This window comes from Streptococcus cameli (assembly GCF_053207365.1).
Genome location: NZ_JBRUIM010000004.1, coordinates 115343 through 170193, shown reverse-complemented (window position 1 = coordinate 170193; position 54851 = coordinate 115343). Strand labels below are relative to the sequence as shown.

The window sequence follows — 54851 nt, the reverse complement described above, 5'->3', positions numbered from 1 at the left end:
ACTAGTTCCTATTTTGGTATTTCCAGAGTAGGTATCACACCAGATTGTACCTTGAGCACTTGTACCATTCGGGATTTCTTCTGCAAAATTGATAGGCACAGCCCAAGTTGTGCCAGTCGCTACACCTGTTGCGATAGTTCCACTTTTAGAGCCAAAACCATAGCGTAGAGTGTGAGTAAAGCTACTTGAGGCTCTATTGATATTGATAGACATATTAGATCCTACTGCTACTGTTTGCCCTGAAAATGAGCTAGTACGTGGTATAGTTGTCAAGCCAAAATTACCAGATAGAGACAGCGTGCCAGGAGAGTATCCACCACTACCGCTAAAACTTGCAGACCAGCCAAAAGATTTTTTACCATCTGCATTGTGCCCAACTGTGATAGTTCGATCAATCAGCATGATAGTCTGATTGTAACTAAGCATAGACGGACGGCCTGACCAGTTTATAGTTTGACCATTGACAGTAGCCGAGGCAGTACAGTTATAATCGGAAAAGGTAGTAGTCGTGTTAAGCAAGGCAAGTCTCACCCTGACCTGACTACTATTCCCTGCGATATTCTGAGAGGTTTGATCTATCCATAGGCGGATACGGTAACCTCTATCAGTATTTGACCAAAATTCAGCCATTCTATCCTCCTACATACCTAATAACATTCATGTCAGCATTGAGATGATACTGCTCCTCTCTAAACCGACCAATTTGGATAGTCTTAGAGAAAATACCATTTTCAATGTGAATGACACCTTGAGAAATATACATAACCTCCACCCCTGCCGAGAACATTGAAATACGACCGTTAGGGTTGAACATCATACTAGAGCTACCATCATTCTTACCGATTACCAAGCCCTCGTTAGAACTTGACATATAGGTATCAATGAAATTCCAGCGGTCAGAGAGTTCTCCAAGATCTTTAGCTATGGTAGAGACACGCTGGCTCGCTGATATCAAATCCTGCTCAGCCTGCGCCCTTGCCGTGTCGTTAGCTTTGACAAAGTCCTGATAGGCCTTTATCCAGTTATCCAAGGTATCAGCACTAGCCTTAGCCTCTAACTCAGCTTGGATAATATTAGCCTTCTCATTAAGAGCATTGAGCTGTTCCTGGGTCAGGACTTGGTCAGCTTTAGAATCAATCTCATTTTTTATATCACTAGGGTTGAGCGAAAAAGTTGTTGAGACGCTACCATCTTCCAATTTTGGTCTATCAATAGCCAATAACGAATTGCTGGTAAAATTGTAGCCATAGAAATAAAACTGCAAATAACCTTTGGACCAATCCACATTTTGCGCATCAAACGGCACCTTAACCGATACTCTATGCCAGGATCCTACTATCTGGATAGGCAGAGTAAACTGACCACTACCAAAGACCCTAGCGGTAGCGCCATGTTTTACATAATGCATGCCACCAAATAATTTAGTTCCTGATCCGCTTGCGTAGACATCTACTGATACGACCAGCTCCTTTGCTGTGTGCGGAATGTAATCAATCAAACTAACTGACAGTCCCTTCCAATTACGCTGTCCATTCGTTTCATCAAAGATAAAAACATTCGTCCGCTCTCCTACATCTCCTAACCGACCATGCATACTCGTTGTTGGATTCGGAATGTTAGCATTGTATGGATTGTTCCATTTTTGTGGAAAGCGATTAGTATATGTTGTTCCGTCTACGGTATAGATAGTATTGTTTTGGGTAATTTTATCGAAAACAGCGTTTGGAAAAAAATTGACCCCACCAATAGAGCCCTCAAATTCCCCACGGTCACCCTTTGGACCTGGGTCTCCTTTTTCTCCCTTAGCACCAGTATCACCTTTGACACCGTCAGAGGCGTTCAAAAAGGTAATTTGTTCAGAGGCTACTTCCAGATTGTCAACCCATGCAGCAACGGTCAAGACCATTGTCTGGTTGATGTCAGCAGCTTTGACAATGTAAGTAGGGCTTGTAGCCTTAATTTCGCCATTAACAACCCAACGCCAGCCACTATTGATGACCTTGTTGCCTTTCATCAGAGTAGGTACCACAACTGATTGCCCCTGTCCATTCTTAAAGGCCGTACCATTAGATGTTGCAACCTTAACGGTGTAAGGCTTAGCGTCTTCAATCATACGGTCTAGGCGCTCCTGAATACCGTTTGACAGCATGTTTTCAAGTGCTTTGGCGTTAGAGAAAGTGGTCCTGTTGTTTTTTGGGTTAGTAAAGCTGATAGTTTGCTCAGACACCCTCATCTCAAGTAAGAGTACAGGGCTAAAGCCATCATCATAAACCTTTACAGTATCTCCTATTTCAAGGTCAGCAAATCCCTCAGCCTTATAAGTAACAGCAGGGTAGCAATTTTTCTTGAGTTCACGGTAGGCCATGGAACGGATAACCTCTGGATTTGCACTCTCTACCTGCATGTCCTTTCTGATCCATTGGTCATTGGTTGTGTTGCTAGTAAATGCTGATGGATACATCTGCATTGAAAGAGGAGCATATAACCCCTCTCCTGATTGGTAGAACTCACGCTCTCCCTTTTCGTTGTTTACTGACCAAGCGCCCAGACCAGAAATAGTGACAATGCCCCCATTTTCTGTCCGACCTGTAGGTCTAACCATGTTGTAGATGTTTGTTTTATCTACCGTTCTAGTCAATGTTTTTAGGTTCTTTCCGTATGTTAAAACAGTTGGACTAATACGACCTACGCCTTGATGAGTATCATCATTCTCATGGTAAACATTGACAACGAAGGACTTGATAGAGCTATCAGCGTTGAGGTGGGTATCAAATTCAATTTCTGCACCAAACTTCTTAGCTAGGCTAAGTAGGCGATTCAACTTGGTATCTGCTCCCTCCCACTCAGCAGAAATTTTCTGAGTAGAAACCTCATTGACACCGATTTTCAAGAATGTAAAGTTTAGCAAGTCCATAGCGTCACAATACTCTTTGAAACTCATTGCTTTTGGCGCTTTGTATGGATTAGAATACTCATTGATAAGCTCAAGGTTCAAGTTGATACCGTAACACTTGATGATTTTCTCGTTTTCCTCAACTTTTCGGATAGTGTGTAGGTAAGTGTGCCCCTTATACTGAAACGACACAAAGGCCTTTTCATTCAGATAGTTATAGGCTCTTTTACGGCCGACATCTGAAACAATGGCCTTTTTGAATACCGTAAAATCAAAAGTACTAGAACCTGTTTCAAGGTACCTAGTCCATGTATCGTTAAAGTAATTCAACGTACCTTGTTTGTCATTGTCTATAAACGCAACTTTCCTCAAACTTGCGTCATGGACTGTTAACAACATAAGCTATAGATACCTTTCTTCAAATTCTATTTTCACTGTGGGCTTGGTTTTAACCCAGCTTGAACTATACACCTCTAACTGACTCTTGCCAGGTGGGATAGTCAGGAAAGACGATCCGTGAACAACATCAACAATACGCTCCAGCCCATCAACGGTTACCGTGTCATTTTCGCTATTAAGCACAACATTTGAACCGATAGGGTAGCGGTTTGGAATATCCCTTGTAACGCTGACATAGTCTTTGCGGTAGAGGATACTATCTAAATACATGCGCGCTACTACTGGTTTATTCCCAATAGCTCCAAATGCCACATGGACTTTAGCTGACTTTCTGCCCTTAATTTCAGGGATAGTAAAGGTGTTGTACGATCCCCACCAAAAGACCGTCACCTTGTCATCATTGCGCTTGAGGTCTGTCCAACCTCTAGACTCATTAAACGGATTTTGGCTGTCTAAGTGGGTTCCTGTAAATGTCCACTTTTTGAGCATGTTATAGCCACCCTTACCGTTAGCAGCCATAAAGTTAAATTCACAGCCTAAGCCGTTGTATCGTTTGTAAGTCTCTACCCCATACAAAAACCGCCCCTGTTCATCAGAGACGGTCAGCTTGATAAAGCCAAATTGGTTAGCAGCACCAAGCCAAAAGACTTGCCTCCACCAAATATAGTCATTCAGAGAGGTTGTGGCCCCTGAGCTATCTGCTGGAATGTTCCAAGTTAAACTCCCTGCATTGTTTCCAGTCGTCCCTCCTGGGTTCTGCAAAAACAAATGAGGGCGACCTTGCCAGTCCACACTTGCCACGGTACCCCTCAAACTCTGTGATGTGTCATTCAAAATGGCCACGTTCTTAGTTGCAGCACTCAGACCAGCTGTGATTTTACTGTCTCGATAATCAAAGAGTAGCTCTGATTGTCTGACTTGCTCTGTATCAGCCTCCTCACGGTCTCCGACTTCAAGAGCTCCGCTAGTGTTGACTACGCCAATATAGCCATTCTCGGCATTGTTTCTTACTGTGACCACAGGAAAAGCTGGCACATTGCCATCATTGATAAGGTCAAAGACAATCTTGTCAGAAGACTCAGTCCCATTATCAAACATTCGATAGGTTGAGCTGTGAGCTACACCATCTGGGATCAGTATTTCAAACTCTCCCTTTTGGAACCATCTTGTAATGTTGTCCATATCAACTGAGCCAACAACAAGGCCCATATAATACTTATCAGGTTCGTCAGAAATGATAATCTTGACAGCCTCTGAGGTATTAAAAACCCCTGCTAACGTGTGCTTGGCCTTTTCAAGTGTCATACCATTTTTTTCTTGCATAGCAAACTTGACCTTGATAAACTTAGCCCCTGTTCTTATTTCTTGTAAGTTCACTCCAAGGAGTGGAGCGTCATTGATTCCAATGCTACGCTCATTACCCACAGGGCGAATAATTTCAATAATTCGGATAACCTCAGAGAGGTCAAATCCGTTGATAGTGATTGTGTCATTAGTCATCAGACAATCCCCCTCATCATGTTATCTATTTTGATTTTGTCATTTTGATAATTAGTCATTGGCTCTCCAATTTGCCCTACTAGAGCTCCTGTGTCCATAATCATATTGACTGGGCGCTTAACAGCCTGCTCAGCTACTTCAAGTGCTCTAATGAGTGCTTGGTCAGCTTGTTCTCTAATAACCTCAATTTGGCTCATTTCAGCACGTTCTGTGATTGATTTGAGTTTGAACTGACTAGATAGGGAACCATTCCCAAGACCTAGTAATTCCTCAGCGCCAAACTTAAAGGCTGACATCTCTTTTTGCACATAAGCTAGGCTATCAGTCACATCAGAGGTGTTCTTTTCAATACCTACAGCGATACCTTGGGCAATGTATCGACCCACATTGTCCCTGAATAGTCTTGATGGTGAGTGAATTTTAGCTTTAGCCTGTGCTGCTCTCTCAGCTTGTGCTACAAGGGCGTTAGCGGCCGCTGTAACGGATCCAAGCGCTGAATACATACCCTGAGCCAAACCTTGGCCAATCATAGCCCCTACCGAGCGCATAGCGCCAACGCCAGACATGCCAGTTGAGCGGATTGCGTCTACCATTGATGACATTGCAGTTCTTGCTGAACCAATACCGCCACGGATACCGTTAGTAACTCCGTCTGATACGCCTTTACCAGCTTGTCGTCCTGCTTGTGTCATCTGACTTGCAGATTGCCTTACTACAGATACCATCTGTTGCATGCTAGATCGCATGGTTGAGACCGCTTGACTCATAGCTGATCGTACAGCTGAGTTTAATTGGCTCATTGCAGAGGTTGCAACGCTTGAAATGCTTGCAAAGCCAGAGACTACCATAGGAGCTGATGTTACTAGTTGCATGATTGAGGATCTTGCGGTCATTGCAGAGGTGGTGATCGCCGTAAATCGACCAGGGACTGACCCAAGTACACCACCAAGAGCACTTATTACTCCAGAAACAGCTGAGAAACCTGCTGACATTGCAGAGGCTCCTGTTTTGGCCATCATCATTGCTGTTGACAAAGCTGTAATCCTGCTTTGTAATGCAGAAATGCCAGCCACTGAACCTGATAAACCTGCAAATGAAGTCATTACAGCACTAGCAAAACTTCTCATGGCAGAGCTAGCTGTTGTCATAACTGCTGGTAATGTTCCGATACTTGAGTTGAGAGAGCTAAAAGCAGCAGGCAAGGCTTGCATTGCCACACTAGCTACCTGTGCTGATACTGCGATAAGTCTCAACCCTGTCCCTGCTTGTTGCAATCCTGGTCCAGCTGAGGCAATACCTGAGCTAGCGATAGCGCCCAATCCAGTTGCCACGGCTGATAAAGTTCCGACCAAGTCCCCAAGTTTTAGGTCAACTAACATTTTGACCCCTTGAGCCATCAATTTAACACCTTGACCAGCATTTTTAGCAGCGTTACCCATGCTCTCAAAAATACCAGCAACCCCATCTAGTACATTACGGATAGCTGAGCCAAAGCTCTCTACCACGCTACCAGCACTCTCTAAGATTGAGCTGACCTGTTCTCCGAAAGTTTGGAGTAGTTGGGTCAGACTGTCAATAATAGGGCTGATTTGACTGATGAGGTTGTTAAATGCCTCTACTAAGGACTGTAATACAGGGGCAACTGCCTGGACCATTTGGGTTATAGCTGGAATAAATGGAGCTAGTGCCTGAATGATTTGGACGATTGCTTGAGATACCACGGTCACGACTTGGACAAAGGCGCTAGAGATAATCTCCACAATAGGGGTCACTGCCGTAGCAATTTGGGCTATTCCTGAGCTTATCGACGCTATGACCTGGCTTAGGGCAGAGCCTAGGGCGGTTATTACAGGAGCAAGACTGCTAAAGGAACTGATCACCGTAGCGATTGCAGAGCCAGCCGCCGTGATAAGCGGTGACAGCATAGCAAAAGATGAGGCTACAATAGGTAGCACAGGAGCTACAGTAACCAACGCTTGAGCTAGTCCTTGTAGTGCCATATTCAAAACAGTTCCTATAGCCGTACCAACGCTGACAATAACACTACCTACTCCTTGGAGAATTGTAGCTATCCCTTGTCCTTGCATACCCATTAAGGCAAAGGCTGCACCAAGTGCCAAGATAGGCACTGCCAAGGCTGCGATAGTGGCAGGATTGACCATAGCCAAGCCTTGGCCAATACCACGAAAAGTAGCACCTATACCTTGTCCAATTCCTCTAGCAGCGGTTGCTACACTTTGTCCAAGGCTACGGATAATTGAGACAACGCTTGTACCTGCTGATCTGACAACTGATGTAGCACCACTAACCCCACTTGTCGCATTCTTCTTGAATAGACTGAATGGGTTAAAGGATTTTAGGAAGTTAAAGGCCTTAAAGCCAGCTACTAAACCGACTAAACCACCAACTATAGCCTGAATAGCTCCTGTAGGTAGTGAACTTATAAAGTTAGCCGCTACGGTTGCAGCCTGAGAAAGCCACTTAACAACATTTCCTAGAGCGCTACCCAATGTTGACAAAACACCAGAGGCCGTCAGACTGTTAAACACATTACCAAGGGCGCTACCAATGCTCTTGATAGCTCCTATAAAGGCAGATACTGCCCCTGTGTTTGAGAAAGCGTCCCAAAAGGTTTTTACTTTACCAACAACATTTGAAATAGCATTACTAATATTTGCAATGATTCCCTCAATGTTGATACCCTCAAGGAATTTCCCTAAGCCGTCAGCCATTCCTCCAAAGTCAATGCTTTCTAAAGCGTCTGATAAGGCATTTACCGCCTTAATACCAAATTTGTTGAGATGTTCAAAGGTTGGCATAAGCTTATTGGCTAGTCCCTCTTTTGCCCCATCTATTGCCTGATCAATGGTTTTAAACTCTGTAGCCATCTTTTGAAAGGCGTCAGAGTTACCTGCCTTGTTCATGGCGTCAAAAAACTCCTCTGTATTGACCTTGCCATCTTGGACAGCTGCAACCAGTTCAGCGGTTGACATTCCCATTTCTTTGGCTACCGCCGCCATACCTGCTGGAGCTTGTTCCATCATGATTTTAAAGTCCATCCATGCAACCTTGGGCTTACTTGCCATTTGTGTTGCTTGAGTAGATAGTGACTTCATGGCTTGGGCTGGATTTTCTGCTGAGGCTGCCAGTCCTCCAAAGGCTTTTACCAAACTACCAACATTCTTAGTACCAACTGCGTCAAGTTGAGAATAAGTGCTAGCCATCTCAGAGGCTGAGTAAATTGTTTTGGTGGCAAAGTCTTGCATTTCAGTCTTGGCTACCTTGATGACCTCAGGAGAACGCCCAAAGGCTTGTAGGTTACCCTCAAAGGTCTTCCATGCCTTTTGTGAGCTGTTCAGTTCTCCAGCCATTTCACGGATACCGCCAGTGACAACTCCAATACCAGTAGTGAGAGCAGAACTAATCAGGTTAGCTCCTAAAACCGACTTAAAAACAGACCCAACCTTTGAGCCTGTGCTTTCTAGTCCACCTAACAGGGTCTTTAGTTTTCCAACCCCTGACTGGGCTTTTTCTCCGTCTAGGTCAACCTTGATAGTAACTGAACCATCTGCCATAGTTTTTCTCTCCTTTCCTGATTAGTAGTCAAAATCTTTAGGTAGTGCATACTCTTTCTTGAGCCGTTTCATGCTTTCCTTATACTTCTTACTGTCGCCTTTCTGTGGCTTGTAAGAGCGTATTTTAAGCACCTCAGCAAACTTAGTATCACTAGGTAGCCCATTGAGTAGGGCATTGAATTTCTTCCAGTGCAACGTATTTTGAGAGTCAATCAAATCAATACCGTAAGCCTGCATGAATGATGAGTAAATGTACTCAGCGTCATGTTTCAAACTAAAAAGACGCTCTCCGTCCTCTGATTGACTTTTAGAGCGTATCTTACTTTTGATTGGATTTCCTGCCAGGTCTAACACTGGAGAACTATCTTTTGCTGGAACTATTCTGATGTGCTCCTCAAATATCAACTTAAAAATTTTTGTCGCCTGCTCAGGGGTCAAATCCTGTGTAAAGTCAACATCTGTAAATATCTGGATGGCTAGATAAGGCTTGTATAGATCATCAAACTCATCATCATTGATGAGCTCCATAACCTTTAGAACCTTGTTAAAAGCCATATTCATTGGGTACACATCATCACCAAGGACTAACTCATCTGTCAATTTCCTTGATAAATCCAGCATATTAGTCACCTAGATACTTCTTGAGAGCGTCACCGTTGTTACGTTTTTCCCACTCATCTACCACGCCTGAAATAGTTTCAAGCAAGTAAACCATAGTATCGACGGTAGACTCATCAGAGTAAGCATAAACCTTGTTATAGGCCTCCTCATCAAACAATCCAACCCATGACTCTTTAACCATGACTTGCAAAGCGTCAAAGGCTTTCTCATCTTCTGTATCTGCCACTTTTTGCCCCTCTTTTTGGAGCTTTTTACCGACTTTCTGCATATTCAGGATATTCTTGTCATTAGCTAAAAATTCAAGGGTAAATCCATCAAATTCTACAGGGATGACATTACTACGCTTTTTAATTACTACCATTTGTTTTTTTCTCCTACTAATCAAAAATAAAAAGGGGAGCGTCAAACTCCCCTAAGCTGCTTTATCCACCGACTACAGCAGATTGTTTAGGTACTGCATTCCAGCTGATAGTGCACTCAAAAGCCTCATACTCAGCAGCCTCTCCGCCTCCGATTTTGATTTCAGAGACTGTGGCAGGTGCTACGTATTGAGTTTTACCATCAGCGTCAACAACCTTAAACCATACTTTCCGCTGGTCTCCAGTCAAAAAGCGCATATCAGCAATGATCTTCTGCGCCTCATCTTCCTTGATGTAGTCACCCTCAAAGGTGTAACCATATTTGACAGATGTTACCGTTGTTTCAGGCGTTCCGTCACCGTTGTAGTAAGCAACGTCATCTGTCTCTTCATCATTTTCAACATCAGCGGTTGTGACCCCGTCCGCAAGCCATTTCCAATCGTCTGTACTTGGCTCTGCTTTATCAGATGTCCAAGGTGCTACGTAATGCTTGCGTAGGGCATTTTTCATTTTTGGCATTTATTTTCCTCCATTTGTTTCAAGTTTTGCTGTGATGTCCAGCATGTAAACATAAAAGCCCTGGTCATCACGGTCATTTAAGAATGGCTGTGAGACTTCAAGGCCTCTGAATTGATATGAATTATTTTGACTTGGTAGCTCAAGGTTAAAATCAGCAAGAGCACTATTGACAGCCCACAGAATAGAGCTTGTCTTTTGGTGGTCAGTCGTTTTGATTGCCACCTCAAAAACAAGGCTAATATCTTGCTTGCCATTCATATACTCTTTTTCAACCTTGCCACCAGGTAAAGGATAAAGAACTAAGCTCTCCGTCTCTGACAAGTAATCAAGTCTACAAGTCAGAGGGAGGCCTAGTGTGTTGATGAAATCTCTAAGGACTTCTGAAAAATCATTGTTATTCATGTCTTAACTCCCATTGCTCTCAGTCCAACCTTGCCCCAATCCTTAACATGGAGCGCTGAGGCTTTCAAGTCCCAACGTTTCCCTGTTCCAGCCGTGGTATAGCGCCTAAAAACAAAGCTCCTCTTCTTGTTGTATGATGATCCGTAGAATTGGGCCCTTGCGTGAGGGCCAACATAAACTACACTGTCACGCTTGGCATGACCGCCACCTCTCAAAGCTCCGCTCTTAAAAGGAACAAAGGGGTTCATGTTTAATAGCATTTGATTAGCTATGGCTAATTTACCTTTGGCCAGAGATGATGATGATACTTTTTTCTCAATGCCTTTCAGGTCAACTTTGACAGATACTGTTGCTCCCATCAGATACACTCCAGCTCATAGCAAAAGATTTTTTTATTATGTGGATAACTAACAGGAATAACAGCAGTCACTCTGTACTCCGTCTCTCCGTCATTGATTATGGCATTTTCAAAAGTTTTATCTAGCACCACTGGGCAATATTTAGGATACACAAACAAAAGGCTAGGTTTGGACTCCTTGCGGTTGTTCTGGGTGCCTTGCACTTGATACTGTCTATCAAACCTAACAGATTTAAGGGTCACTGGGCTCTCTAACATTACTTTTCCCCATGCGTCTTTTTCTCCTGTGGTTTTCTGGATAGTCACAGTATCGACCAGCAAACGTTTATCAATATCTGTCATAACCTACCCCCCTATAGCCAAAACCTGCCCCTTTCAGAGCGTTCAGAGCGTCAAGGGATAAATTGTACCTAGAACTCTCTAAGGAGGTCTTTGTGGTGTCTTTGTAGCTCACAGAGGTACGACCAAGCGACACACTAGCCACTGACTGCTTATCATCAGCCGTCATGATACCGCTAGTGTCCAAATAGGCCACTTGAAAAGCAGTAGCTAGCTTGACAGCTTGCTTTCTGTGATCAATCTCTTTCTCAAAGTCCGCAAAGTCATAGAAACCATTAAGAAATAGGTTGACAGACACCTCTGCTCTTTTTAGTAGTTTTTCAAAGTCATTGACTTCATCAAATCCAAAATCCTTAAATTCATCTTGCGTTAAATAAGCGATAGTAACCACCTCCAATTAAAAAAGGCGGTGTTACTTATCCGCCTTTGCTGCTTTTTCGTCATTGTCAACACGTTCAAAGAACGGGCTGAGCTCTGGGTGAGTAATTTTGCCCTTGGCGTTCAATTCATTGGCAGCTTTGATGTCAATGTCGTATTCAACACCTTTGTCAAAGCTTTCTTCTTTTCCGTCAACGACAAAGACTACATTTGATGTTGCTTTGAATTTAGCCATTTAGACTACTCCTTTACTGCTTTTTCTTCGATAACTACCTGAAAACCAATATTGTTATTGATTTCCTCGGCACGTTTTTTTGTGACATCAATAACTGAGCCTTTTTCAATATACTCATCTTTTTCAATATCCCAAAAATCCGATACTACTTTGAATTTAGCCATTTAGACCTCCGTTTAACCTGCAGGAGCTAGCTTAGCTTTAAGGATACCTACCTTGTTCTCATCAGCAATATACTTACCGTATTTACCTGCTCCTTGGATTGCAACACCGTAGAAATCGTCAGCGTCAATGGTACGTACAATCTGCAAGCCTACACCTGCAATACCTACGCCATCAACTGCAAACATGACCTGTTCTCCCTCTTGGAAGTATTCATCAGGGGTTTCTTCCAAAACAAACCCTTTGAATTTATACATTGTTTGATCATCAATGTTAGCTGATGAGTTTTTAGCTGTTGTTGCAAGTTTAGAGTCAATCAAGAAATCATAAACATCTGATGTGACATAGGCTACCCAAGCAATGTTTTTAGAAATCTTGTTATTAACAAATTTCTTGTGAGCTGTGGAGAATGCTTTGATTACTCCTGCCTCGTCCATTGCGCCTGTGATCGTTTCGCTTGCATTATCTGACAATGCTTTTGCAAGTAATTCATTGATGTATTCTGTTTGTGCCAATGCATTTTCTTCCAAACGCTCAGCTACAACTTTATCCGCCACGTCATTTACCGTTACATTGTCAATCCCCTCATGGATTGAAATAGGAGCCTCATAAGGGACAGCCTTATCAACTGATTTAATTTCAGTACGTTGACCAAAGCGACTTGTTGATCCTGTGCCTGTTCCAAAAGCTACATTTTCGCCTTTGTCGTACTTCTTGATAATGGCTTTTGTAGTGTTTACTTTCAAATGCAGCATTGTATCAGAGTCTGATACACCGTCAAAGATTTGGATTTTTCCACCAAAAGAACGTAGGAAACGTGAACGGCTCTCTGTGATTTTTGCCAACAAAGCCATATAGTTTTTAGTATAAATTTTTGTAGCCATGCTACTCTCCTTTTAATTTTAATATTTGCTCATGATTTCATCAAAAGCGTCACCTTTAGCACCTGGTTCGGCTGACGGGTTGCCTCCGACTGAAATCGTAGGGTTAGGCTGTTTGTCTTCACCTTGGAATAAGTAAGGGCTGGACTCTTTGAGGCTGTTGATAATGTCATCTAGGACAGGTTTACCGTCCTCGCCTAGCTCAATCTTGTCTAGGTCAATGAACTTCATCAAATCCTCTGAGTTGTAAGCTCCCACATCTTTCAAAGCAAGGGCCACAGCGTTGGTTTTAGTTACCTGAGCAAGTTGAGCCTCACTATCAGTCTTATACTGATCAAATTGGGCCTGTAGGTCTGCCAGTTGTTGCTTGCTTTCCTCGCTTGCCCCCTCTTTGTCCTGTAAATCCTTGATAGCTTGGTTCTGTTGTTCAAGCTGCTGTTTTAATGTGTCGTTTTCTGCCTGTAGATCTGACTTAGCTTGTGCTTTTGCATTTTCAATACCTGCACCGTACGCTTGCATGATATTATCTAGCACCGCTTTATCTTCAATACCTGCGTCAACTAACATTTCACGCTTAAGACTCATGTCTTAACTCCTTTGTTTTACGCCACGAGGGGCAGAATTTGACAGTTTACGTCATGTCAGACAACACACTCTGTAGGAATTGAACCCACGCTATCAAGGTTGGAGCTTGATGTGCTACCGCTACACTAAGAGTGCAAAATAAAAACCGCTTGGATTTCCAAACGGTGTAAAAGTAGTCTTTCCTACCAGTCAAGACGATTGACCACCTCCTAATCTACCTGTTCATAGGTTTCTGCAAAAATATCTGGTTTGCATGGGTAAAACTCGCCTTGCACGCCTTTGATGATATAGTCGCCTTTGTTAGCAATCATAACCCCTTCAAGAGTTGTGATTGACATCTTCATGGAAGGTTCTTCGTAACCAATAACCGCCGTTTTTGCAAAGCCAACTATTTCATCAATGTTCTTTCCAGTCCACTTGACAGCTTCAACGACTACTGGCTTTTTCCTGTATCGCATATTTGCTCCTTTACCGCTTATACCACGGCTTCTTTTGCTTCTTCTTGAGGGCTTTAATCTCATCTTCCACCTTATCAAAGCGGTTGTTTGTTGATTTTACGTTTTTAGAGTTGATTGCTTCCATTTTTTCAACAATACGCCAAAGTTGGTTATTTTGATCAATCAAGAAATCAATCGCCCTAGCTGCAATCCTTAAAGAGTTCTCTAATTCACGTTTCTTTTTGATACGTTTGTTCATGGTTGCCTCCTATTTTTGGGTATAAGAAAAGCGCCTAGGTTTATCTAAGCGCTAAGTTTTACTAATTGCTTTGCCTTTTCGTAGTAAGGCGTTAGGAAGTTGATAAATCCTTGCTTATCACTTGGGTCATGTTCCTCTAGGAACATCATCAATTCAACATCATTGAGAGCGTCAAACATTTCAGGATTTTCATTATCCCAAGCCTCAGCAAACTCCTCATCTTCTCCAAAAAGAGCATTAAACTTAAAGGAAAAATCCCAAAAATTATCAATCTGACCACTGACTGCTTGATTGAGCATGTCTAATACTTGCTGACTGTATTTCATAATGGCTTAAATCCTTTCAGTTTTTTACGTTTCATCATAGTCACTACAATATCTGTATCAGGTTCAGTGATGTAAAGAATGCCGTTGTAGTATCTAGCAAGCCTACCATTCTGTTCTGATACATAGTTAGGAGATAGAGAAAAGGCTGTTTTAACAGTTTCATAGTTATAGGTAAATGTACCATCATTTCGCCTCATACGCTCTATATAGCGTGCTATCGCATGATCTCCAAACACTATACCATCATTTTTGAAATTAAAGTAAGCCTCCACCGCCTGCTGTTTCTGTTTATCAGACAGTTTCTCGTGAATATCTCCCTTGAAATAATTGACAATCCTATTATCATACCTCAAAGACTCTTTTTCAGAGTGGTTCAGAGCTTGGAAATCACTATAAGACTTGGGTGCTTTATTTCCCAAATTTTGTAGTATTTCAGAATACTCTTTTTTAGAGCGTTTGTCAATAGATTTGTATAATTTTTTAACCGTATCATCATTGTAGTAGTATTTCTCCCTAGCATAATCACGGTGTAGGAATGGGTGCTGTCTGAGGTAGTCTCTCATAGCTCCCTGTTGTATCCTTACCTTGTTCTTATACTTGTCTATCAGCTCCGTGTCGCCTAGTTTCTCGGCAACGTGGAGAAATTCCTTAGATTGTCTGATAGAACGCTCTAGAGCTCTCTGTTTAGCCTGTACGTTGGCATTTTCAATAGCTTGCTCAGGCGTTAGGTCTTTCAGCTCATCAGGCAAATCAGGCTTATAGTTAGCACCAACCACAAAGGGAGTAATTTCATGGGTGCAGTTAATACCCAAACACCCCCCAGCAGTTCCGTAGCCATAATCTGACAAGGAAAGGATACGCTCTCCTTTTTCGGTCCTGGCAATTCCAGTAGTAACTACCTGATGTTGCAAAGGGGCACACATTTCACGGGCTGTGGACTTCTTGGAATAGTAAAAGGTATCTATCCCCAACTCCTCAGCTGGTGCCATTCTGACCTCACGATAAACACGCCAAGCTGTAGACTTGATGACCTGCCTAGCATAAGTGTCAGCTTTCCAGTGCTTACCTTGGCTATCTGTAAAGCCATAAAAGCCCTTTTTAGCCCACTTCATGACAGTATCTGAAATAGCCTTGTCTGATGTTGCAAGACCAGTGACAACCTTTGCTGTAGCCTCCTCAATAATGGATTGATAAGCTCCTATAACGCTCTTTGGTAGCGTAGTATTGATAAGGTTGTTAATGTCGTTCATAGTTTGATTGACATAGGCTGCAAGACTATTCTGAATGAGAGAGTTACTAACAAAGCCGCCACTACCAGTAGCCTCTAAAAGCCGTTGTTTGGTGTCCTTGTAGATTTGGTAGCCCTCGTTTTGGATAACATGCCTAAGCTGTTCCTCAGCAATCCCTGAACGGGCAGAGATTAGCTTGAGATTATCCTCATTGAGTAGCCCCATCTCATTCATTTTCTCCAGTTGCCAAATATAGGGGTTATCATCAAGGCTGGCAGAGCCACGCTCTTTGATATGATCTATAACTTGGTCAAACAAGTCAAGGGTGAGCTGATGATAGATGTCTGCAACCTGACTAGCGTCAAGCATAAGCTGCTCATCATTTAGCTTGATTGGTTTCTTCTTGTCATCAGCCATCTAATTACTCTCCATATACTCCCACATCATCAGGACTGCGCTCTCCGCTTGCCTCGTCAATGGCATTACCGCTGATTTCAGCTTTAATTTCCTTGGCTTTCTCAGGAGTTACGTTGAGAACTTTCTCAATGGCCATGACATCTGTACCAAAGCCAGCATTTACAACCTTAATCCAGTAGTCAAGCTCAGCGTTACGGTCTGTAAAGACACCATCATCAAGGTTAATGCTGATAGCGTCCATGTCTGGGATATTCCCCTTGTAGAGCTTATAGGCTTTACCAAGCTCTAACATGGAGATAATCAGCTCTTTCAGAGACTGCTCAACAAGACTGACAATGCTATTCCGCATTTGGTAAGTGTCAGAGTTCTCAGAGACAATCTCTGTTGCTGTCTTCATGCTCTTACCATCAAAGCTAAACATTCCAGCTGAAACGCCTATCTGCATTTCAAAGAGCGCCAGCCCCTCATTGATAGCCTTGATATAGTCATCAGAACGGATAGGGGTTGTAAGGTCTGTAATGCCTATCCCCTTGTCCATATCTCCTGAATCAAATTGCTCATAGACATTTTGGCCAGTCTCAAACTCACGCTTAACCGTGACCTTGTCTCCATCCTGATTGTATTCAGTCTTAATCATCTGGGTAGGAACTGCTACCCTGCGCTGTCCCATTTTGACCTCCCACATAAACTCATCATAGGTGGTATTTAGGAAGTCAATAGTAGTCTTAGCATTATCAAAGATTGATAACCCAAGAGGACTGTTGATGTCCTTGTTATTCATTCCTGGGGTCTTCAAGTAGGTAAACAAAGGGCGAGTTAAGCCATTAAGTTCTGCCACTTCCTCTAAATCCTCATAGATCTCTGACAAAGGCACCCTAGCTCCTACAATGTTCTGATTATCAGACTTGTAGAGTTCATTGGTGATAGTGTACTTATCATCTTTGTTCCATTCATGGAGTTCAATAAGCGTGTAGTATTTTTGTTTATTGCCCTCTGATTTGATGGTTTTAGTGATGATAGCGGCGCTAGAAATATCTTGAGTATTAGACTGTAAGGGCAAAAAGACAGGAGCTTGAACAAAAGAGACCCTTACCTTATCCTTATCAACGTATGGTCTCATGGCCAAACCACCAAGGGCAAGGCAACTCTCCAAATAGCGTTCAAAATTTTTGATAAACCTGTCATTTTGCAGTTGTTGCTGAATGAACTCATTAGCGCTCTCATCATCAATCTTGATTTCTGCTTGTTCATTGAATACCAGGCTTGCAATTTTCTTAGAGGCGGTCCTGCCAATAGGCAGATGGTTAAAATCTCGCTTTTGTTTAGTTCCGTTACTGTCTTTGTACTCAATCTGTGGATAACGCCCTGCAAAGTACTTGAGGTTTTCCCTGATACGGTCATACTCTCTACTAGACACCGCTATTTTAGGGTGGTCAGTAATGTTTGTTAAGTTTTGTGTTGTCATCACATACTTACTCCTTGTAAAGAAATTCTTGATAGTTTGTACTATTCCCATTGTTAGCTCCTTTAGGCTTTCAAATCTAGCTCCCTTGCATTGTCCAGGACAAAGTACTTGAACTCATCCACCGTATGATCATCTTCTTTGATAACTTTGGGATCATCAGTGTTAAGTGTTTTGTCATCATAGCGATACATCTTATGCTCCTCAACAAAAACCTTGTTAGCTGGGATGTCAATGTAGTAAAAACGTCCCTCTGCAAGTAAGCTGATAACCATGTCTATCATGGTCTGATTTTTCTTCTTGGCCACTGGGTGCCAGCGTTCACCATAGTCCTTAAAGTATTGATTTCTCAAAGCACCCTCAGCACTATCAATAGTCATCTTGAGCTTTGGCACTCTGTACTGTTTCATGACCTTGTCTATAAAGTCATGTATCATCACAGATAGCTCACTTGGTGCTTTTTTAATCGTCTTGCCAGCTGGTGAGTAGTAGAACGTGTCCAGCAAGATAACATTACCCTTAGCAGTAAGCCCATAAGCCCCACAGGCTGTAGCTGACTGCTGGTGTCCAGTATCTAGGGCAAATGATATACCTATCAGCTTGTCATCATCAGGCAGGCTGTCTAGTGGCTTAAAATAGTTCATGTTGTAGACATGATTACCAAGCCCTATGACCTCGCCTAGGTACATCCAGCGATAATAGTCAGGGTCAGTTTCCTTGTACCGTTCTATCTTTTCTTTCATCTGCCTAGACAAAAAACCTAGCTTGTCATCAAGATAGGTGCTGTGATGTATCAGATAAGTAGGGTCACTAGCTTTCTCAGCTACCCACTCATTTATCCAGTCATAGGGGTTGCGTGGTGGGTTGTATGTGAAATAAACCTTGACCTGTTTGCCATTTGGCAATTCTTGACGGATAAAGGTATCCTCAACTATATCAATGTCCTCACGCCCTGCAAACTCTGCCAATTCCTCAAACCACACAGACATAACATAGCCCTTGGCTATCTTCTGTGATTTTAGTTTCATTGGGTCATCAACACCGTAGAAGTAAAAGGCTGTTCCTGTCTTCTTGTGAGTGATCTGCAGAGGTGACTTACCAAACTTGAACTGATTGGCCAGTCCCATCTCATAGATGGCCCACCGTATCTGTTCATAGACAGACATTCTCAGGTATTTACCGACTTTCCGCAAGACTACCACATTACCCAAAGGATCACTGATAAAGTCATTGACTAGGTCAATAGATACCACAGAGGACTTAGTAGAGGCACGGCCGCCCTTTAACACCACATGGCTCTTGAGCGTGTATAGCACTTCATCAAATACTGGGTTAATCAACTTTGCTAGGTTCAGTATCGCCATTGTACTCACTCCTATCAAATGTAAATCCAGTAATGACTGTATCATCTTCATCATCAGAGCCAAGCTGTGCTTTGAGGTTATCGATCCTCAAGCGCTGCTCCTCTGTGACAAGCGGAGAGCGTGTCAACTCATCATAGGTCTTAATCATGCCTTTAAGCTCTGACTGCGCCCTTGCAATTGCAGCTAGTGCTTTCCCTTGCTTGTCCCATGCCGTATGGTGTTCATAACCTGTACCAGCTTTCCCTGTGCTAGTAACAAAGGTATCACTATCTTCTACATCTTGAACAAATAAAATACGCTGAGCGTGCAGTAAATTAGCATAGGTCAGCGTGATATTTTCCCAGAGTATATCTATAGGCTGTTTTTCTGACAGTTCTTGAGCTATCTCATAAACCTCTTGCGGGAGATACTTAGCAAACAATCCATGTTTGAGGGCGTTAGTGTTGCCTTTAGGTGCTCCATGTCCTAGAGCGTTCTTACTCCCCTTAGGAGCGCCCCTTGGCTTTTTGGAACGTTCCGTATTTCTCTTTTGGAACGTTCCTTTTATTTTAGGTTCCCATTTGTCTTTACTTTTCCAACCTCGGACAGTGCCAGCTGAAACACCCAAACGCTCAGCAATCTCAATCAGTTCAATGTTCCCATTGTGTTCTGAATAGATTTCAAATGCTTTGTCTCGGTTGGGGTCTCTTGCTCTACCCAAGCCTAAACCTCCTGCTGTTTATTTGTTTTGAAAATCAAAAAAGGCAAGACACTTTGTAGGTGCCTTACCCTTATTTCTTGATACTACCATTCTAGCAGATTTTTAGAACCGTGCATTTCAACTTAGTTCACTTTAGTTCACTTTTGTCAATTACAGCACCTAGTTCACGAATTGCGTCGTTCTTTTTCTTGTAAAAAGTCGTTTTGCTACATTGCAAGAAGTCAATTATATCGTAAACGCTAGCTTTTTGAATATATACCATTCTAAGAATCGTTCTACTGGTTGGTTTTGGCAGTTTATCAATAAGTCTACTCAGCTCTATTCTACGTCTAATAACTTCTTCAGTAGCTTCTTTCATATATTCTTTTAACACATCCTGCATGCTAAAGATATCAATGTACCTTTCGTCCAGTTGAACACGCTGACCACCTTGAACTTTATTCACGTTCATTTTAGGGCTAGAAAGTAAACTAGCTTCATGATTAGCAAGTTCATCAATTCGATTCTGTATCTCTTCATCTAAATTTTGTAGTTCATCAAGCAATTCCTTAGCCTTATTCACTCTCCGTCTCCTTTGTGGTATAATAATCTTGTGTTAATTATTGCTGAGGCAGAGAGTGCCTTGGCTTTTTTTGTTATTTTGAGGCACCACTTAAACATCGTGCGATTATTCTTAAACATTCAATTAAATCATGTGCCATAACTTTGAAAGGATTTTTTCTTATTTCATATCGCCTGAGATTTCTTTTTGCGTTGGCGATAGCTCGTTTCCTGGCTTTATTCAGGCTCATCAATTCGCCCTCCCCTTAAGATAATCAGGTATCTCATCCCCAACCTTAATAGCCTCGTACTGCTCCTTGGTCACCAAGAATTTTCCATAAGCCTCAGCTGTCACCGTGTAGCGACCGTCTATGATCTCCTTGTCGGTAATCTTACCAACCATGAGACCGCCTGCATTGTCGACGACGTGGATAATCGGGCGTTGCAGCTCTTGGTATGCTTGCCTATATCCCAAAGCATAGGTAAGGCATATCATAATAATTGCACCGAAGACCATGAGGTAGTAACCCCAATAGTCTAAGATATAATCTCTAATATCTTCTAGTAAATCAGTCATTATCAGTCCTCTTCGTAAATAATCAAAGCACTGTAATCAATTTCTGAACCACTGCCATAGTTTGTTGCAGCCATTGCTAGACTTGATGAATATTTTATATCAATAACTTTCTTGTTCCTGATGAAGTCATTTATTTGAGTATCAAGAGCCGTTGCTTTATTGATTGATTCTCTACCATTGCAAAAAATATGTTTAACTTTCATTCCACCACCTCCATTTCAACCTTATAGAGTCTTTGCCCCCTGTATTTCCGTTCCAGGTCCGCTTTGCATTTAGCTGCACCCCCCTCTTTTTCAAAGCGGTAAGTTGCATCTAGCATATTGTCAAAATAGACATTTACTACCCAATACATATTTACTCCTTCTCTGCTGCATTTTTAATATCTTTAATAATATACCCTGCAGTCTTGTGACTGATTTTAGGGTAATATTTTTGGAAAATTTCTTCTAATGCTTCTATAGAAATTTCAATTTTTTCAACTTGCATATTTTCTCCTTTTTATTCATTTTTTTGCATATTTTATAAACTGTAACACCGTAACATCACTTTTCCAACAAATATAATTATAAAATATAAAAATGCTGTTATATCAACGTTTATAGCACTTGCTATTTTTACTTATTAAATATTTTATATAAATGATGTTACCTAGATATAAAACAGCCCAAAAAACCAGTCATATCAGCAGTTTAGGGGCGTAACATCACTTTTTTAGATTTTTCCTAAAAAAACAGACTCAAACTATTGATAAATAAGGCTTTTTTAGGTGTAACATCATTGATGTTACGTTGATGTTACGTGATGTTACATTTGAAGAAAACGTAACATCATTTTATATAAAACGTAACATCAAACTTCCTGCATATTTTTTCTAAAATAACCTCTTGTTGGCTTACCATTGATTCGTTTTAACTTGTACTCCCAATCCTGGTTATTGTCCATGATCAACTTAATTTTCCGGGCCAATTTATCACCCTTCGCCACATCGATGTCAAAGACATTTTTTAGAATCTGCTTGGCTGATACGCTTGATTGAAGTTTGACGCCCTCGTAAACAAACCCAGCCTCATTTCGATACTTGCCGTTGTTAAAATAATGCCAAGTATATTGATGTTGCTGCACAACCGAAAACTCCTCCCATTCTTCAGGAACTAGCATATCAAGATAGTCATATACCTGCGACTCTGCTTCGTCTTTGTAAGTAAAGCGCTCTTTGTAAACTGCCAGCTCATCCTCGAAATCGTCATCAAAAGTAAGCGTAAAACCTTTTTTGTAGATGGCGACCGCTTCACCCCAAAGTTGAGTCACATCATTGTTCGTCATGTCAAATGGTTTAACAAACTGCCTGCTTGCATCAACTAGAATAGGGAGAAAGCGCCGCTCACCGGTTTTGTCTCCCAGGTACTCGACCTTATTACTGGTCCTTGCAATGACAAAGTTTTTAGGGAATTTCTCTGCACGTCGGCCATAGGATCTACGGAATGAAAGTTCCGTCTTCGTCACAAAGGCCTTGAGTTCGTCAAAAGTAGTCTTCCTAGATGCCACCATCTCATCATCATTGACGATGAGTGATTTTAGCATGATTTCATAGTTGTCTTTATCCATGAAATCTTTTGCAGAATCTGTGTACCAGTCCCCTGCAATCTTTTGCAGGAAGGTGGTCTTACCTGCACCTTGGCCACCGACCAGGTCCAATGTATAGTCAAACTTAACCCAGGGATTGAACACCTTGGAAACCGCACCAACAAAAAACATGACTGCTATCTTTTGAACAAAGATGCTATCTTCTGCACCTAACCAAGTTTGAAAAACCTGGTTAAGCCGCTCTTTATGATCCCAGGATTCGTAGGCTGATTCCATGTACTCCTTGACGGGGTTGTAGGTCTTTTCCGCAAAAAACGCTTCTATACCATCTCTCAAAGCTCCTGCTTTAAAGACCGTTTTGAAATGATTTTCCAAGTATACGCTTAGATAAGACTCAAATGCCGATGGAAGTTGCCCTTTTCGGAGTTGGATTGCGTCCAGTTTGACATCTTCCACGATTTCATGCTCTCCAGTAAATTCGTTGTGCCGGAGAAAATCATTCAGCTTACTATCACTCTTCATTGCCAGCAACACATTTCTGGGACTGTCCGCCACAATTGAATCGATTTCAATCTGCTCGCCTTCTTCATTCAGGATCTTCTTTTTCCGACGTGAAAACTGTTTGATTGAAATATTTACGACATCACCTATTATGGCCACCCCCCCTCATGTGTTTTTTGATCATTGACTCAACTGTTCTCCTTAACTCTTTATTTCCAAGAGGTTCCATCGAATTATTGTTGGCCATTTCTGCTAGTGGTAGAATGCAGTTTGGATCAACTGCTCGACTCAACAACCCACCAACAAATTTTGCAAGAGTGTCATTACGACTACCCTCATCACCAAATCCTAGAACAATCATTTCCAGTATTTCAGTGGTCCGGTTTCGCTTGCCAGCACCTTTACTGATTTGGTAGTAAATATTGTCCAGGTCACTGCCACCATTCTTTTTGTTGTACTCCTTTTTGATAGCCATAACAAGTTGACGGCTGGCTGTGACCATAGTGCCACCCTCTTTAGATTTCTCCAAGTCCCATGAGTAAGACCCCTTCTGTGTCTTTGATGGTGCTACCAGTACATAGTTATTCGGATGTGCCTTTACATCGACACCAGGTAAAAAACCAATCATCTGCGTCATTGACACATCCGGATGCTTGAAGTAAAAGATATGCTTACCTCCGCTGGCTGTCTTAGCTTGTAAAGTAGGAGTTATTAAATCCAAATTCTCCCACTCGGCCAAGCTCTTATATCCGTTGTGCTTACCGTGCAGGTCAATATCAATGACAAAAAACTTGTCAGTTCTCACAGCTATGTTACTATCCGGATATTGATTCCAGTAATCTTCAATTTCCTGGGCAGTCATGGCCGGCTTATCTGCAAATTTTATGGCTGGTTGTTTTCCATTAGGCATAATGGGAATTACCGAAAAACCAGCCTTTTGATATTTGAGCGCGTATTCTTTCATCCCCATTTAGCACCTCCTTAAAATGGTAAGTCATCGTCAGAAATATCCATTGATTCTGACTGACTAGTATTGCCTTGTTGTTGGTTACGACTCTCCAGCATTTGGAAGTTTTCTGCCACAACTTCTGTCACATAGACCCGTTGACCATCTTGATTTTCATAATTCCGGGTCTGGATCCGACCGGTAACCCCAATAAGCGCTCCCTTTTTAGCCCAGTTAGCCAAGTTTTCAGCTGGCTGATTCCAAATCACACAGTTAATGAAATCAGCTTCCCGCTCCCCATTTTGGTTTTTACGGTTTCTGTTCACAGCTAGAGTAAAGGTCGCAACAGCAACATTGTTGGGGGTGTAACGAAGCTCTGCATCTCGGGTCATACGTCCGACAAGTACAACATTATTAATCATCATTTTCTCCTTTTTGAATTGTGATATTAAAATCCATGCCGTTCAACTCAATGGGTATGATCACACCGTTTTTTTGTTTATCACTAAATAGATCTAGTAAAGCTACTATAATCTCCTTCCCAATTTGTAACTGAGTTCCAACCATTGCTTCCTGGTTATTAATTTCAATTTCTTTTGTTTTCATCATCTAGTCAATTCCTTTCGTTTTCTTTGTATCTGCAATAAGCTTTTGGGCTTCTTCCAAGCGATCAGCTGGGATCTGTTCAATTTTTTCAACGCCCATCTTGCCAATGAACCATGTTCCGATCGTAACAACTGGACCTCCCGTTGCTTCCGCTATATTTTTGATGTCTGTCCGCAAAGCCTTAGCTTGGGCACTTGTGATGGTTTTGGATCCATTACTTTTTGCAGGTGCTTTGGACGTTTTTTCTGGTTGACTAGCTTGTTTTTTAGCTGAATTTTGCTGTTTACTTGAACTCTGATTATTCTGATTGTGATAAGCGTCTGTATCGGCATCCTTGTTGTCGTCGATCATAAATAATCCATTCAAGGCATACTTGCGGGCATAACTGGATGCAGCACCAGTGACCTGGCTCCCATCCATCCCCTTTTTGTTTTCATCTTCCCGAGCATAGGCCTTGGTTCCGATTACATCACCCATAGCATAGAGAGTCGCCGTGGCCTCGACATAATAACGATCTCCAATTTGGACGATTTCATCTTGCAAAATTAGAGTGGCATCATGCTCTTGTAAAATTGGTTTCAGTGCCTCCAAAATATCCTCTGCGCTACGGTAAGCATATTTACCAAAAGAATTATATTGTCCCTTCGGCGCAACTAATTTCCCTTGGATACTTTGTAGCACCACAAAGATTGGAGATTGTGTTTTATTTGCCATAGATTACCCTCGCTTCATAATCGATGCAAGAATGTCTACAATTTCCGGACCTTTAGGACAAGTCGGCGTAATTTCAGGAGCGTATGCACCGTTTGGATAAGTCAATGTATAGTCGGCTTGCACTCGTACAATTTCTGCCTCAGACATTTTAGCCAACATTTTTACATCAGCTTTGTTTTGGAGATAAGCTGTGTAAGGGATGACCTTGGCAAATCTGATGTCATCGACAAAAGTACAATTAAGTCTTAAATACTCATCTCTTGTCTCGATCTTTTGCAGGAAGTGTCCCCGCTGGCGGTCACGCAATACGATAAAGTCTTCAGTAAGTTTCATGTTTATTCTCCTTAGAAATAAAATTCAATAACACGCACGTCATGTTGTTGACGGCTGCCTGTTATTCGCCATAATAATTGGCGGTAATCGTCATAGTCCCCTTCAGATGGACTGACTGGATCTAGTACTACAATCGTTTTAAAGCGATGCTGCAATCCATCCACACCCACACCCAAAACCTGGCTAGTAGCCACAATGTTGGTCTGTTCCAGGGAGTCTTTCTTGTCCCCGGTCCATATCCCAATTTCTGGATGTCGTTCACGGATGACCTCTACAATCTGCTTTGATTTGCTGACTATCAACATTTCTGTATGATTGGCCAGTAATAAGTCAAGCTGGAGCAGCATAGGCGTATCCGCATTGACTGCTTTCAATTTTGGGAAATCAACTTCAAAGCCTGTCTGGATAAGATACCTCTCAAAAGTCTTACGGCCAAAAGTTTGTTTAGCCATGGCAAATTTGCCATCTTTCCCGACTATATTTAGATTTCTAAATTGTTCCAGTTCTTTCTGATTGGCAGGTAGACACCAGACTGGCTCAAAGATGACTTCAAATCCGTTATTTTCCTCTGCCTCTTCGATAGTTTCAACGTCTTCCCATCTGAAAAAGTTAGGTAAGTTGGCCACATAGCTTTCATAATCTTTGAAATCATCCCATTCCTGTTTAGAGTAACTGAATTTGGAATATTTCATTTTCCCATGGGCAAGTTGCCAATTCTCTTTTTGGTTCGGCTCAGCCATGCCAAAGATTGTCTTTTCCAACGGATAGAAATTTTGCCCTTTCTTCCTGATAGGCGTTGCAGAAAGTCCTACTGTATAGCCACGTTTGACCTTCTTATATGCTTTCACGTTGGCATCGCTTGACATATTCTGCCACTCATCGATGACAAATACATCGCACTTGATGGATTCACCACTTGCTAATCGGTTCTGCAATCTGCGGTCCGTCATGATTTCTAACTCAAAATCATTACTATAGCCTAGATTCTGATGAGTGTTGTTCCAACCATTCAGGATAGCTAATCGGTTATTGATAACCAGAACTTTCTTAGCTCCCTTATGCTTTGCGATTTCAAATGCACAGATGGTTTTTCCACGTCCCCCGTACGCCTCAAGGAAGATACCAGGGCAGTTACGGTCACTTCGTTTAACAGCTTCAGCTTGCCATTTGCGTAATTCGATTGCCAATGTCCACAATCACCTCCTCGATATCATTCCTTTGAGCCCAGAACAACCCTAACCGTGCTGCAGCCCTTACGTCGTTGTGATGGCTCTTTTCAAAGGACCATAATCCCAATGCCTTTAGTAGGTCATTTGGTATATCGGTTTGATAACCTGCATTCCGCTGCAGGACTAAATCCGGATAGCATAACTCAATTGCTACAATAGTTTCCACAACTGAGTTATCCCTGGAGTAATCGTTGTCCCTAACTTCGTATTTCTCAACCACTACTGTGTCAAATTCAAGAGTCCGACCAACTTCTTTAAACCAGGTCTTGAAATTTTTGGCACCGAATGGAACAACCCAATAATCAACCAATCCCGCATTATCCAGCAGCACAATTCCGGTTGTACTGGTTTCGATTCTATTACTAGATGGATCAATTGCGAGAATTCTCATTTGATCACCAGTTTCTTGGTTCGTATGAGCTCCGCACCCTTAATTACTTTGCCAGACTTCAAAAGCTCTTTGAGTGTTGTTTTGTCCGGTTTGAGCTCCACCTTCTTAGCAAAATATTTCTTAGGCAAGAGGTCCTCATTGACTTGAACAGACTCTGGATTGTTGGCCACCTTAATCGATAGAGAGCCCCCACGGACTTCTAAAGTGTCCGTTAAAATCATTGCATCCATGATATTGGACTTGATATGGTCCAACTTTTTCTGCGCAGCCTGCTTCTTAGCTTTGAAGTTAGCTTCCTCTTGTTTGAACATGGCCACGTCGGCTTCCAGGTTCTTGATAACATGCGCATACCCTTCAGCTTTAGCCTCAAAGTTTTCTTGCCAATCGATAGACTCCAGCGTTCCTTCCTTGGTTTCGTCATCGATGTCCATTTCGTAAATCTGTAAATACAGACCTGTCAACTCATATAAACTAGCCATTTTTTTCTACCTCTCTAATTCTGTTTGTTAGTTTTGTCAATCCGATTCCTGACTTAGTAAGCTCAGGGTCAGATGTAAATAAATGATTTTGGTTCATCCTAGCTACTTCATTTTTACTCAAGCAAGCCAAGTTTGAAATATCCCAGTTGGTCTTATCCCTGTCTAAAAACACGACACTGTAACCTTTTGGGATAGGTCCATTGTGCTTTTCCCATTCTGCTCTGTGGCAATATTCCCAGGTACTAGGCTCTGCTATCTTCCGCTTTGGAAAGCCGTCAGTAGTGTATCTGATAGTTCCTACAGGGACCCAGTTAGGAGGTCTATTCCTTTTTTTGAACTGCCCGCTATTCGTCATACCAGGATACTTCTTACCCTTATTAGCAGGGGTATGACCCTTTGGAAAGTGGCCTGTCAAACCGCTATTTAGCTTATGATTGTTTCGATAGGCCTTTACCTGACTAGCAGTCAAGGACAGCCCAAACTGATCGTTCAGCAAATCCGTTAATTCTTTTGCTGTTTTACCAAGATGATGCTCGACCAAGTAGTTATGCTGTTCCTTTGTCAACAGGAATCCATGTCGCACCTTGCCCACAGGCAGTCCTAACCTTTTGCGGACACCACCAATTTGTTCTTTTGTATAGCTGGTCCCAAATTTCTCATTCAGCAACATTGTGACTTCTGGTGTCGGCCTTCCTGACGCAATCTTTTTCAGATAGGCCGTGTATTCATTCTTCCAATAGAGCGATCGGGGCATATTTATTTCCTACCTCCTCTCTAAATTTTTCAGCTTCCAACGCGAGCTGTCCTGCTTGGAGAATTTGATTCGATATCGATACCATTTGCTTCGAACGGTTAAGTTCTAATTTCAACTCCTCGTCTGTCAAGTCACGATCATCAAGCGTCTCGAGCTGGGCAAAAAGTGTATTGGTTAAATCTGACAATTTATTTCTTACCACTTTCCATCCCCCTCAATTGATTACAATTATTACGACCCATTTCTTCATTGAAGGCCTGCTTTCTTACGTTCCTCTTTTAGAAAGTCGTACGCTGCTTGTTGTCTGTAAGAATACGAATTGTATTTTTTTACCAATTTAAAACCATAGATGATTGCTGCAAGAGCGACTGCCGTCATTAGAATAAAACCAATAATTAAAATTTGTGTTAGTGTCATGCCATCACCCCTGACTTGATATATTTCAACTTCCATGCTAGGTCCCACATAGAGTACCCCTGCAATTCGTCTGCTGTCTGTCCAGTGTAAGAAATGATCTCTTCAATGATGTTCATTTTTCCAATCATGTTAGGCTCCTATTCTTTCTTCAAACTTGATATTCTCCAGCATTTCAGCCAGAGTTTCTTTTTTGGTCCTGTATCGATTACGGCTTTTCCACTTTACATACAGACCAAATCCAACGTAGTCAATAAATACAATCCGGTGTGTTGGGTTTAAAACATACTGTTTAAAATCAGGATGTTCTCTCATTTCAGTGGCCCATACTTTTGCGGTTGCCTTAGTCAAACCTTCCCAACGTTGCATTAAGTGTTCGTAATCGCCATGAGTGGCTTCTTCGTTAATGCCAACTGGCCTATATGTTATTTCTGCTTTTGGCATAGATTTTTCCTCCAGTCTATGCTATAATCTAAGTAAGTATTTTTAGCAAGCCATCTGTTCCCGCAGTGGCTTTTTTTGTTTATGCACCTTCGAATTCTTCCCAAGGCTCTCGGATGCCCAATAGTTTTGAAACTCTAATCTTGAGATCAGCACTGCCTTTCCCAGTTTTAAGTAAATCTGTAATCGTCCCTTGGCTACGAAGGCCAACAGCTTGTGCTAGATCAGCCTTATTCCAATCTTTTTCCTTGAGTCGTTGCTCTACCAGGGCGACCCATTTTTGATGTTGTTGGCTCATTTATAACCTCCTTTCGCTTTCTTTAAAGTAGTAAAGCGAATTTTTTTGCGAAGTTTTTATATTTTTCTCTTGACTGATTGTAGAGAATACGCTACAATCAATGTATAAGAAAAACATCAACAAAAATATTGATAACACTACATTTACAACTCGCCAAAGTTTATTTTTTTAGTTTTATCATTCGCTTTTTGTTTCGCTTATTTATTCGCTTTACATTTTATATTTTAGAGTATTCTCTTTTATTTGTCAAGAATAAAATAGAGTTTTCTCTAAAATATTTTTCGTAATGCTTAGAAAGGTTGATAAATCAATGTTTTCGACATTCGAAAAAATAAAAGAGCTCTGCAAAAGTAGAAGAATCTCTATCGCAAAGCTAGAAGAAAATCTTGGGTTGAGTAAAAATGCAATCTATGCGATCAAAAGAAATCAACCCTCAGCTGAACGTCTTCAGGAAATTGCAGACTACTTCAACGTCTCAACTGATTACTTGCTAGGCCGTACTGATAATCCTCGGATTGCAAAAGAGTCTGATGCTCCCTCAGAAGTTGACCTTAAGGAATTAGCTAAAGACTCATTCTTTTACGATGGTCACCACCTCAATGATGAGGATATAGACTTGATAGCGTCATTGCTTGAGACAAGAATAAAAAACAGACAGGACTGATGCCATATGACACAAATTGCCTACTTCGATGGCAGAGACACTGGAGTCAACGGTGTCTATAATAAACCTTTTGACACAGTCTTTGTTAACAGTTACCTGGATGACATTGACAAAAAGAAAGTCACCTATCACGAACTGGGTCATAAGCATCACACCAAAGCAGATTATGAATTCAACCGTGAGCGCTGCGAACTTCAAGCTGATAGAAATATGATCCATCATCTTCTGAAGGAAGAACTGGATTTGATGGACGACCATAAAGAATTTAACTATGTCAGCTTTATGGAAAAATACAGATTAAAAACCATGGCTGATGAGACCATGGTCAAAGAAGAGTTTAATAACTTAATTAATTTTTAAAATAAATACGTGCAAGGCCTGAACCACGTTAAAAGCAGGGAAGGGAGTCTAAAGATGGAATTGGATAAACTTAAAGATAGTTTAAAGCAATTAAGCAAGCGTGTGTTAGATTTAGAATCAAGCATCACAAACGAGGAGCAAACAAAAAATGCTTTTATTATGCCATTCTTTCAAGCCTTGGGATATGATATTTTCAATCCGCTTGAGTTTGTCCCAGAGTTTACAGCAGATGTTGGCATTAAAAAAGGCGAAAAAGTCGATTACGCCATTATCATCGACAATCAACCTCAAATTCTAATAGAATGTAAATCAATTACTGAAAAACTAACCAAACATGACTCGCAGCTTTTTAGATACTTTGGAACAACTACCTCGAAATTTGGTATTTTAACAAATGGTAAAGAGTATAAATTTTTTACTGATTTAGATGAGCCAAACAAAATGGACACAACTCCTTTCCTGACAATCGACATTACAAATATACGTGATAATCAATTCGCCGAAGTTATCAAGTTTCACAAGGCTAATTTTGATATTGATAATATTGTTTCTTCTGCGTCAGAATTAAAATATTTAAATATTTTAAAAGGATTTTTAACAGAAAATATTCAAGAACCATCTGACTCATTCCTTAAATATATTGTTTCTGAAATATATGAGGGCCGAGTTACACAGAACGTTTTATCAACATTTAAACCCATCATTTCCAAAGGTTTTAGCCAGTTTATTACTGATCGAGTAAATGAAAAATTAAGCGCTGCATTGAACACAAATGTAGAGACGAAAGTTGAAACAACCACTGAGGATAATTCCGATAACGAAAAAACTATCGAAAGCGATATTGTGACAACCCCAGATGAATTAGAGGCATATACTGTAGTTAAAGTGTTGTTAAAAGATATTATTGATCCTGACAGAGTTTTTTACAGGGATAACAAGAGCTATTTCAACGTTTTAATTGATAACAATATCAAAAAATGGGTTTTACGTTATATATCAAATTCACGTAAAACATGCATTGAAATTAGAAATGTTGGAACTTTTGAAATATCTTCTCCTTTAGAAATTTCAAACCATGCAGAATCAATTATTAGCGTAGCTAAAGACTTTATTTAATAAAACAAAAATCCCCACACTCTCCGCCGGCAAGCTTGAGTGTGAGGTATCTTGTACAATAAAGAATAGGCATTAAATGGCCCTCTTTACTGTACCCATTTTAACACAGAAATGAGGTAAAATCAATGTGGATAGAAGAAACAAAAGCTGGAAAATTCAAATTCCGTGAGAATTATAGGGACCCATATACAGGGAAATGGAAACCTGTCTCCGTGACCATGGATAAGAATAATACTAGAACCCACAAAGCAGCTCAACTAATTCTTGATCAGAAGATAGCAGAAAAGTTAGATAACCTTAAAACCTCTGAAATGCTCTTCACGGAACTTTTGGAACAGTGGTGGGCATTTTATCAGCAAGAGATAAAACGCTCCTCTATCGCTTCATTAAAAGGCAATATAAAGGAGATAAGAGAGACTTTTGGAATTGGCGTCAAAGTGGTTAACATAGACCCTAAATATGTCCAGAATTATTTGGATAACCTCAACTGCTCCAGGAATAAGAAAGAACGGAACAAATCTATGCTTAACCTGGCTTTTGATTATGCATTAGGATTAAACATCATCAAAGATAATCCTGCTAGAAGGGCCAAACTTCCGCGAATCAAGAAAACTTTACAGGACTGGAAAAAGGTTGAAGAGAAATACCTTGAAGAAGACGAAATCAAGCCACTCCTTAAAGAATTATACCGAAGACCCAGCACCTATCGTTTAGGGCTTCTCTCTGAATTTATGAGCCTTAACGGTTGCCGTATAGGAGAAGCTGTCAGTATCGAACCTCGCAATTACAATTTTGAAACCAAGGTCCTACAACTGCACGGAACATTTGACCACACCGAAGGTTATCGAAATGGCGAAAAGACCGATCCAAAAACTCTTGCATCTCATCGAGAAACTATTATGACGAACAGGGAACTGGAAATTATACAAGAGTTGGAATTTATGAATGAATTAGAAAAAAATACCAATCCTAGATATCGAGATATGGGATATATCTTCACAACTAAGAACGGTGTGCCAATCCAAACAAATTCATTCAACCTGGCGCTTAAAAAGGCAAATGAGCGACTTGATAAGCCAATACCGAAAAATCTCACCAGTCATATTTTTCGTCACACCTTGGTTAGCCGTCTCTCAGAAAATAATGTACCACTAAAAGCCATCATGGACCGTGTTGGTCATGCAGATGCAAAGACTACTACTCAAATTTATACCCATATTACTAAAAAACTAAAAGCTAATGTGGCAAATATCCTGGAAAACTACTAAAACTCTACGCCCTTTATACACCCTCTAGACAAAAAAAGGCCCGTCAACCAACGAGAAACGTTGATATGACGGGCTTTTTAATTCGCAATTACTTAACTGCGTCTTTAAGAGCTTTACCAGCTTTGAATGCTGGAACTTTTGAAGCAGCGATAGTGATTTCTTTACCAGTTTGTGGGTTGCGACCTTTACGTGCAGCACGCTCACGAACTTCAAAGTTACCAAAGCCGATCAATTGAACTTTTTCACCAGCAGCAAGGTAGTCTGCTACTGCAGCAAATACTGCATCAACAGCTGTTGCTGAATCTTTTTTAGTCAATGAAGTTGCTTCTGCAACTTTTGCGATTAAATCTTGTTTGTTAGCCATTTTGCTAAGTCCTCCAATAATTTTCTGAGTAATTACTCACCCTCTTATCTTACCTAAAAAACTTGAATTGGTCAAGTTTTTTATATGTTTCTGCTACTTTTTTCGGTAAATATCAAAAATAATCTGATCATTATAGAGGTCAATGGTATTGGCTTTAATATAAATATCCAACTCATTTTTTATCGCCGATAAATCGATTAAGATCGTTGATGCTTTTACATTAATTGAAATAAATTCTGGTAATTTATAATTTTTCTTTAAATAATTTAAAATTTCAACCTTCGGAAAAGACAAGGTTCCAGCTGATACTTCAGATACCGTTAACAAGACATTTCCATCTTCTAATTTATTTGGTACAAAATAGACATAGAGAGGAATTTTTTGACCAAATATGGCATATTCCCCTTGAAATAAAACCTGTTGTTTAGTTGCATATAATGTATAGGTGAAATCTTTGGTCTGATAATCTTCTAGATAGGTCGCTATCGTACCATTTAATTGTTCACGATTGGTTGTAAATGTTCCAATCTTAGTTTCTTCCGATCGTGCCAATGCAATTTGACTTGTATCTTCTCGGTAGGTTGTTACACGAAATGTTAGCAATAAAAGCAATCCGAAAACGGCTGACAAGAGGAGTAAAAAAAGCCATTTCCAGATATTTATTCTACCAATTTTCTTTTGTTTCACTAATTTTCTCCAATACTGCCCGTTTCATGATTTCATAGCCTGTTCCATTTGGATGGAAATTGTCTTCCTTGTACAATACTTCGTTGATCAAATTTGCATTGCTATCAATCGTCTGCTCCAATCCTTCTTCATCATCTATCCCCTCGTATAACAAGTCATGAATAGGAACAAAATACACATTTTCTAAATCAGATACTGTCTCTTCGGTAGCTTGATTCCAGTTATCTACAATGATTTGGAACTCCGTCATCTCTGAAAAATTCAGATAAAAAGGATTGTAAATCCCCAATACATAGATTGGAAGATCTGGATTGTTCTTTCGTGCTAGTGCAATAATTTCAAGTAGACGTTTCTGATAACGTGTGATTGGTTTGTCAAACGTTTTTAATTCCAACCTGACAATATTATCCAAGATAACTTTTCTTAGGTCATTTCCTCCAACCGTCAAAGTCATCATATCTGCTTTTTTCAAAGAAGTAGCGATTTGCTTTTCCTGCTTCATTCGCTTTAAAATCTGATTGCTGGTATTTCCTGATATTCCAAAATTATCATAGCTGACTTGATAGCCATAATCATTGATCAGACTTTGAGCCACCAAGGGAACAAAGCCACCTTGATTGGTAGTATCTCCAACTCCTTGTGTCAACGAATCCCCAATTGCAACATAATGAAAACTTTGTACTTTTTGTGGCTTATAATCTCGACTGGTCAAAACAGGCTCCGCTGCTGGAATCAAGAGATGAAAGAGAAAAACAAATCCCAAGAGACTGAGAAAAAAGAAAACGAGACCTTGTAATACTTTTTGATTATTCATAACGCACTAAAATAGCCCAAGCATCTTCGCCTGTATGGGTTTGAATGATAGAGCCTGTTTCTAATACAGAAATGGGAACAGGGACATAGTCTTGCAATTTTGTTTTGATTTCTTGTGCAAACTCTGCACCTCCTGCATAAGAAATTCCAATCTCTGCAACTTTTTTATCAGTAAGACCAGTTGCAAATTCCTCTATCCATTTTTTAAAGGTCTTTGTTCCACGGCCCTTGACAACAGGATTCAATTGGTGATCCTTCATCTGCATAATAACCCGAATGTTCAAGAGAGAGCTAAGCAAACCCGTAACACGGCCGATACGGCCACCTTTTACAAGGTTTTCCAACGTTGAAACACCAATAAAGAGTTCTGTTTTGTCTTTCACATCTTCAATCGCAGCAAGAATTTCTTCTACACTAGCTCCCTTTCGAGCCATACGGGCTGCCTCAACCACCTGAAACTTAGTCGCCTGGTCTGTATAACCCGAATCAATTACGGTGACAGCTACACCTGACAAAGTTGCGCCTTGTCGAGCTGCTTCTACTGTTCCTGATAAAGCATGCGACAGATGAATCGCAATAACCTGATCGCCATCTCTCGCCAAGTCTGAAAAGACTTCCGCAAAGACACCTACTGGAGGCTGACTCGTTTTTGGAAGATTCTTACTAGAGCGCATCAAGGCTAAAAATTGGCCTTCTTGTAAATCCAAATCTGAATAGACCACACCGTCTACCATCACGGATAAGGGAACAACAGTGATGCCTAATTCACGGACCAATTCAGGCTCAATAGTAACACTTGAATCCGTTACAATTTTTATTGCCATATCGATTTTTACCTCGCATTTCTATTTTTTCATTATACCAAATTTCGAATCATTTTGGGAAAGAGAAATTCATTATCTGTGTTCAACGGGTTGACTATTTAGCATTTCCCATCCCATTCGGCAAAAAATTGTTGGAGATAGTTTTCTAAAAAAGCATGGCGCTCTTTTGCCAATGTCCGACCCGTTTTAGTCTGCATCTTATCGCTTAATCTTAATAATTTTTCATAAAAATGAGTAATAGCAGTCCCATAATTGGATCGGTATTCTTCTAGGCTCATCTTGTCTCTGATCGGGACTTCTGGATCATGAATCAGTCGTCCCTTATTCCCCGAATAAGCCATGGTTCGTGCGATTCCAATCGCCCCCAGTGCATCTAATCGATCAGCGTCTTGTACTACTTTTCCTTCTAGTGTCAAGGAATAACCATCATTTTGTCCAGCTTTGTACGAAACATGTTGCACAATATCCAAAATATGCAACTGCTGGTCTTTGGGGACGGCTTGTTTTTTCAGCCATTCTTGTACGAGTGCTAGCCCCTGCTCCTCACTTTTGGCTACTTTTTCATCTGCCAGATCATGAAGTAGAGCTGCCATTTGGCAAAGAAAGACATTGGCGCCTTCTTCTTTGGCCAGGCGCTCTGCCATGTTCGTCACGCGCATAATGTGCCACCAATCATGGCCACCGGCCTCTCCTTCTAGATAATCTTTGACAAAATCCTTTGTCGCTTGTAGCACTGCTGTTTCCTGCATGACCTTTCCTTTCAAAAAAGCAAGCTAGAAGCTTACTTTTCAACTAATTCTCTGGCTTGTGTACGGGCTGCTTCCGTCACTGTATCTCCTGCTAGCATCTTGGCAATTTCTTCCACCCGTTCGTCTGTTGAAAGCAAACGAACTCGAGATACCGTCGAAGCATCATTCGAAATCTTTTCAATGTAAAATTGATAATCTGCAATGGCAATGACTTGTGGCAAATGCGAAATGGCTAGGACTTGCCCAAATTGACCAATCTTGTAAATTTTCTGGGCAATGGCTTGGGCAACTCGGCCAGAAACACCTGTATCGACCTCATCAAATACAATCGCTGTCTTGCCTTCTTTTCGAGACAAGGCCGACTTAATCGCCAACATTAAACGAGACAATTCTCCACCTGAGGCCACCTTGACAAGTGGTTTAAAATCTTCACCCGGATTAGTAGAAATATAAAACTCAACAGTTTCATGACCGTTTCTACTAAATTTCCCCTTAGAAAATCGGACTTGAAAACGGGCTTTTTCCATGTAAAGATCCGTCAACTCTTGATGGATGTCTTTCTCTAATTGTTCTGCCAAGCCATGTCTAGCTTGACTCAACTCTTCGGCTGTCGCTACTAAATCGCGTTCTAAGGCCTTTAACTGACTTTCTAAATCATGGTTTCCATCACCTGTGCCTGTTAGGTGCTGGTATTCTTCCGTGATTTTTTGCCCATAGGCAATGACATCATCTACCTGACCGCCATACTTTTTGGTCATAGTATTTAAGAGGTCCAAGCGTTGTTCTACTTGCATCAGGCGATTGCCGTCAAATTCAAGAGAATCTACCAAATCCTCTAATCTTCTGGCAACGTCCTCTAAAACATAATAGGATTCTGCCATTTGTACTGCTAACTCCTGATAGGCAGGGTCATACTCTTCAATGGCTTGCAAATCATTCATGGCCGATCGCACATTGGTCAAGCTGGAAACTTCCTCATTGTCCAATAAAGCATAGGCACTGGCCAAGGTATCGGCTATTTGTTTATGATTGAGCAAACGGTCACGTTCTTGATGCAGGGCTATATCTTCTCCTGCTTGCAAATCAGCCGCCTCAATTTCTGCCATCTGAAACTCGAGCATTTCGATTCTGGCCTTGTGTTCCAACTCATTCTTTTGCTTGTCCAGTACCTGTTTGCGGACTAGTTTGTAGCGATCAAATGTCTTTTGGTAACGATCTTTCAATGACTGAAACCCTGTTTCACCAAAATTATCCAGTAGTCGGATATGGTGTTGGGATTTCATCAATTCTTCCTGATCGTGCTGACCGTGAATGTCTACGAGAAATTGACCGACTTGTTTCAGGACAGACAAATTGACCAACTGTCCATTGATTCGGCTCACAGAGCGTCCATTTGCCAGAACCTCTCTGCGGATGATCAATTCATCTGTCCACTCCATACCTTGTTCTGCTAAAATCGCTTCTAAAGCTGGATTTTTCTCCAAGGCAAATAGCCCTTCAACTTCTGCCTTCGGTGCACCATGGCGGATGACATCTGTCGTTGCTCGAGCCCCCAACATTAAATTCATGGCATCGATGATGATGGATTTCCCCGCTCCAGTCTCCCCCGTTAAAATGGTCATGCCATTGTCAAACGCAAGAGTGACTTCTTCAATAATAGCAAATTGTTTTATCGAAATTTCTAATAACATACTACCAAACCTTGATTGTTTGCTCGATCTGTGGCAATGCTTCTTCTTCCTTCACAATGACTAAGATACTATCATCATCGGCAATGACACTGAACAACTGCTCCCCAAATCTCTCCATAATCTGACGTTTTACAACCAGCGTACTACCTGGAATCAAGTTGATATGGAGCATATTGTTCATCGCTGCAACGGATAAAATGTTTCGAGAAGGCACTTTTCCTGAGCCAGACTTTGGAAAACCATAAATATAGCCTTGTTCTGAATGAGGAACTTTGATAATACCAAGTTCTTTAATATCCCTTGATACCGTTGCCTGTGTCGCATGAATTCCGAATTCTTCGAGACGCTCGACAATTTCTTCCTGGGTGTCAATTGGATAACGAAGTACCAAGTCTTTGATAAGGTTTAATCGTTGTTTTTTATTCATCTTTTGCAAATTCTCCGTGTGCGCGTGCCACCACTGTTTTCAACTCTTCTTTTAGTTGGTTGTTGGGAGCACTTGATTTTTGTAAATGAGCTAAGAACTCAATATTGCCTTGGCCACCTTGAACCGGTGAAAAATCAAGGCCTTTTATACTATATCCGTATTCTTGAGCAAAACAAAGGACGTCTTTTAAGACTTTTTCATGAACAGACTTGTCTTTGACAATTCCATTTTTTCCAATCTGCTCTCGCCCGGCTTCAAACTGTGGCTTGATTAAGGCGATGACCTGGCCATCTTCTGATAAAATATTGGCCAGTGCTGGCAAGATTAAATTGAGGGAGATAAAACTCACATCAATTGAGGCAACCGTCGGCTGACCATAGGTAAAATCTGCCCTTTCAGCATAACGGAAATTGTATTGTTCCATGCTGATGACTCGCTCATCTTGTCGCAATTTCCAAGCCAATTGATTGGTTCCAACATCCACCGCATAGACCAACTTGGCTCCAGCCTGTAACATGACATCTGTAAAGCCTCCAGTAGAAGCTCCAATATCGATTGTTGTTTGTTCTTCTACTGAAATCCCAAATACGGACAAGGCCTTTTCTAATTTGAGTCCGCCACGGCTGACATATTTGAGTTTTTCACCCTTGAGCTTTAATTCAGTTGCTTCGTCAATTTTTTCACCTGGCTTGTCATAGCGTTCACCATTGATGACATTGACAACCAGTCCAGCCATGACGCCTCGTTTGGCTTGTTCTCGTGTTTCAAAGAGACCTTGTTTGTAGGCTAATACATCTACACGTTCCTTAGGCATGCAATCGCAACCTTTCTATGATGTTAAGGATTGATGTTGGATCAAATCCTTCTTGTTCTTGTAATCTTTCAAAAATAGCTGTCGCCTGATCCAAATCCTGGTTTAAAACAGCATAGGATTGTTCCAATCCCAAAAGACTTGGATAGGTAGATTTCTCCGCTAAAAGATCTTTTTGTGGGGTCTTTCCTATCTCTTCAAAGCTGGCGGTCACATCTAAAATATCATCCCGCACTTGAAAGGCGTGGCCAATGAGAGAACCAGCCTCTTCTAATGCTGCTTGAATGGGGTTATTTTTTTCAGCTAAAATCCCTGCAGCTACAAATGGAAAGGTCAATAATTTTCCCGTCTTATGGGCATGAATGGTCTGCAATTCTTCCAAGGAAACAGGCCGCTCTTCCCCCTTCATGTCGAGCATCTGACCTCCGACCATGCCAAAGCTACCAGATGCAGCTGCCAACTGACGAACCACTTGTAAGGCTATTTCGGGTTTGAGCGCAGCTTTTGCCACCAAATCAAAGGGATCAAAAAACAAACTATCTCCTGCCAAAATAGCCGTTGCTTCACCGTACTTTTTATGGTTGGTCAAACGGCCGCGGCGGTAGTCATCGTTGTCCATGGCTGGTAAATCATCGTGAATGAGACTCCCTGTATGGATCAACTCCACTGCAGCCGCCACATCAAAATGAGCTTCCGTCAATTCGATTCCAAATCCTTCCAAGACTTCTAAAAGGATTAAGGGACGGATGCGCTTGCCGCCACTATCAACCGAGTACAAAATCGCTTCAATCAATTCTTCCGATACAGAGGGGTAAGTCGCTTGGTAGTAGCGATAAATAGCCTCATCAATCTTTTTTAACTTGTTCATTAGGCCTCTAATTCTACTTCCGTACCGTCTTCTTGCATGACTTTGACCAAGGTCTTTTCAGCTTCCTGCAAGGTTTTTTGGAGACTTTTTGAGAGTTTCATTCCTTTTTGAAATTCTGCTAGCGCTTCTTCCAGAGCTACATCGCCACTCTCTAATTTAGTGACAACTGCTTCTAAGGCTGTTAAATTTTCTTCAAATGTTTTCGTTTGTTTGGGCATGTTTGACCTCCACTTCTAGGTGACCGTCTTTCATCTGAACAATCACAGGTTTTTCTTTCTTAATTTTCTGGACGCTATCAATCACCTGGCCGTCTTGTTGGACCATGGCATAACCCCTTGCCACAATCCGGCTGGTATCTAACAGACTTAATGCGTCCATCAGTTTATCCGCTCTGGCTACCTTTTGATCATAAAGATTGGCCATGTTGCTCTTTAAGAGTCTTTCAGACTGGACAACTTGTTCCTTGTAACGCCCAATTTGACTGACTAAATCTACAGAAGCCAGGCGTTGGTCTAAGAGACGGACTTGTTGGAGACCTGCTTGGTAACGGCCCTCTATCTGATGGGTCAGGCGACTGATTAGGCTATCTACCTTTTGCAAATACCCATCATAAAGGCGTTCCGGTTGACGGAACATGACCGATTGTTGCAAGGACTGTAAGCGGTTTGTCAGGTACTGCAAGCGATTGTTCATAGCCTGTCGGCTGCGGTGTTCCTGTTGGAGCAAGAAAGCAACCAAATCGGTCTTCGTTACAGGCGTTGCCATTTCAGCAGCTGCCGTTGGAGTGGCTGCCCGCCGATCCGCGACATAGTCTGCCAGGGTCGTATCCGTCTCGTGCCCCACACTGGAAATCACAGGGATTCGGGATTCAAAAATGGCTCGCACGACCACCTCTTCGTTAAAGGCCCATAAATCTTCGATAGAACCGCCACCACGTCCCACAATCAAGACGTCTAAGTCCTCTCGCTGGTTGGCTAGAACAATGTTGCGAGCCACTGCTTGGGCAGCACCCTCGCCTTGCACTTTTGTAGGATAGAGGACAATCTCAACACCAGGAAATCGCCGGCTAACGGTTGTGATAATATCTTGAATAACCGCTCCGCTTGGACTGGTAATGACCCCTATTTTTTTGACAAAACGAGGCAATGCTTGTTTCCACTGGTCCTGAAAGAGTCCTTCTTTAGACAGGTTTTCTTTTAGCTGTTCAAATTTGACGGCTAGAGCCCCTATTCCATCTGGTTCGGCCTTCTCAATGACAATGGAGTAGGAACCGCTCGGCTCATACAATTGAACGCGTCCTACGACATTTACTTTCATGCCCTCTTCCAGCTCAAATCCTAGCTTTTTGTAGACCCCAGCCCACATGGTGGCTTGGATAACCGCCTTTTCATCTTTGAGAGAAAAGTACTGGTGGTTGGGGCGTTTTCGAAAGTTGGAAATCTGACCGGTCAAATAGACCCTCTCCAAATAAGGATCTCGGTCAAACTTCAACTTAAGGTACTTGGTTAAATGACTAACCGATAAATAATCGACCACAGAAACTCCTCTCTTTTTGACTTCTTGTATATCTATACAATTATACCAAATTTTGTATAAATAAGGTGGAAGAAGGCCGGAATTTTACGCTAAACCGCCCAGAAAAAAGACAAAAAAAGACCAGCTATTGCAGGTCTTTTCAGGAGATTATGAAAAATATTTAGGATTGACTTTAGTATACCCTAAAAAGGGGCTCTTGGTATCCGTCTTGAGGCTGATTTTTTAGTTATTTTAAAAGATGTTTTCTATTTGCCACAAAAACACGGGTTAGAGCGTCAGCATTATTTTCATTTTACATATTTTGAGAGGGATTGACCATCTTTTTCCAGCTATTAAAACTGCCCACAATTTTTACAAAGCAAAACTCGCAAGACTGGATGTATGACCACCGTCTAATAACAGAAGTTGAATGCGGGCAAAGGCTTCAAGGTCCTTGCTGCGGTTCAAATCTCCAAGGTCTAAGGTTTGAAAGTTAGCTGCTTTCAAGACTGCTGAAAATGCCTCTTTAGCAGATGCATCATTTCCAGCCACTAGGACCAAGGGGTGATCTCCAGCTGTCATCCGACTTGAAGAAAAATTGGTGTTCATGGCCTTAATCAAACGGAGTTCAGGATATTTTTGAGCCAAAAGGAGGCTGCTCGATTGGTCGTCCGCTAGGAAAGACATTTTGGTTTGGTAATCCAAAGGATTGCTAATGTCTACCAGGAGTTTCTCATCAAGCTGGTCCTCATAAAGAGCCACCGTTTCCTCCAAGGCATCATAAGGGATAGCAAGGATAACAATTGTTCCTAAGATGTCCTCTACTTGGCGTCCAATTTTTTGCACCGAAATGCCTGATTTTTCAAAATAGCTGGCAAGGGTCCGTCCCATTTTGCCGTTACCAATAATAGTTACGTATTCTGTCACGTTTTACTCCCTTTCTCGCGTGCCGTATTGGTAAGCGACGCCTAAGTTTTCACGTAAGGTTTCCCCTTCGTAATCCTTGTGGAAGCTGCCTTCTTCTTGTAAGATTGGAACGACTTCATCGACAAAGCGGGTTAAGTCAACCTTATAGACATCTGGCATCACCCAAAAACCGTCAGCAGCGCCAGCTTCAAACCATTCGGTCATGTAGTCAGCGATATCCTGTGCAGTACCAACTGCAGCGGGATGGTAGTCAATCACGGAATGGTAAACCAGCTCTCGCAAGCTCCAACCTTCACGCGCTACCTTAAGAACATTTTCAAGACGAGGATCGCTGTATGGCGTTACCACAACCTGGTCTAGCAGTTTTGGATCAATCGGTTTTTCCAGATCAGCTGGGGTAAAATCAATCCCCAAAACATAGCCGATATGGGCCACGCGCTGCAAGAAAGTATCGTCATCGATAAATTGGGCGTGTCTTTCGATGGCTTCTTTCTTGTTATTGCCAAGCAAGGGCATTACTCCAGCGATAAACTTGATGTCATCCGGTTGGCGACCATTGGCCACCGCAGCATCCCGAAGTGCTTGGCGAATGGCTTGACCTTGTTCAATGGTCCAGACTTCTCCAACAAAGACATCTGCATATTTTCCAGCAAAGGCAATACTGTTTTCAGAGCCACCAGAGTGAATGATTATCGGTTGCCCTTGCTTGGATGGTGGAATTGGCAAAGTTCCAGAGCTTTGCACGTATTTCCCTTTTAAGGAAATGGACTTGACCTGATCGTAATCTGCAAATTCTTTTGTCGAATGATTCAGTTTCAAGGCATCTTCCCCCCAAGTGGCCCATAAAGATTGAACCAACTCAACAAATTCATTGGCCTTACCGTAGCGGTCAAAACTTGGAGCGAGATTGACTCCGTAAGCGTTGGCACTGACCCCATTTGCCCCTGTTACCGCATTCCAGGCCATCCGCCCCTTGCTTAAGGCATCGAGGGTTTTAAATTGACGAGCAACATCGTAAGGGTTAGACCAAGAAGTAGCCCTGGTAATGCCCATACCGATACGCTCGGTGTGGTTTGAGATGATACTGGCAATCATCATCGGATCCAATCCCATTGTCTGCATATCACTAGTGTCACTAGCCTTGTTTCCTGGGAAGTCCCCAAAGAACATGAAATGGAATTTTCCTTTTTCGGCTAATTTAGCCGCCTCAATATCAACGTTAATATCGGGATAAGATGAGAGCTTGACCTCTGGATCTGTCCAGGATTTGAAGTTGAGCCCTGCTGCGCCGAACATAGCCAAACTCAGAATCATTTGTTTTTGTTTTGTCATACTATTGTCCTCTAAAAATGTCATTTCTACTTGTTTTTTGTAACAAGAAAAGGTATGATTTTATTATACAAGTGTCACTTAAAACGGACAAATGACACTTTAGCTCAATTTGTCACTTAACACACACATTGGAAAGGATTGTCACTTGGTAAACGATTTACGCTACTTAAAAATAGAAAAAAATATCCGCCAAGCCTTCTTAGAACTCTTAGATGAGAAAAAATATCCCAAAATCACCGTTACCGATATTTGCAAGCGGGCCAGCTGTTCTAGAAACGCTTTCTATCTTCACTATGAAAGCAAGGAAAACTTGTATGATGCTATTGTTTTAGACATTGTGCTCGATATTGAAAAAAGTTGCCAACCCATTGTCGATAAACTTTCCGATATCGGCCGAACTGAAAGCAAAGCCTATGTCACAAACATCTTATCTGCTGTAGAAATGCACCGTCCTGCTTTAAAACAACTATTGGAAAATGAGCAGGTTCATTTTTCCAAACACTTAAATAAAATCATGGTAGAGGCTATGCATTCCAACTCTAAAAACTTTCAGGAAGAAGCCAATCTCGATTATATCCATTATTTTGCTGGAGGCATTACCAGCTTTATCGAATATTGGATCACAGATAGTGAATACGATTTAGCAACTGCTAAAGAGACACTATTTGGTATCATACTTTAATGCTTACACTTATAGTTAAAAATTCTTTTCCCTTATTTCATTCAAAGAGCATCAAACAAGAAAAAACCAGCCGCTTGGCTGGTTTTTTCAGGAGATTTATGAAAAATATTTAGGAATAAGTAAAGTATACCCAAAAATCGATTGGATTGTATCCGTCTTGGGTCGGATTTCTATCTTCTTTTAATCATCGTCACAAAAAATACCGCCCATTGTGGACGGCATTTCGGAGATTTATGAAAAATATTTAGGATTGATTACAGTATACAATACCTTTCACTTCTTCACATCCGTCCTAAGGCTGATTTTTTATTTTCCTCGAAAATCGGCAAAAACTTGTAAGATTTTAGCCGCAACACTAGCCGCTACATCTCCCTCGACCTTGACCTGTTCATCCGCATAGGGTCTCAATCCCTTGAAATCCCCAACTTGAACAGCATAGAGAGAGGCTTCAAACAAGTCAATATCATTGGTATCGTTACCAAAGGCAATAACTTCTTCTCCCAACATTTCAGCAACAGTCGTTGCCTTGTTGGTCTGGGCAGGATTGATATAGAGGCATTCTTCATCCTTATGATAAGAAACCGTCAAATACTGGTCCGCTTGAAAGTGAGTCACAGTCTCCTCGACTAAGGCAATATGTTCCCCCATAAACGCCACAATTTTGACAGGAGATACCAATTCATCTAATTTTAAAAATCGGGCCCGCTTGGAGGAGTCTACTGCCGAAAAGAAGGGCATTTTCTCAATTTTTTGACCACTATAATCAAAATGATTGTCCACAAAAAATGGAATCCGGTAGGTTTCAAACCAATCAAGAAGAGCTTGATAAGAAGAACTTTCAATCGTTTTTTCGAAAACCAGTTCTCCTTTGTGATAGGCAATGCCACCATTTAAGCCAATCACCATCTCCTGGTTCAAGTCACTTCCTAAGACATCCATACAGTCACGATAAGACCGAGCTGAGGCAAAGGCAATCTCATGGCCATAAGAAGGGGCCTGAGCCAAGACTTGTTTGATTTCATCAGCAATGGTCATCCTATCAAAGCAAAGCGTTCCATCAATATCAAACACAAATTTCATAACGGCTTTTCCTTTTTATTACGAATGGCGTTTAGCTGCCTCGAAAGTTTGTTCCATGAGCATAGTTATGGTCATCGGACCAACCCCACCTGGGACAGGAGTCACATGACTAGCCATTTCAGCCACTTCATCATAAGCCACATCACCAATTAACTTGCCATTCTCGTCACGGTTCATCCCGACATCGATTACAACAGCACCTGGTTTGATAAAGTCTTTGGTCACAAAGTGTCCACGACCAATCGCCACAACTAAAATATCTGCTTGGCGAGAAAGGGCTGGTAAATCCTTGGTCCGTGAATGGGCAATGGTTACGGTCGCATTGGCATCTAGTAAAAGCTGAGCCATTGGTTTTCCAACAATATTGGAACGACCAATCACAAGAGCATTTTTTCCAGTAAGATCAATACTGTACTCCTTAAACATCTCCATGATACCGGCAGGAGTCGATGGAATCATAACAGGATGGCCACTCCAGAATTTCCCCATGTTGGTTGGGTGAAAACCATCCACGTCCTTGTCCGGTGAAATCGCAAAGAGCACAGCTTCTTCATCAATATGATTTGGCAAGGGCAACTGCACCAAAATACCATGCCAGTCTGCGTCTTGGTTGTACTCTTCAATCAAATCCAATAGCGCTTCTTGGCTTGTGGTTTCCGGGAGGCGAATAACTTTACTGTTAAAACCTGCGGCAAGGGCTGAACGCTCCTTATTGCGAACATAAACTTGACTAGCCGGATCTTCTCCCACCAGTATCACAACCAAGCCAGGAACAACACCTGTTTCTGCTTTCAAACGAGCTGTTTTTTCTGCCAACTCTCCCTGCATTTTAGCCGCCAATGCTTTTCCATCGATCCGAATCATAGGTCACTTCCTTCATCTTTTTCTACATTATACTAAAAGTGACGACATCTGACTAGAAAAGATTGGCTTTGACATCAGAATGTTCGGAGAAGTCAAAAAGGACAATGGACCCGAATGAAAAGATTCGCTCCTCTTGTCCTCTTATTACATCATAAGGATTATTCCCCTACGCTATGTCCCTCTACTTTCGCTCTTCTCCCCACCACAAGGGTAGGAGCTCTGAAAGAGTGATGATTTGGTTGCTATGGTAGTCCACCATGATTTCCGTCTGCCGGTTTTCGCTGTTCAACTGCATGAGAAATTCCCGACAGGCGCCACAGGGCATGCCACTTCCGCCGCCATAGGGTGGTTTATCCCGAAAAGCCAATATGCGTTTGATACGGGTTTGACGAGAAGCCATCTACATGGTCATGGCTGCCATCCGCTCCGCACAAAGATGAAAAACACCAGCCGTCCCTTCCATGCAAACACCTGTGTAAATGGTCCCATCTTCAGCCTCCAGGGCACAGACAACATGGTGACTATAAACAAATGACGATACTTCATGGGGATTATACAAATTCTTTGCCGACTCATAGAGTTCTTGCCAGATTGCTTCCATCTTCTACTCCTTTAAATCAAAATCTTCTGCTACTTGTTCGAGCAGCATTTTCAGGGCTGGTTTATTAAGACGATACTTATTGTTAGAGCCTGGATCCGTGTTGAAAAAGAGGAGCTGGGCATTGACCAATTTTTGCGTATGAAAGGACACGTTGGCTGCTGTAATTCCCAAGTTTTCAGCAATGTCCTTACTCTTGGCATCTTCTTTAGCCAATTCTCGTAACACCTGGTAACGGTTTTCATCACTCAAACTTTTCAGCATCAAACGGACACTCTTGTCAGTCAACTTGCTTCTAGTCTTGAGAAAATGGGCAACCCGTGGATAGATGTAAAAATAAGCTGGGCTGTCCTTATCTGGATCATAGGTAATGATGTTAAAAATATACCAAGGCGACAAGACAAAGAGCTGACAATCCGTTTTTTGGGTATTGTACAGCATACCCATCACATCAAATTCTGAATCTTGGTAGAGTGCTTCCAAGTCTACTATCCGGGCAAAATCCGTTACCTCTTTTTGGTATTTTTCCATAAACGGCTGGTAGAGCGGATAAAGGTCCCGGTAGAGTGCACAGAGACCCTGGATCAGTTCCATTGGATGATGGAAGGCCCAATTAAAGCGCCAGCGTTCGGCATCGGTTATCTCTTGCTGTTCTAGTAAGGACACCAGATCCACCTCTTCGAGTGGCTTTTTCCTTTCTTCCTTTGACAAAAGGCCGAGCACCAAATCTTGAATGGTCTGTGCAGAACAAGCCTCAAACAAAGCCAAAAGTTCCTCTAAGTCCTTGGGGTCTTGCCCTTCTTCTAAGAGATGGCGATAGATGATTTCAGGAAGATGAGAGATGCCCACTTTCAAAAAGTATTTTTCAATCCGCTTTTGATAGGGCTGGAGGAGTCCGATGAATTGCTCCGAAATCTCCAAAACATCCTGAACAGCCTCAACTTCTGATGCCTGCATCACATCCAACTGCTCTTTTAAGAGACTCTTTTTCATGATCGGAAAAAAGAGAATATCCATCAGTCGACTGCGGTAATCTTGATAATGAAATTCCATGTTAGACCTTCTTTCTTGTGCTTATAGTATAAACCACAAGACCAAGAGAAAGCAAGAGGCAAACCCAAACTAAGTTAGCAGGAGGGATAAACAACATCAAACTAGACAAGAGAAAACGAGATAGGGCAATCCCCAATGAAAAATAAGTACGAAGCGATCCTGAAATAAAAGCCATCTGTTCTTCTGGTAAACTATTAAACAGGAGGGCCTGTAATTTGGGATTGACACCGCCAGTAATAATTCCAATTAAGAAAAGAATCATTAAAATAAGGTAAATCTGGCGAAGTAATAAACTTGAAAAGACCAAAACCAGTAGGAAGCCACAAAAACCAACGATGGCAAACATATCCAGTTTCTTAAAAAGTTTTGATCCCACTAAACTACCCACAATAGCCCCAATACTCATGGTCATGCTAATCGCTGCAATGGTCGTCGGTGCATTGATCAGCACAAAATCTGGAAATTCTGAAATAATCAAAACAACCAAGGTATTAACTGCACTTCCCAAGCCATTGATGATGGGAATCAAAATCAAAACCCGCTTTAAGACATCGATGCGAAAGACTTCTTTCACCACCAGCTGCAAACTATCCTTGAATTCCTGAATTGAGAAAATACCTTCTTTCTTATCCGCTAGCTGAATCGGATTAGCATCTAATTTTCTCTGAATCTTAGGAAGAAGCAAGCCCATCAAAACAGCACACAAGGCGAATGTCAAGGCATTGACATAGGCCAAGGTCGAATAGGCTAAGATTGTGATTAAGCTTGCCCCGATAGCTTGAAATAAGATATTACCTGACACTCCTAGTCCCATGCTCAACCCCAAGGCCGCTTCACGATCTTCATTTGAAACCAAGCGCAAACTAACCGGTAGATAAAGAGCATTTTCATATTGTCCCGCCAAGTCTGATATCAGATTGACCACAATAGCCACAAGGACAATCCATAGGGCAGGCGTAAAAGACATGGCAAAACCGACTAGGAGATACAAGAAGCACCGAAAGACCTGAGTAGCCACAATCTGTTGAAACTTGTTGGCCTTACGGTCTGCCACATAAGACAAGACCATCCGTGTAAACAAAGGAATCATTTCGGAGAATCCAAGTAGGGCCAAAGCCAATTTGGTATCCGGCAGGAGCAAGATGTAATTCATCAAGGCCATGTAATAGAGAACATCACCAAAATTAGAGAGCAAGTCGGTGAACAAAACCAATAGATAGAGTTTATTGGACAATACCTTTTTCATAAAACAACCTTCACTTTATCATTTATTTAGTCATTACTTTATAAAACTATATCACAATTATTTTATTTAGTAAATACTAAATCCAAAATAAAGCAAAAACAAAACTACATTAAAAATGGAGTTTTGTTTTACAATACTTTACTTAAAAAATCTTTGGTCCTTGCTTCTCTTGTTTGTTCAAAGACCTGTTCAGGAGTGCCTTCTTCTACAATGACCCCACCGTCCATAAAGATAACACGATCTGCTACTTCCTTGGCAAAGCCCATTTCATGGGTTACAATAACCATGGTCATGCCGGACTTGGCCAAGTCTTGCATAACAGCTAATACTTCTCCGACCATTTCTGGGTCAAGAGCTGAGGTCGGCTCATCAAACAATAAAACATCTGGATCCATCGCCAAACCACGCGCAATGGCAATCCGTTGCTGCTGACCTCCCGAAAGACTTTGAGGGTAGGCCGTCGCTTTGTCTGGCAGACCGACTTTATCGAGTAAAGCGTAAGCTTTAGCTTCTGCTTCCGTTTTTGAAATTCCTTTGATCTTAATCGGAGACAAGGTAATGTTTTCTAGCACAGACATGTTGGGAAAAAGGTTGAACTGTTGAAAAACCATGCCCATTTTTTCTCTCATGCTAAAAATATCATTTTTCTTATCCGTGATGTCTACACCTTCAAAGGTAATCACGCCATCTGTTGGCACCTCTAGCAAGTTCATGGTCCGCAAGAAGGTTGATTTCCCTGAACCAGAAGGGCCAATAATGACCACAACTTCTCCTTGGTAAATATCTAAGTCAATCCCCTTTAAAACTTCATTTTCTCCAAAATATTTATGCAGATTTCGAATTGAAATAATGGCTTCAGACATTGGCTTTTTCTCCTTTATTTAACTGTTTTTCAAATGCTTGAACACCTAAGGTTAAGATACTAGTCAAAATCAGGTAATACAAGGCTGCAAATAAGAGCGGTGTCAATGAAATGTAAGTTGTAGACTGTACTGTTGTCGCACCATTCCACAACTCCATAACCCCAATTGTTGACAAGAGCGAGCTATCCTTGACAATGGTGATAAACTCATTTCCCAGGGCAGGTAAAATATTTTTAATCGCCTGTGGCATAATGACATAACGCATTGCCGCCTTTGGACGAATCCCCAGCGAATAAGCCGCCTCCAATTGCCCCTTAGCAACCGCATTGATACCCGCCCGGACCGTTTCACTCACATAAGCACCCGAATTCATACCAATAATGATGATACCCGGAATCAAACGCGACAAATCAACCGACAGAATCCCTAATTTAAATGTCGGCGCTGCAATTCGCATCATTGCAAAAGCAATCATGATTTGAACAACCATCGGTGTCCCACGAAAAATCCATACATAAACTTGAGCCAACCATGACACAGGCTTGTATTTACTACGTTGGGCAAAAGCCAAGATAACACCTAAAATACTGCCTAAAACAACCACACAAACAGCAATTAAAATCGTGACCAAGGCACCATAATTAAAGTAACCCCAAAATTTGGGTAAAAAAGAAAAATTCATTGTTACACTCCCATTTTATCAGATAGGGACTATTATACCATCTTTGAATAAAAATGCAACAAAATCGACAAAATATACAAAATAAAAAAGCGAAAACCGCTTTTCTATCTTAATACAACAATTCATAAATTTCCATTGCGATCAAATCAATGCTATCAAATGTATATGTCTCACGAGCAGCAACGTCACGCAATGTAAATACAGAACCATTTTCTTCATCGTAACTGTATGCAACTTCTGCAACAACAACACCTTCACGTTCAAAATTGCGTTTCAAGGTACCACCATCACTCGCCATTGCTTCTAAACGACTGATAATTCTCACCAAATGTGATTCCATGTCTCTTCTCCTATTTGTTTTATATAATCAGTTTACCATATTTTCCTAAAAATGTCTTTAGAGAAAGCATGTAAAGCAGGCTTCCACTGATTTTTTTGAAGAAAAATACAGAAATGAACTCAGATTCTTGCATTTTCCATCAAAATTGTTATAATTGAATTATATTTGACCTTTATTGACCAAATAATTATTCGATGAAAGAAAGAGGTAGGTTATGCTCTGTCACAATTGCCATATCAACGATGCAACCATTCATCTTTATACGAATCTAAATGGAAAAAAACAACAAATTGATCTTTGCCACAACTGTTACCAAATCATGAAAACAGATCCAGACAACGCTATTTTAAAAGGATTGGGCGATATTGGAAATCCAAACAATATGGATCCGTTTAGTGAGTTCTTTAATCAAATCGGTGGCTTCCCTGGCAATAGTCCTGCAGGCCGCAGACCCGATCAAACGCCACCAACACAATCTGGTCGCCAAGGTGGGGGTGGCCAACAAGGAGGCGGACGTGGACCGCAACAACCACCGCAGCAAGGCAAGGGGATTCTAGATGAGTTCGGTATCAACATTACTGAAATTGCCCGCCGTGGAGATATTGACCCCGTGATTGGCCGAGATGAGGAAATCACCCGCGTCATTGAAATCCTAAACCGCCGCACTAAGAACAATCCTGTACTTATTGGAGAACCTGGTGTCGGAAAAACAGCCGTTGTCGAAGGTCTGGCCCAAAAGATTGTCGATGGCGATGTTCCAAATAAATTGCAAAGCAAGGAAGTTTACCGCCTTGATGTGGTCAGTCTAGTGCAAGGTACTGGTATCCGTGGCCAATTTGAAGAGCGGATGCAAAAACTAATGGAAGAAATCCGCAACCGCAAAGAAATTATTCTCTTTATCGATGAAATCCATGAAATTGTTGGAGCTGGTGCTGCCGGTGATGGCAATATGGATGCCGGTAACATCTTGAAACCTGCTCTTGCCAGAGGAGAACTGCAACTGGTGGGTGCGACTACCCTCAACGAGTACCGCATTATCGAAAAAGATGCTGCCCTTGAGCGACGCATGCAACCAGTTAAGGTTGATGAACCAAGTGTGGAAGAAACCATTACTATTCTCAAAGGAATCCAAAGTAAGTACCAAGACTACCACCATGTTCGCTACACGGATAAGGCCATCGAGGCTGCTGCAAACCTCTCCAACCGCTACATCCAAGACCGCTTCTTACCAGACAAGGCCATTGATTTGTTGGATGAAGCCGGTTCAAAAATGAACTTAACCCTTAATTTTGTTGATCCAAAAGAAATCGACCAACGCCTGGTTGAAGCTGAAAACCGCAAGGCCCAAGCCACTCGTGACGAAGACTATGAGAAAGCAGCCTACTACCGCGACCAAATTGCCAAGTACAAGGAAATGCAAAAAACGAGTCTCAACGAGGAAGATATTCCCCTTATTACGGAAAAAGAAATCGAAGCCATTGTGGAACAAAAAACCAATATTCCTGTTGGTGATTTAAAAGAGAAAGAACAATCACAACTCATCCACTTGGCGCGAGATCTCAAGGCATCTGTTATCGGGCAAGATGAAGCCGTTGACAAAATCGCTAAGGCTATTCGACGTAACCGTGTCGGCTTAGGTGCACCAAACCGTCCAATCGGCTCCTTCCTCTTTGTAGGGCCAACCGGTGTCGGAAAAACAGAATTGTCCAAACAGTTGGCCATTGAACTTTTTGGTTCAGCCGATAGCATGATCCGTTTTGACATGTCTGAATACATGGAAAAACACAGCGTCGCTAAATTAGTCGGAGCGCCTCCGGGCTATGTTGGCTATGAGGAAGCCGGACAATTGACGGAAAAAGTTCGCCGCAATCCTTACTCTCTTATCCTCTTGGATGAAGTGGAGAAGGCCCATCCAGACGTTATGCACATGTTCTTGCAGGTCTTAGACGATGGTCGACTAACAGACGGACAAGGTCGAACGGTCAGCTTTAAAGATGCCATTATTATCATGACCTCTAATGCTGGAACAGGCAAGAGCGAAGCTTCAGTCGGCTTTGGGGCTACCCTTGAAGGCCGGACTAACTCCGTCTTGGGACAATTGGGTGATTTCTTTAGCCCTGAATTTATGAACCGATTTGATGGTATCATTGAATTCAAGGCCTTGGAAAAAGAACACTTGCTGAAAATTGTAGATCTCATGTTAGAAAATGTCAATGAGCGCCTAGCTACTAACGACTTACACCTCCATGTTACCGACAAGGTCAAAGAAAAATTGGTCGACCTGGGCTATGATCCAAAAATGGGTGCCCGCCCACTTCGTCGAACTATCCAAGACCAGATTGAAGACGCCATTACCGATTTCTATTTGGAAAATCCAAATGAGAAAAAATTACGAGCTGTTATGACCTCAAATGGAAACATTGTCATCAAACCTGCTCCAAAATAAGTCTGACAGTCGGCATTGAGCCAACTGTTTTTTTGAAATAAGATAGGAAAAATATATTAACTGAATTTTCTAACGATTTTAGTAGCATTTTTACAAGAGTTTTAGTATAATAACCATAATAAATGTGAAGGTGAATACTATGGACAACCCAGTTTTCGGAAAAAAAGAAGAAGGAATCGCTTATCAAAACCGCTATGGTGTTTATGCAGTGATTCCAAATGCTGGCAAAACAGAAATCATTCTAGTGCAAGCACCAAACGGTGCCTGGTTTTTACCAGGAGGCGAGATTGAAGCCGGTGAAGACCACCTCAGTGCGCTAGAACGAGAGTTGATCGAAGAGCTTGGGTTTACCGCTCAGATTGGACATTACTACGGACAAGCAGACGAATACTTCTACTCTCGTCACCGGGATACCCACTACTACAATCCAGCCTATCTCTACGAAGTAACATCCTTCGAAGAAATTGACAAACCTCTCGAAGATTTCAACCAATTAGCTTGGTTTCCCATCGAAGAGGCTATCGACAAATTGAAAAGAGGAAGCCACAAATGGGGCATCCAACAATGGAAATTGCAACAAAATCATCATAAAGACTAGTCAAACACTAACATTAGTGCTATAATAAAGCCAAAGAATAGGAGGTCAAGCATGAAATTAATCAACACGACCAATAGTCATATGCAATTAGTACAAAACCAATTAGCAAATACCGACGCATTTCTAGTTGAAACCTATTCAGCAGGAAACACAGATGTCATTTTTACACAAGCACCTCTCCACTACGAAGTGCTCATTAGCAATAAATACCGTGCCATTCTCCCAAGCGAAATCAATGGCATCCGCGACTTTTTTCTAAAACGTAAGATTGATATTGCATCTATTAACCAAGCAGGTATTCGGACCATTCACACAGAACGGCTGATTGAGATGTCTATCCCAATTATAAAAAACTTACCTGCAAAAGAAGCTTAAGAAAAAATCTCTAGATGAATCTAGAGATTTTTTCTTTATTTTGTATTAACTTCAAATCCTTCTGCAACTGCTTCTGGGAAGTTTTCTTCCAAGATTTTTGCATTGGCATCACTGACAAAAGCATTGTAGGAACGCATTTTTGTCGTTGGATCAATCCGGCGTGAACGCTCACAGACTTCTCCTTCTGCACGGCTCACACGATAAGCAACTGTATCAAAGGCTAAAGCGTCTGCAGGAGCTTCTGCCAAATCAGCAATCGTTAATTGGGACACAATCAAGAGAAGGGCAACATCGCTATTTAGCGAATCCAACAAGGTTTTCACTTCAGTATTCGCATAGATGGTTACATGAGCCTCTAATGATTTTCCGATAACCTTAGCATTTCGTGCTTCTTCCAAAGC

General features: G+C 41.6%; 71 protein-coding genes, 1 tRNA gene and 1 pseudogene (2 of these 73 running past the window's edge). 8 read left to right on the top strand and 65 right to left on the bottom strand.

From position 1 onward, the window contains the following. The 43 genes from ACVR1I_RS08795 to ACVR1I_RS08585 all read right to left on the bottom strand — a co-directional run. Positions 1-630, bottom strand: the beginning of a protein-coding gene (locus ACVR1I_RS08795) for a DUF859 domain-containing protein (protein ID WP_447443647.1). The gene continues 1407 nt to the left of window position 1, outside the view; the window shows 630 of its 2037 coding nt (coding positions 1-630); it begins with the start codon at positions 628-630; its stop codon lies beyond the left edge, outside the window. Between the two features lies 1 nt (position 631). Then, positions 632-3292 carry a phage tail spike protein gene (locus ACVR1I_RS08790; protein WP_447443646.1) on the bottom strand — a complete coding sequence of 887 codons (2661 nt, stop codon included), beginning with the start codon at positions 3290-3292 and terminating at the stop codon, positions 632-634. Between the two features lie 3 nt (positions 3293-3295). After that, a complete protein-coding gene (locus ACVR1I_RS08785; RefSeq protein WP_447443645.1) occupies positions 3296-4792 on the bottom strand; it encodes a distal tail protein Dit in 1497 nt (498 codons plus the stop codon). Next, positions 4792-8367 carry a tape measure protein gene (locus ACVR1I_RS08780; RefSeq protein WP_447443644.1) on the bottom strand — a complete coding sequence of 1192 codons (3576 nt, stop codon included), beginning with the start codon at positions 8365-8367 and terminating at the stop codon, positions 4792-4794. Before ACVR1I_RS08780 ends, ACVR1I_RS08785 begins: the two co-directional genes overlap by 1 nt. 21 nt (positions 8368-8388) lie before the next feature. Further along, positions 8389-8988 (bottom strand): Gp15 family bacteriophage protein, encoded by a 600-nt coding sequence (locus tag ACVR1I_RS08775; protein ID WP_447443643.1) that lies wholly within the window; start codon positions 8986-8988, stop codon positions 8389-8391. Between the two features lies 1 nt (position 8989). Beyond that, positions 8990-9349 carry a hypothetical protein gene (locus tag ACVR1I_RS08770; RefSeq protein WP_447443642.1) on the bottom strand — a complete coding sequence of 120 codons (360 nt, stop codon included), beginning with the start codon at positions 9347-9349 and terminating at the stop codon, positions 8990-8992. Between the two features lie 61 nt (positions 9350-9410). Next, positions 9411-9866 carry a phage tail tube protein gene (locus tag ACVR1I_RS08765; protein ID WP_447443641.1) on the bottom strand — a complete coding sequence of 152 codons (456 nt, stop codon included), beginning with the start codon at positions 9864-9866 and terminating at the stop codon, positions 9411-9413. Then, positions 9867-10268, bottom strand: a complete 402-nt coding sequence (locus tag ACVR1I_RS08760; RefSeq protein WP_447443640.1) for a minor capsid protein — start codon at positions 10266-10268, stop codon at positions 9867-9869. After that, positions 10265-10627 carry a minor capsid protein gene (locus ACVR1I_RS08755; RefSeq protein ID WP_447443639.1) on the bottom strand — a complete coding sequence of 121 codons (363 nt, stop codon included), beginning with the start codon at positions 10625-10627 and terminating at the stop codon, positions 10265-10267. Before ACVR1I_RS08755 ends, ACVR1I_RS08760 begins: the two co-directional genes overlap by 4 nt. Next, the gene (locus tag ACVR1I_RS08750; protein WP_447443638.1) at positions 10627-10968 is read right to left on the bottom strand and encodes a putative minor capsid protein; all 342 of its coding nucleotides are present in this window, start codon (positions 10966-10968) and stop codon (positions 10627-10629) included. The genes ACVR1I_RS08755 and ACVR1I_RS08750 overlap by 1 nt, the downstream gene beginning before the upstream one ends. Then, positions 10955-11362 carry a head-tail connector protein gene (locus ACVR1I_RS08745; protein ID WP_447443637.1) on the bottom strand — a complete coding sequence of 136 codons (408 nt, stop codon included), beginning with the start codon at positions 11360-11362 and terminating at the stop codon, positions 10955-10957. Before ACVR1I_RS08745 ends, ACVR1I_RS08750 begins: the two co-directional genes overlap by 14 nt. 15 nt (positions 11363-11377) lie before the next feature. Continuing rightward, positions 11378-11578 carry a hypothetical protein gene (locus ACVR1I_RS08740; RefSeq protein ID WP_447443636.1) on the bottom strand — a complete coding sequence of 67 codons (201 nt, stop codon included), beginning with the start codon at positions 11576-11578 and terminating at the stop codon, positions 11378-11380. A gap of 5 nt (positions 11579-11583) precedes the next feature. Next, positions 11584-11742: a hypothetical protein gene (locus tag ACVR1I_RS08735; protein WP_447443635.1), complete on the bottom strand. Its 159-nt coding sequence runs from the start codon at positions 11740-11742 to the stop codon at positions 11584-11586. Between the two features lie 12 nt (positions 11743-11754). Continuing rightward, positions 11755-12624, bottom strand: a complete 870-nt coding sequence (locus tag ACVR1I_RS08730; RefSeq protein ID WP_447443634.1) for a capsid protein — start codon at positions 12622-12624, stop codon at positions 11755-11757. A gap of 18 nt (positions 12625-12642) precedes the next feature. After that, positions 12643-13206, bottom strand: coding sequence for a phage scaffolding protein (locus tag ACVR1I_RS08725; RefSeq protein WP_447443633.1), 564 nt, complete (start codon positions 13204-13206; stop codon positions 12643-12645). Positions 13207-13270: 64 nt separating this feature from the next. After that, positions 13271-13341 (bottom strand) — tRNA-Trp (locus ACVR1I_RS08720). 74 nt (positions 13342-13415) lie between these two features. Then, positions 13416-13664 carry a hypothetical protein gene (locus ACVR1I_RS08715; RefSeq protein ID WP_447443632.1) on the bottom strand — a complete coding sequence of 83 codons (249 nt, stop codon included), beginning with the start codon at positions 13662-13664 and terminating at the stop codon, positions 13416-13418. A gap of 10 nt (positions 13665-13674) precedes the next feature. Beyond that, positions 13675-13902, bottom strand: a complete 228-nt coding sequence (locus ACVR1I_RS08710) for a hypothetical protein (protein WP_447443631.1) — start codon at positions 13900-13902, stop codon at positions 13675-13677. A gap of 44 nt (positions 13903-13946) precedes the next feature. Then, positions 13947-14228 carry a hypothetical protein gene (locus ACVR1I_RS08705; protein WP_447443630.1) on the bottom strand — a complete coding sequence of 94 codons (282 nt, stop codon included), beginning with the start codon at positions 14226-14228 and terminating at the stop codon, positions 13947-13949. Further along, the gene (locus ACVR1I_RS08700) at positions 14225-15874 is read right to left on the bottom strand and encodes a phage minor capsid protein (RefSeq protein ID WP_447443629.1); all 1650 of its coding nucleotides are present in this window, start codon (positions 15872-15874) and stop codon (positions 14225-14227) included. Before ACVR1I_RS08700 ends, ACVR1I_RS08705 begins: the two co-directional genes overlap by 4 nt. A gap of 4 nt (positions 15875-15878) precedes the next feature. Beyond that, positions 15879-17390: a phage portal protein gene (locus ACVR1I_RS08695; RefSeq protein WP_447443628.1), complete on the bottom strand. Its 1512-nt coding sequence runs from the start codon at positions 17388-17390 to the stop codon at positions 15879-15881. A gap of 11 nt (positions 17391-17401) precedes the next feature. Then, positions 17402-18700 (bottom strand): PBSX family phage terminase large subunit, encoded by a 1299-nt coding sequence (locus ACVR1I_RS08690; RefSeq protein WP_447443627.1) that lies wholly within the window; start codon positions 18698-18700, stop codon positions 17402-17404. After that, a complete protein-coding gene (gene terS / locus ACVR1I_RS08685; RefSeq protein ID WP_447443626.1) occupies positions 18669-19400 on the bottom strand; it encodes a phage terminase small subunit in 732 nt (243 codons plus the stop codon). Before terS ends, ACVR1I_RS08690 begins: the two co-directional genes overlap by 32 nt. A 127-nt stretch (positions 19401-19527) precedes the next feature. Further along, on the bottom strand, positions 19528-19962 hold the full coding sequence (locus ACVR1I_RS08680; protein ID WP_447443625.1) for a DUF1492 domain-containing protein: 435 nt from the start codon (positions 19960-19962) through the stop codon (positions 19528-19530). A gap of 228 nt (positions 19963-20190) precedes the next feature. After that, complete coding sequence (locus tag ACVR1I_RS08675; protein WP_447443657.1) at positions 20191-20457, bottom strand: DUF1372 family protein; 267 nt, start codon at positions 20455-20457, stop codon at positions 20191-20193. 62 nt (positions 20458-20519) lie between these two features. Continuing rightward, positions 20520-20720, bottom strand: a complete 201-nt coding sequence (locus ACVR1I_RS08670; RefSeq protein ID WP_447443624.1) for a hypothetical protein — start codon at positions 20718-20720, stop codon at positions 20520-20522. Continuing rightward, complete coding sequence (locus ACVR1I_RS08665; protein ID WP_447443623.1) at positions 20717-20869, bottom strand: DUF7204 family protein; 153 nt, start codon at positions 20867-20869, stop codon at positions 20717-20719. The genes ACVR1I_RS08670 and ACVR1I_RS08665 overlap by 4 nt, the downstream gene beginning before the upstream one ends. Positions 20870-20871: 2 nt before the next feature. Continuing rightward, positions 20872-21003, bottom strand: coding sequence for a hypothetical protein (locus tag ACVR1I_RS08660; RefSeq protein ID WP_447443622.1), 132 nt, complete (start codon positions 21001-21003; stop codon positions 20872-20874). Between the two features lie 363 nt (positions 21004-21366). After that, positions 21367-22761 carry a VapE domain-containing protein gene (locus ACVR1I_RS08655; protein ID WP_447443621.1) on the bottom strand — a complete coding sequence of 465 codons (1395 nt, stop codon included), beginning with the start codon at positions 22759-22761 and terminating at the stop codon, positions 21367-21369. Then, positions 22745-23572 carry a bifunctional DNA primase/polymerase gene (locus tag ACVR1I_RS08650; protein ID WP_447443620.1) on the bottom strand — a complete coding sequence of 276 codons (828 nt, stop codon included), beginning with the start codon at positions 23570-23572 and terminating at the stop codon, positions 22745-22747. Before ACVR1I_RS08650 ends, ACVR1I_RS08655 begins: the two co-directional genes overlap by 17 nt. Positions 23573-23583: 11 nt before the next feature. Continuing rightward, positions 23584-23970 carry a single-stranded DNA-binding protein gene (ssb, locus tag ACVR1I_RS08645; protein ID WP_447443619.1) on the bottom strand — a complete coding sequence of 129 codons (387 nt, stop codon included), beginning with the start codon at positions 23968-23970 and terminating at the stop codon, positions 23584-23586. Beyond that, positions 23963-24157 carry a hypothetical protein gene (locus ACVR1I_RS08640; protein ID WP_447443618.1) on the bottom strand — a complete coding sequence of 65 codons (195 nt, stop codon included), beginning with the start codon at positions 24155-24157 and terminating at the stop codon, positions 23963-23965. Before ACVR1I_RS08640 ends, ssb begins: the two co-directional genes overlap by 8 nt. Beyond that, the gene (locus ACVR1I_RS08635; RefSeq protein WP_447443617.1) at positions 24158-24868 is read right to left on the bottom strand and encodes an ERF family protein; all 711 of its coding nucleotides are present in this window, start codon (positions 24866-24868) and stop codon (positions 24158-24160) included. It abuts the gene before it with no gap. Positions 24869-24871: 3 nt separating this feature from the next. Then, entirely contained in the window at positions 24872-25201 is a 330-nt protein-coding gene (locus tag ACVR1I_RS08630; protein ID WP_447443616.1) for a hypothetical protein, read from the bottom strand. A gap of 11 nt (positions 25202-25212) precedes the next feature. Beyond that, positions 25213-26388 carry a DEAD/DEAH box helicase family protein gene (locus ACVR1I_RS08625; RefSeq protein WP_447443615.1) on the bottom strand — a complete coding sequence of 392 codons (1176 nt, stop codon included), beginning with the start codon at positions 26386-26388 and terminating at the stop codon, positions 25213-25215. Then, the gene (locus tag ACVR1I_RS08620) at positions 26357-26821 is read right to left on the bottom strand and encodes a hypothetical protein (RefSeq protein WP_447443614.1); all 465 of its coding nucleotides are present in this window, start codon (positions 26819-26821) and stop codon (positions 26357-26359) included. Before ACVR1I_RS08620 ends, ACVR1I_RS08625 begins: the two co-directional genes overlap by 32 nt. Then, entirely contained in the window at positions 26818-27300 is a 483-nt protein-coding gene (locus ACVR1I_RS08615; protein WP_447443613.1) for a siphovirus Gp157 family protein, read from the bottom strand. Before ACVR1I_RS08615 ends, ACVR1I_RS08620 begins: the two co-directional genes overlap by 4 nt. Beyond that, a complete protein-coding gene (locus tag ACVR1I_RS08610; protein ID WP_447443612.1) occupies positions 27293-28054 on the bottom strand; it encodes an HNH endonuclease signature motif containing protein in 762 nt (253 codons plus the stop codon). Before ACVR1I_RS08610 ends, ACVR1I_RS08615 begins: the two co-directional genes overlap by 8 nt. Further along, a complete protein-coding gene (locus ACVR1I_RS08605) occupies positions 28026-28256 on the bottom strand; it encodes a hypothetical protein (protein WP_160543928.1) in 231 nt (76 codons plus the stop codon). The genes ACVR1I_RS08610 and ACVR1I_RS08605 overlap by 29 nt, the downstream gene beginning before the upstream one ends. Before the next feature lie 44 nt (positions 28257-28300). Next, positions 28301-28471, bottom strand: coding sequence for a hypothetical protein (locus tag ACVR1I_RS08600; RefSeq protein WP_447443611.1), 171 nt, complete (start codon positions 28469-28471; stop codon positions 28301-28303). Next, positions 28468-28599 (bottom strand): hypothetical protein, encoded by a 132-nt coding sequence (locus ACVR1I_RS08595; protein ID WP_447443610.1) that lies wholly within the window; start codon positions 28597-28599, stop codon positions 28468-28470. Before ACVR1I_RS08595 ends, ACVR1I_RS08600 begins: the two co-directional genes overlap by 4 nt. Position 28600: 1 nt before the next feature. Next, a complete protein-coding gene (locus ACVR1I_RS08590; protein ID WP_447443609.1) occupies positions 28601-28912 on the bottom strand; it encodes an excisionase in 312 nt (103 codons plus the stop codon). Between the two features lie 79 nt (positions 28913-28991). After that, positions 28992-29207 (bottom strand): transcriptional regulator, encoded by a 216-nt coding sequence (locus tag ACVR1I_RS08585; protein ID WP_447443608.1) that lies wholly within the window; start codon positions 29205-29207, stop codon positions 28992-28994. A 310-nt stretch (positions 29208-29517) separates the two neighbouring features. Between ACVR1I_RS08585 and ACVR1I_RS08580 the strand changes: the two genes are divergently transcribed. The 4 genes from ACVR1I_RS08580 (at position 29518) to ACVR1I_RS08565 (ending at position 32615) form a co-directional block, all read left to right on the top strand. After that, the gene (locus ACVR1I_RS08580; RefSeq protein WP_447443656.1) at positions 29518-29871 is read left to right on the top strand and encodes a helix-turn-helix domain-containing protein; all 354 of its coding nucleotides are present in this window, start codon (positions 29518-29520) and stop codon (positions 29869-29871) included. 6 nt (positions 29872-29877) lie between these two features. Further along, a complete protein-coding gene (locus ACVR1I_RS08575) occupies positions 29878-30231 on the top strand; it encodes an ImmA/IrrE family metallo-endopeptidase (RefSeq protein ID WP_447443607.1) in 354 nt (117 codons plus the stop codon). 54 nt (positions 30232-30285) lie between these two features. Next, the gene (locus ACVR1I_RS08570; protein ID WP_447443606.1) at positions 30286-31347 is read left to right on the top strand and encodes a type I restriction endonuclease; all 1062 of its coding nucleotides are present in this window, start codon (positions 30286-30288) and stop codon (positions 31345-31347) included. Positions 31348-31472: 125 nt separating this feature from the next. Further along, positions 31473-32615, top strand: a complete 1143-nt coding sequence (locus tag ACVR1I_RS08565; RefSeq protein WP_447443605.1) for a tyrosine-type recombinase/integrase — start codon at positions 31473-31475, stop codon at positions 32613-32615. Between the two features lie 88 nt (positions 32616-32703). On the opposite strand, the gene hbs is transcribed toward ACVR1I_RS08565, so the two are convergent. The 13 genes from hbs to ACVR1I_RS08500 all read right to left on the bottom strand — a co-directional run bounded on the left by hbs (position 32704) and on the right by ACVR1I_RS08500 (position 43623). Continuing rightward, a complete protein-coding gene (gene hbs, locus ACVR1I_RS08560; RefSeq protein WP_447443604.1) occupies positions 32704-32979 on the bottom strand; it encodes a non-specific DNA-binding protein Hbs in 276 nt (91 codons plus the stop codon). Positions 32980-33072: 93 nt separating this feature from the next. Next, positions 33073-33666: a YpmS family protein gene (locus tag ACVR1I_RS08555; RefSeq protein WP_447443603.1), complete on the bottom strand. Its 594-nt coding sequence runs from the start codon at positions 33664-33666 to the stop codon at positions 33073-33075. After that, complete coding sequence (locus ACVR1I_RS08550; RefSeq protein WP_447443602.1) at positions 33644-34480, bottom strand: SGNH/GDSL hydrolase family protein; 837 nt, start codon at positions 34478-34480, stop codon at positions 33644-33646. The genes ACVR1I_RS08555 and ACVR1I_RS08550 overlap by 23 nt, the downstream gene beginning before the upstream one ends. Next, positions 34473-35303: a fatty acid kinase binding subunit FakB gene (gene fakB, locus ACVR1I_RS08545; protein WP_447443601.1), complete on the bottom strand. Its 831-nt coding sequence runs from the start codon at positions 35301-35303 to the stop codon at positions 34473-34475. Before fakB ends, ACVR1I_RS08550 begins: the two co-directional genes overlap by 8 nt. A gap of 98 nt (positions 35304-35401) precedes the next feature. Beyond that, entirely contained in the window at positions 35402-36052 is a 651-nt protein-coding gene (locus ACVR1I_RS08540) for an HD domain-containing protein (protein ID WP_447443600.1), read from the bottom strand. Positions 36053-36084: 32 nt separating this feature from the next. Then, positions 36085-37743 (bottom strand): DNA repair protein RecN, encoded by a 1659-nt coding sequence (gene recN, locus ACVR1I_RS08535; protein ID WP_447443599.1) that lies wholly within the window; start codon positions 37741-37743, stop codon positions 36085-36087. Position 37744: 1 nt separating this feature from the next. Further along, positions 37745-38170 (bottom strand): arginine repressor, encoded by a 426-nt coding sequence (locus ACVR1I_RS08530; protein WP_447443598.1) that lies wholly within the window; start codon positions 38168-38170, stop codon positions 37745-37747. Further along, positions 38163-38984, bottom strand: a complete 822-nt coding sequence (locus tag ACVR1I_RS08525) for a TlyA family RNA methyltransferase (RefSeq protein ID WP_447443597.1) — start codon at positions 38982-38984, stop codon at positions 38163-38165. The genes ACVR1I_RS08530 and ACVR1I_RS08525 overlap by 8 nt, the downstream gene beginning before the upstream one ends. Then, entirely contained in the window at positions 38977-39849 is an 873-nt protein-coding gene (locus ACVR1I_RS08520; RefSeq protein ID WP_447443596.1) for a polyprenyl synthetase family protein, read from the bottom strand. The genes ACVR1I_RS08525 and ACVR1I_RS08520 overlap by 8 nt, the downstream gene beginning before the upstream one ends. After that, on the bottom strand, positions 39849-40067 hold the full coding sequence (locus tag ACVR1I_RS08515; protein ID WP_447443595.1) for an exodeoxyribonuclease VII small subunit: 219 nt from the start codon (positions 40065-40067) through the stop codon (positions 39849-39851). The genes ACVR1I_RS08520 and ACVR1I_RS08515 overlap by 1 nt, the downstream gene beginning before the upstream one ends. Then, on the bottom strand, positions 40042-41385 hold the full coding sequence (gene xseA, locus ACVR1I_RS08510) for an exodeoxyribonuclease VII large subunit (RefSeq protein ID WP_447443594.1): 1344 nt from the start codon (positions 41383-41385) through the stop codon (positions 40042-40044). Before xseA ends, ACVR1I_RS08515 begins: the two co-directional genes overlap by 26 nt. A gap of 351 nt (positions 41386-41736) precedes the next feature. Beyond that, positions 41737-42291 carry an NADPH-dependent F420 reductase gene (locus ACVR1I_RS08505; RefSeq protein ID WP_447443593.1) on the bottom strand — a complete coding sequence of 185 codons (555 nt, stop codon included), beginning with the start codon at positions 42289-42291 and terminating at the stop codon, positions 41737-41739. A gap of 3 nt (positions 42292-42294) precedes the next feature. Next, positions 42295-43623, bottom strand: a complete 1329-nt coding sequence (locus ACVR1I_RS08500) for an NtaA/DmoA family FMN-dependent monooxygenase (protein WP_447443592.1) — start codon at positions 43621-43623, stop codon at positions 42295-42297. 145 nt (positions 43624-43768) lie between these two features. Here ACVR1I_RS08500 and ACVR1I_RS08495 point away from each other — a divergent pair, with 145 nt between their 5' ends. Continuing rightward, positions 43769-44305, top strand: a complete 537-nt coding sequence (locus ACVR1I_RS08495) for a TetR/AcrR family transcriptional regulator (RefSeq protein ID WP_447443591.1) — start codon at positions 43769-43771, stop codon at positions 44303-44305. Between the two features lie 306 nt (positions 44306-44611). On the opposite strand, the gene ACVR1I_RS08490 is transcribed toward ACVR1I_RS08495, so the two are convergent. The 8 genes and pseudogenes from ACVR1I_RS08490 to ACVR1I_RS08455 all read right to left on the bottom strand — a co-directional run bounded on the left by ACVR1I_RS08490 (position 44612) and on the right by ACVR1I_RS08455 (position 51031). Further along, positions 44612-45385 (bottom strand): HAD hydrolase family protein, encoded by a 774-nt coding sequence (locus tag ACVR1I_RS08490; RefSeq protein WP_447443590.1) that lies wholly within the window; start codon positions 45383-45385, stop codon positions 44612-44614. Positions 45386-45403: 18 nt separating this feature from the next. Beyond that, positions 45404-46249, bottom strand: coding sequence for a bifunctional methylenetetrahydrofolate dehydrogenase/methenyltetrahydrofolate cyclohydrolase (locus ACVR1I_RS08485; protein ID WP_447443589.1), 846 nt, complete (start codon positions 46247-46249; stop codon positions 45404-45406). Positions 46250-46430: 181 nt separating this feature from the next. Beyond that, positions 46431-46850: pseudogene (locus ACVR1I_RS08480) on the bottom strand (cytidine deaminase family protein). Between the two features lie 3 nt (positions 46851-46853). Next, positions 46854-47900 carry an ArsR/SmtB family transcription factor gene (locus tag ACVR1I_RS08475; RefSeq protein WP_447443588.1) on the bottom strand — a complete coding sequence of 349 codons (1047 nt, stop codon included), beginning with the start codon at positions 47898-47900 and terminating at the stop codon, positions 46854-46856. Between the two features lies 1 nt (position 47901). Beyond that, positions 47902-49146, bottom strand: a complete 1245-nt coding sequence (locus ACVR1I_RS08470) for an MFS transporter (RefSeq protein WP_447443587.1) — start codon at positions 49144-49146, stop codon at positions 47902-47904. Positions 49147-49274: 128 nt separating this feature from the next. Then, positions 49275-50009, bottom strand: coding sequence for an amino acid ABC transporter ATP-binding protein (locus ACVR1I_RS08465; protein WP_447443586.1), 735 nt, complete (start codon positions 50007-50009; stop codon positions 49275-49277). Continuing rightward, the gene (locus ACVR1I_RS08460; RefSeq protein ID WP_447443585.1) at positions 50002-50691 is read right to left on the bottom strand and encodes an amino acid ABC transporter permease; all 690 of its coding nucleotides are present in this window, start codon (positions 50689-50691) and stop codon (positions 50002-50004) included. The genes ACVR1I_RS08465 and ACVR1I_RS08460 overlap by 8 nt, the downstream gene beginning before the upstream one ends. A gap of 109 nt (positions 50692-50800) precedes the next feature. After that, complete coding sequence (locus tag ACVR1I_RS08455; RefSeq protein WP_447443584.1) at positions 50801-51031, bottom strand: DUF1797 family protein; 231 nt, start codon at positions 51029-51031, stop codon at positions 50801-50803. 214 nt (positions 51032-51245) lie between these two features. Between ACVR1I_RS08455 and ACVR1I_RS08450 the strand changes: the two genes are divergently transcribed. The 3 genes from ACVR1I_RS08450 to ACVR1I_RS08440 all read left to right on the top strand — a co-directional run bounded on the left by ACVR1I_RS08450 (position 51246) and on the right by ACVR1I_RS08440 (position 54450). Then, complete coding sequence (locus ACVR1I_RS08450) at positions 51246-53477, top strand: ATP-dependent Clp protease ATP-binding subunit (RefSeq protein ID WP_447443583.1); 2232 nt, start codon at positions 51246-51248, stop codon at positions 53475-53477. Positions 53478-53616: 139 nt separating this feature from the next. Beyond that, the gene (locus ACVR1I_RS08445; protein WP_447443582.1) at positions 53617-54075 is read left to right on the top strand and encodes an NUDIX hydrolase; all 459 of its coding nucleotides are present in this window, start codon (positions 53617-53619) and stop codon (positions 54073-54075) included. A 51-nt stretch (positions 54076-54126) separates the two neighbouring features. Beyond that, positions 54127-54450, top strand: coding sequence for a DUF1827 family protein (locus tag ACVR1I_RS08440; protein ID WP_447443581.1), 324 nt, complete (start codon positions 54127-54129; stop codon positions 54448-54450). A 35-nt stretch (positions 54451-54485) separates the two neighbouring features. On the opposite strand, the gene ileS is transcribed toward ACVR1I_RS08440, so the two are convergent. Next, positions 54486-54851: the final stretch of an isoleucine--tRNA ligase gene (gene ileS, locus ACVR1I_RS08435; protein ID WP_447443580.1), read on the bottom strand. The gene runs 2436 nt beyond the window's last position; the window shows 366 of its 2802 coding nt (coding positions 2437-2802); its start codon lies off the right edge, out of view; it ends in the stop codon at positions 54486-54488.

Coding starts and splice junctions, on each gene's coding strand:
- ACVR1I_RS08780 (WP_447443644.1), bottom strand. CDS start 8,367: ATGGCAGATGGTTCAGTTACTATCAAGGTTGACCTAGACGGAGAAAAA.
- ACVR1I_RS08540 (WP_447443600.1), bottom strand. CDS start 36,052: ATGCAGGAAACAGCAGTGCTACAAGCGACAAAGGATTTTGTCAAAGAT.
- ACVR1I_RS08770 (WP_447443642.1), bottom strand. CDS start 9,349: ATGGTAGTAATTAAAAAGCGTAGTAATGTCATCCCTGTAGAATTTGAT.
- recN (WP_447443599.1), bottom strand. CDS start 37,743: ATGTTATTAGAAATTTCGATAAAACAATTTGCTATTATTGAAGAAGTC.
- ACVR1I_RS08615 (WP_447443613.1), bottom strand. CDS start 27,300: ATGGCTAGTTTATATGAGTTGACAGGTCTGTATTTACAGATTTACGAA.
- ACVR1I_RS08635 (WP_447443617.1), bottom strand. CDS start 24,868: ATGGCAAATAAAACACAATCTCCAATCTTTGTGGTGCTACAAAGTATC.
- ACVR1I_RS08755 (WP_447443639.1), bottom strand. CDS start 10,627: ATGGGAGCAACAGTATCTGTCAAAGTTGACCTGAAAGGCATTGAGAAA.
- ACVR1I_RS08725 (WP_447443633.1), bottom strand. CDS start 13,206: ATGAGTCTTAAGCGTGAAATGTTAGTTGACGCAGGTATTGAAGATAAA.
- ACVR1I_RS08690 (WP_447443627.1), bottom strand. CDS start 18,700: ATGGCGATACTGAACCTAGCAAAGTTGATTAACCCAGTATTTGATGAA.
- ACVR1I_RS08465 (WP_447443586.1), bottom strand. CDS start 50,009: ATGTCTGAAGCCATTATTTCAATTCGAAATCTGCATAAATATTTTGGA.
- ACVR1I_RS08735 (WP_447443635.1), bottom strand. CDS start 11,742: ATGGCTAAATTCAAAGTAGTATCGGATTTTTGGGATATTGAAAAAGAT.
- ACVR1I_RS08765 (WP_447443641.1), bottom strand. CDS start 9,866: ATGCCAAAAATGAAAAATGCCCTACGCAAGCATTACGTAGCACCTTGG.
- ACVR1I_RS08750 (WP_447443638.1), bottom strand. CDS start 10,968: ATGACAGATATTGATAAACGTTTGCTGGTCGATACTGTGACTATCCAG.
- hbs (WP_447443604.1), bottom strand. CDS start 32,979: ATGGCTAACAAACAAGATTTAATCGCAAAAGTTGCAGAAGCAACTTCA.
- ACVR1I_RS08550 (WP_447443602.1), bottom strand. CDS start 34,480: ATGAATAATCAAAAAGTATTACAAGGTCTCGTTTTCTTTTTTCTCAGT.
- ACVR1I_RS08520 (WP_447443596.1), bottom strand. CDS start 39,849: ATGAACAAGTTAAAAAAGATTGATGAGGCTATTTATCGCTACTACCAA.
- ACVR1I_RS08610 (WP_447443612.1), bottom strand. CDS start 28,054: ATGCCCCGATCGCTCTATTGGAAGAATGAATACACGGCCTATCTGAAA.
- ACVR1I_RS08740 (WP_447443636.1), bottom strand. CDS start 11,578: ATGGCTAAATTCAAAGCAACATCAAATGTAGTCTTTGTCGTTGACGGA.
- ACVR1I_RS08650 (WP_447443620.1), bottom strand. CDS start 23,572: ATGGGGATGAAAGAATACGCGCTCAAATATCAAAAGGCTGGTTTTTCG.
- ACVR1I_RS08485 (WP_447443589.1), bottom strand. CDS start 46,249: ATGATTCGGATCGATGGAAAAGCATTGGCGGCTAAAATGCAGGGAGAG.
- ACVR1I_RS08580 (WP_447443656.1), top strand. CDS start 29,518: ATGTTTTCGACATTCGAAAAAATAAAAGAGCTCTGCAAAAGTAGAAGA.
- ssb (WP_447443619.1), bottom strand. CDS start 23,970: ATGATTAATAATGTTGTACTTGTCGGACGTATGACCCGAGATGCAGAG.
- ACVR1I_RS08530 (WP_447443598.1), bottom strand. CDS start 38,170: ATGAATAAAAAACAACGATTAAACCTTATCAAAGACTTGGTACTTCGT.
- ACVR1I_RS08705 (WP_447443630.1), bottom strand. CDS start 14,228: ATGAAATACAGTCAGCAAGTATTAGACATGCTCAATCAAGCAGTCAGT.
- ACVR1I_RS08730 (WP_447443634.1), bottom strand. CDS start 12,624: ATGGCTACAAAAATTTATACTAAAAACTATATGGCTTTGTTGGCAAAA.
- ACVR1I_RS08515 (WP_447443595.1), bottom strand. CDS start 40,067: ATGCCCAAACAAACGAAAACATTTGAAGAAAATTTAACAGCCTTAGAA.
- ACVR1I_RS08475 (WP_447443588.1), bottom strand. CDS start 47,900: ATGGAATTTCATTATCAAGATTACCGCAGTCGACTGATGGATATTCTC.
- ACVR1I_RS08570 (WP_447443606.1), top strand. CDS start 30,286: ATGGAATTGGATAAACTTAAAGATAGTTTAAAGCAATTAAGCAAGCGT.
- ACVR1I_RS08500 (WP_447443592.1), bottom strand. CDS start 43,623: ATGACAAAACAAAAACAAATGATTCTGAGTTTGGCTATGTTCGGCGCA.
- ACVR1I_RS08700 (WP_447443629.1), bottom strand. CDS start 15,874: ATGGCTGATGACAAGAAGAAACCAATCAAGCTAAATGATGAGCAGCTT.
- ACVR1I_RS08595 (WP_447443610.1), bottom strand. CDS start 28,599: ATGATTGGAAAAATGAACATCATTGAAGAGATCATTTCTTACACTGGA.
- ACVR1I_RS08460 (WP_447443585.1), bottom strand. CDS start 50,691: ATGAATTTTTCTTTTTTACCCAAATTTTGGGGTTACTTTAATTATGGT.
- ACVR1I_RS08590 (WP_447443609.1), bottom strand. CDS start 28,912: ATGCCAAAAGCAGAAATAACATATAGGCCAGTTGGCATTAACGAAGAA.
- ACVR1I_RS08620 (WP_447443614.1), bottom strand. CDS start 26,821: ATGAGAATTCTCGCAATTGATCCATCTAGTAATAGAATCGAAACCAGT.
- ACVR1I_RS08660 (WP_447443622.1), bottom strand. CDS start 21,003: ATGCAAGTTGAAAAAATTGAAATTTCTATAGAAGCATTAGAAGAAATT.
- ACVR1I_RS08445 (WP_447443582.1), top strand. CDS start 53,617: ATGGACAACCCAGTTTTCGGAAAAAAAGAAGAAGGAATCGCTTATCAA.
- ACVR1I_RS08490 (WP_447443590.1), bottom strand. CDS start 45,385: ATGAAATTTGTGTTTGATATTGATGGAACGCTTTGCTTTGATAGGATG.
- ACVR1I_RS08710 (WP_447443631.1), bottom strand. CDS start 13,902: ATGAACAAACGTATCAAAAAGAAACGTGAATTAGAGAACTCTTTAAGG.
- ACVR1I_RS08565 (WP_447443605.1), top strand. CDS start 31,473: ATGTGGATAGAAGAAACAAAAGCTGGAAAATTCAAATTCCGTGAGAAT.
- ACVR1I_RS08585 (WP_447443608.1), bottom strand. CDS start 29,207: ATGAGCCAACAACATCAAAAATGGGTCGCCCTGGTAGAGCAACGACTC.
- ACVR1I_RS08450 (WP_447443583.1), top strand. CDS start 51,246: ATGCTCTGTCACAATTGCCATATCAACGATGCAACCATTCATCTTTAT.
- ACVR1I_RS08695 (WP_447443628.1), bottom strand. CDS start 17,390: ATGGGAATAGTACAAACTATCAAGAATTTCTTTACAAGGAGTAAGTAT.
- ACVR1I_RS08455 (WP_447443584.1), bottom strand. CDS start 51,031: ATGGAATCACATTTGGTGAGAATTATCAGTCGTTTAGAAGCAATGGCG.
- ACVR1I_RS08675 (WP_447443657.1), bottom strand. CDS start 20,457: ATGGTCTTCGGTGCAATTATTATGATATGCCTTACCTATGCTTTGGGA.
- fakB (WP_447443601.1), bottom strand. CDS start 35,303: ATGGCAATAAAAATTGTAACGGATTCAAGTGTTACTATTGAGCCTGAA.
- ACVR1I_RS08440 (WP_447443581.1), top strand. CDS start 54,127: ATGAAATTAATCAACACGACCAATAGTCATATGCAATTAGTACAAAAC.
- ACVR1I_RS08525 (WP_447443597.1), bottom strand. CDS start 38,984: ATGCCTAAGGAACGTGTAGATGTATTAGCCTACAAACAAGGTCTCTTT.
- ACVR1I_RS08670 (WP_447443624.1), bottom strand. CDS start 20,720: ATGAAAGTTAAACATATTTTTTGCAATGGTAGAGAATCAATCAATAAA.
- ACVR1I_RS08715 (WP_447443632.1), bottom strand. CDS start 13,664: ATGCGATACAGGAAAAAGCCAGTAGTCGTTGAAGCTGTCAAGTGGACT.
- ACVR1I_RS08600 (WP_447443611.1), bottom strand. CDS start 28,471: ATGACACTAACACAAATTTTAATTATTGGTTTTATTCTAATGACGGCA.
- ACVR1I_RS08470 (WP_447443587.1), bottom strand. CDS start 49,146: ATGAAAAAGGTATTGTCCAATAAACTCTATCTATTGGTTTTGTTCACC.
- ACVR1I_RS08640 (WP_447443618.1), bottom strand. CDS start 24,157: ATGATGAAAACAAAAGAAATTGAAATTAATAACCAGGAAGCAATGGTT.
- ACVR1I_RS08790 (WP_447443646.1), bottom strand. CDS start 3,292: ATGTTGTTAACAGTCCATGACGCAAGTTTGAGGAAAGTTGCGTTTATA.
- ACVR1I_RS08760 (WP_447443640.1), bottom strand. CDS start 10,268: ATGAATAACAATGATTTTTCAGAAGTCCTTAGAGATTTCATCAACACA.
- ACVR1I_RS08785 (WP_447443645.1), bottom strand. CDS start 4,792: ATGACTAATGACACAATCACTATCAACGGATTTGACCTCTCTGAGGTT.
- ACVR1I_RS08575 (WP_447443607.1), top strand. CDS start 29,878: ATGACACAAATTGCCTACTTCGATGGCAGAGACACTGGAGTCAACGGT.
- ACVR1I_RS08630 (WP_447443616.1), bottom strand. CDS start 25,201: ATGAAACTTACTGAAGACTTTATCGTATTGCGTGACCGCCAGCGGGGA.
- ACVR1I_RS08775 (WP_447443643.1), bottom strand. CDS start 8,988: ATGCTGGATTTATCAAGGAAATTGACAGATGAGTTAGTCCTTGGTGAT.
- ACVR1I_RS08665 (WP_447443623.1), bottom strand. CDS start 20,869: ATGTATTGGGTAGTAAATGTCTATTTTGACAATATGCTAGATGCAACT.